The organism is Paracoccus benzoatiresistens (assembly GCF_026913015.1).
In the GTDB taxonomy this organism is placed as follows: domain Bacteria; phylum Pseudomonadota; class Alphaproteobacteria; order Rhodobacterales; family Rhodobacteraceae; genus Paracoccus; species Paracoccus benzoatiresistens.
This window is the reverse complement of record NZ_JAPTYD010000019.1, coordinates 1-55797: the sequence shown is the minus strand read 5'-3', so window position 1 is coordinate 55797 and position 55797 is coordinate 1. Positions and strand designations below refer to the sequence as shown.

General features: G+C 66.4%; 52 protein-coding genes and 1 tRNA gene (1 of these 53 only partly in view). 30 read left to right on the top strand and 23 right to left on the bottom strand.

What is annotated here, in order from left to right:
* The 3 genes in view from OU682_RS13420 to OU682_RS13410 are tightly spaced (at most 5 nt apart) and all read left to right on the top strand, a layout consistent with a single transcriptional unit that may run on beyond the window.
* Positions 1-1401 carry the 3' portion of a TnsB C-terminal domain-containing protein gene (locus tag OU682_RS13420; protein WP_268942655.1) on the top strand. 792 nt of this gene lie to the left of the window's left edge, so only the last 1401 of its 2193 coding nucleotides appear in the window; its start codon lies off the left edge, out of view; its stop codon occupies positions 1399-1401.
* Between the two features lie 5 nt (positions 1402-1406).
* On the top strand, positions 1407-2402 hold the full coding sequence (locus tag OU682_RS13415) for a TniB family NTP-binding protein (protein WP_268942654.1): 996 nt from the start codon (positions 1407-1409) through the stop codon (positions 2400-2402).
* Entirely contained in the window at positions 2399-3901 is a 1503-nt protein-coding gene (locus tag OU682_RS13410) for a TniQ family protein (protein ID WP_268942652.1), read from the top strand. The genes OU682_RS13415 and OU682_RS13410 overlap by 4 nt, the downstream gene beginning before the upstream one ends.
* Before the next feature lie 420 nt (positions 3902-4321).
* On the opposite strand, the gene OU682_RS13400 is transcribed toward OU682_RS13410, so the two are convergent.
* Entirely contained in the window at positions 4322-4792 is a 471-nt protein-coding gene (locus tag OU682_RS13400) for a hypothetical protein (protein ID WP_268942651.1), read from the bottom strand.
* A 222-nt stretch (positions 4793-5014) separates the two neighbouring features.
* On the opposite strand from OU682_RS13400, the gene OU682_RS13395 reads away from it, so the two are divergent.
* The 6 genes from OU682_RS13395 to fabI are packed head-to-tail and all read left to right on the top strand — an operon-like array spanning position 5015 to position 11616.
* Entirely contained in the window at positions 5015-7264 is a 2250-nt protein-coding gene (locus OU682_RS13395) for a DUF3141 domain-containing protein (RefSeq protein WP_268942650.1), read from the top strand.
* Positions 7265-7276: 12 nt separating this feature from the next.
* The gene (locus tag OU682_RS13390) at positions 7277-7927 is read left to right on the top strand and encodes a CoA transferase subunit A (protein WP_268942649.1); all 651 of its coding nucleotides are present in this window, start codon (positions 7277-7279) and stop codon (positions 7925-7927) included.
* Positions 7928-7929: 2 nt separating this feature from the next.
* Complete coding sequence (locus OU682_RS13385; RefSeq protein WP_268942648.1) at positions 7930-8586, top strand: 3-oxoacid CoA-transferase subunit B; 657 nt, start codon at positions 7930-7932, stop codon at positions 8584-8586.
* On the top strand, positions 8583-9629 hold the full coding sequence (locus OU682_RS13380) for a phosphate acetyltransferase (RefSeq protein WP_268942647.1): 1047 nt from the start codon (positions 8583-8585) through the stop codon (positions 9627-9629). Before OU682_RS13385 ends, OU682_RS13380 begins: the two co-directional genes overlap by 4 nt.
* The gene (locus OU682_RS13375) at positions 9626-10816 is read left to right on the top strand and encodes an acetate/propionate family kinase (RefSeq protein ID WP_268942646.1); all 1191 of its coding nucleotides are present in this window, start codon (positions 9626-9628) and stop codon (positions 10814-10816) included. The genes OU682_RS13380 and OU682_RS13375 overlap by 4 nt, the downstream gene beginning before the upstream one ends.
* Before the next feature lie 14 nt (positions 10817-10830).
* Complete coding sequence (gene fabI / locus OU682_RS13370) at positions 10831-11616, top strand: enoyl-ACP reductase FabI (protein ID WP_268942645.1); 786 nt, start codon at positions 10831-10833, stop codon at positions 11614-11616.
* A gap of 191 nt (positions 11617-11807) precedes the next feature.
* Here the strand turns inward: fabI and OU682_RS13365 are convergent, their stop codons facing one another.
* From OU682_RS13365 to pyrC, 4 genes are all read right to left on the bottom strand, one after another.
* On the bottom strand, positions 11808-12152 hold the full coding sequence (locus OU682_RS13365) for a DMT family protein (RefSeq protein WP_268942644.1): 345 nt from the start codon (positions 12150-12152) through the stop codon (positions 11808-11810).
* Positions 12153-12154: 2 nt separating this feature from the next.
* Entirely contained in the window at positions 12155-13642 is a 1488-nt protein-coding gene (locus tag OU682_RS13360; protein ID WP_268942643.1) for a replicative DNA helicase, read from the bottom strand.
* A gap of 107 nt (positions 13643-13749) precedes the next feature.
* Positions 13750-14421, bottom strand: coding sequence for an orotate phosphoribosyltransferase (locus OU682_RS13355; protein WP_268942642.1), 672 nt, complete (start codon positions 14419-14421; stop codon positions 13750-13752).
* On the bottom strand, positions 14421-15461 hold the full coding sequence (pyrC, locus tag OU682_RS13350; protein ID WP_268942641.1) for a dihydroorotase: 1041 nt from the start codon (positions 15459-15461) through the stop codon (positions 14421-14423). The genes OU682_RS13355 and pyrC overlap by 1 nt, the downstream gene beginning before the upstream one ends.
* Before the next feature lie 134 nt (positions 15462-15595).
* Here pyrC and OU682_RS13345 point away from each other — a divergent pair, with 134 nt between their 5' ends.
* Positions 15596-15895: an antibiotic ABC transporter gene (locus OU682_RS13345; protein ID WP_268942640.1), complete on the top strand. Its 300-nt coding sequence runs from the start codon at positions 15596-15598 to the stop codon at positions 15893-15895.
* A 48-nt stretch (positions 15896-15943) separates the two neighbouring features.
* On the opposite strand, the gene gap is transcribed toward OU682_RS13345, so the two are convergent.
* The 4 genes from gap to purB all read right to left on the bottom strand — a co-directional run bounded on the left by gap (position 15944) and on the right by purB (position 19611).
* Positions 15944-16945 carry a type I glyceraldehyde-3-phosphate dehydrogenase gene (gene gap, locus OU682_RS13340; RefSeq protein WP_268942639.1) on the bottom strand — a complete coding sequence of 334 codons (1002 nt, stop codon included), beginning with the start codon at positions 16943-16945 and terminating at the stop codon, positions 15944-15946.
* A gap of 87 nt (positions 16946-17032) precedes the next feature.
* Complete coding sequence (locus OU682_RS13335) at positions 17033-17176, bottom strand: hypothetical protein (RefSeq protein ID WP_268942638.1); 144 nt, start codon at positions 17174-17176, stop codon at positions 17033-17035.
* Between the two features lie 41 nt (positions 17177-17217).
* The gene (locus tag OU682_RS13330; protein WP_268942637.1) at positions 17218-18228 is read right to left on the bottom strand and encodes a FliG C-terminal domain-containing protein; all 1011 of its coding nucleotides are present in this window, start codon (positions 18226-18228) and stop codon (positions 17218-17220) included.
* Positions 18229-18297: 69 nt separating this feature from the next.
* Complete coding sequence (gene purB / locus OU682_RS13325; RefSeq protein WP_268942636.1) at positions 18298-19611, bottom strand: adenylosuccinate lyase; 1314 nt, start codon at positions 19609-19611, stop codon at positions 18298-18300.
* Positions 19612-19756: 145 nt separating this feature from the next.
* On the opposite strand from purB, the gene OU682_RS13320 reads away from it, so the two are divergent.
* Both OU682_RS13320 and OU682_RS13315 read left to right on the top strand, forming a co-directional pair.
* Positions 19757-20476 carry a hypothetical protein gene (locus tag OU682_RS13320; protein ID WP_268942635.1) on the top strand — a complete coding sequence of 240 codons (720 nt, stop codon included), beginning with the start codon at positions 19757-19759 and terminating at the stop codon, positions 20474-20476.
* Between the two features lie 14 nt (positions 20477-20490).
* Positions 20491-21522 (top strand): YihY/virulence factor BrkB family protein, encoded by a 1032-nt coding sequence (locus tag OU682_RS13315; protein ID WP_268942634.1) that lies wholly within the window; start codon positions 20491-20493, stop codon positions 21520-21522.
* Here the strand turns inward: OU682_RS13315 and OU682_RS13310 are convergent.
* The 3 genes from OU682_RS13310 to OU682_RS13300 are packed head-to-tail and all read right to left on the bottom strand — an operon-like array spanning position 21519 to position 25219.
* The gene (locus OU682_RS13310) at positions 21519-23198 is read right to left on the bottom strand and encodes a peptidoglycan -binding protein (protein ID WP_268942633.1); all 1680 of its coding nucleotides are present in this window, start codon (positions 23196-23198) and stop codon (positions 21519-21521) included. The genes OU682_RS13315 and OU682_RS13310 overlap by 4 nt on opposite strands.
* Positions 23199-23201: 3 nt before the next feature.
* The gene (locus tag OU682_RS13305; RefSeq protein ID WP_268942632.1) at positions 23202-24602 is read right to left on the bottom strand and encodes a hypothetical protein; all 1401 of its coding nucleotides are present in this window, start codon (positions 24600-24602) and stop codon (positions 23202-23204) included.
* A 59-nt stretch (positions 24603-24661) separates the two neighbouring features.
* The gene (locus OU682_RS13300; RefSeq protein WP_268942631.1) at positions 24662-25219 is read right to left on the bottom strand and encodes a gamma-glutamylcyclotransferase; all 558 of its coding nucleotides are present in this window, start codon (positions 25217-25219) and stop codon (positions 24662-24664) included.
* 71 nt (positions 25220-25290) lie between these two features.
* Here OU682_RS13300 and OU682_RS13295 point away from each other — a divergent pair, with 71 nt between their 5' ends.
* Entirely contained in the window at positions 25291-26232 is a 942-nt protein-coding gene (locus tag OU682_RS13295) for a DUF2125 domain-containing protein (protein ID WP_268942630.1), read from the top strand.
* Here OU682_RS13295 and OU682_RS13290 read toward each other — a convergent pair.
* From OU682_RS13290 to OU682_RS13280, 3 genes are all read right to left on the bottom strand, one after another.
* Entirely contained in the window at positions 26229-27152 is a 924-nt protein-coding gene (locus tag OU682_RS13290; RefSeq protein WP_268942629.1) for a prephenate/arogenate dehydrogenase family protein, read from the bottom strand. The genes OU682_RS13295 and OU682_RS13290 overlap by 4 nt on opposite strands.
* Positions 27136-28239, bottom strand: a complete 1104-nt coding sequence (gene hisC, locus OU682_RS13285; RefSeq protein WP_268942628.1) for a histidinol-phosphate transaminase — start codon at positions 28237-28239, stop codon at positions 27136-27138. Before hisC ends, OU682_RS13290 begins: the two co-directional genes overlap by 17 nt.
* A 98-nt stretch (positions 28240-28337) precedes the next feature.
* The gene (locus tag OU682_RS13280) at positions 28338-29531 is read right to left on the bottom strand and encodes a Hint domain-containing protein (protein ID WP_268942627.1); all 1194 of its coding nucleotides are present in this window, start codon (positions 29529-29531) and stop codon (positions 28338-28340) included.
* A 286-nt stretch (positions 29532-29817) separates the two neighbouring features.
* Here OU682_RS13280 and OU682_RS13275 point away from each other — a divergent pair, with 286 nt between their 5' ends.
* The 3 genes from OU682_RS13275 (at position 29818) to OU682_RS13265 (ending at position 32066) form a co-directional block, all read left to right on the top strand.
* Positions 29818-30978 carry an isovaleryl-CoA dehydrogenase gene (locus OU682_RS13275; protein ID WP_268942626.1) on the top strand — a complete coding sequence of 387 codons (1161 nt, stop codon included), beginning with the start codon at positions 29818-29820 and terminating at the stop codon, positions 30976-30978.
* Positions 30978-31493 carry a lysozyme inhibitor LprI family protein gene (locus OU682_RS13270; RefSeq protein ID WP_268942625.1) on the top strand — a complete coding sequence of 172 codons (516 nt, stop codon included), beginning with the start codon at positions 30978-30980 and terminating at the stop codon, positions 31491-31493. The genes OU682_RS13275 and OU682_RS13270 overlap by 1 nt, the downstream gene beginning before the upstream one ends.
* Positions 31494-31556: 63 nt before the next feature.
* Positions 31557-32066 (top strand): lysozyme inhibitor LprI family protein, encoded by a 510-nt coding sequence (locus OU682_RS13265; protein ID WP_268942624.1) that lies wholly within the window; start codon positions 31557-31559, stop codon positions 32064-32066.
* A 62-nt stretch (positions 32067-32128) separates the two neighbouring features.
* Here the strand turns inward: OU682_RS13265 and OU682_RS13260 are convergent, their stop codons facing one another.
* Positions 32129-32740 (bottom strand): OmpW/AlkL family protein, encoded by a 612-nt coding sequence (locus tag OU682_RS13260; protein ID WP_268942623.1) that lies wholly within the window; start codon positions 32738-32740, stop codon positions 32129-32131.
* A gap of 134 nt (positions 32741-32874) precedes the next feature.
* Here OU682_RS13260 and OU682_RS13255 point away from each other — a divergent pair, with 134 nt between their 5' ends.
* From OU682_RS13255 to OU682_RS13220, 8 genes are read left to right on the top strand one after another with little or no spacing between them, the layout of a single operon-like run.
* On the top strand, positions 32875-34479 hold the full coding sequence (locus OU682_RS13255; RefSeq protein ID WP_268942622.1) for a carboxyl transferase domain-containing protein: 1605 nt from the start codon (positions 32875-32877) through the stop codon (positions 34477-34479).
* A 10-nt stretch (positions 34480-34489) separates the two neighbouring features.
* Positions 34490-36418, top strand: a complete 1929-nt coding sequence (locus OU682_RS13250) for an acetyl-CoA carboxylase biotin carboxylase subunit (RefSeq protein WP_268942621.1) — start codon at positions 34490-34492, stop codon at positions 36416-36418.
* Entirely contained in the window at positions 36411-37142 is a 732-nt protein-coding gene (locus tag OU682_RS13245) for a glutathione S-transferase family protein (protein WP_268942620.1), read from the top strand. The genes OU682_RS13250 and OU682_RS13245 overlap by 8 nt, the downstream gene beginning before the upstream one ends.
* On the top strand, positions 37135-37998 hold the full coding sequence (locus OU682_RS13240) for a hydroxymethylglutaryl-CoA lyase (RefSeq protein WP_268942619.1): 864 nt from the start codon (positions 37135-37137) through the stop codon (positions 37996-37998). The genes OU682_RS13245 and OU682_RS13240 overlap by 8 nt, the downstream gene beginning before the upstream one ends.
* Positions 37991-38773, top strand: a complete 783-nt coding sequence (locus OU682_RS13235) for a crotonase/enoyl-CoA hydratase family protein (protein WP_268942618.1) — start codon at positions 37991-37993, stop codon at positions 38771-38773. Before OU682_RS13240 ends, OU682_RS13235 begins: the two co-directional genes overlap by 8 nt.
* A gap of 44 nt (positions 38774-38817) precedes the next feature.
* Positions 38818-39273 (top strand): dUTP diphosphatase, encoded by a 456-nt coding sequence (gene dut, locus OU682_RS13230; protein WP_268942617.1) that lies wholly within the window; start codon positions 38818-38820, stop codon positions 39271-39273.
* 4 nt (positions 39274-39277) lie between these two features.
* Complete coding sequence (locus tag OU682_RS13225) at positions 39278-40324, top strand: HesA/MoeB/ThiF family protein (RefSeq protein WP_268942616.1); 1047 nt, start codon at positions 39278-39280, stop codon at positions 40322-40324.
* A 25-nt stretch (positions 40325-40349) separates the two neighbouring features.
* Entirely contained in the window at positions 40350-42374 is a 2025-nt protein-coding gene (locus OU682_RS13220; protein ID WP_268942615.1) for a M3 family metallopeptidase, read from the top strand.
* Here the strand turns inward: OU682_RS13220 and OU682_RS13215 are convergent.
* A complete protein-coding gene (locus tag OU682_RS13215; RefSeq protein WP_268942614.1) occupies positions 42371-42934 on the bottom strand; it encodes an SH3 domain-containing protein in 564 nt (187 codons plus the stop codon). The genes OU682_RS13220 and OU682_RS13215 overlap by 4 nt on opposite strands.
* 171 nt (positions 42935-43105) lie before the next feature.
* Here OU682_RS13215 and OU682_RS13210 point away from each other — a divergent pair, with 171 nt between their 5' ends.
* Positions 43106-44107: a 2-hydroxyacid dehydrogenase gene (locus tag OU682_RS13210; RefSeq protein WP_268942613.1), complete on the top strand. Its 1002-nt coding sequence runs from the start codon at positions 43106-43108 to the stop codon at positions 44105-44107.
* Between the two features lie 46 nt (positions 44108-44153).
* Positions 44154-45317: an MFS transporter gene (locus OU682_RS13205; RefSeq protein ID WP_268942612.1), complete on the top strand. Its 1164-nt coding sequence runs from the start codon at positions 44154-44156 to the stop codon at positions 45315-45317.
* 5 nt (positions 45318-45322) lie between these two features.
* Here the strand turns inward: OU682_RS13205 and OU682_RS13200 are convergent, their stop codons facing one another.
* The 3 genes from OU682_RS13200 to panC all read right to left on the bottom strand — a co-directional run bounded on the left by OU682_RS13200 (position 45323) and on the right by panC (position 47606).
* Positions 45323-45898: a LysE family translocator gene (locus tag OU682_RS13200; RefSeq protein ID WP_268942611.1), complete on the bottom strand. Its 576-nt coding sequence runs from the start codon at positions 45896-45898 to the stop codon at positions 45323-45325.
* Between the two features lie 69 nt (positions 45899-45967).
* A complete protein-coding gene (gene panB, locus OU682_RS13195; protein WP_268942610.1) occupies positions 45968-46777 on the bottom strand; it encodes a 3-methyl-2-oxobutanoate hydroxymethyltransferase in 810 nt (269 codons plus the stop codon).
* A complete protein-coding gene (panC, locus tag OU682_RS13190; RefSeq protein ID WP_329609807.1) occupies positions 46767-47606 on the bottom strand; it encodes a pantoate--beta-alanine ligase in 840 nt (279 codons plus the stop codon). The genes panB and panC overlap by 11 nt, the downstream gene beginning before the upstream one ends.
* Before the next feature lie 194 nt (positions 47607-47800).
* Between panC and OU682_RS13185 the strand changes: the two genes are divergently transcribed.
* Positions 47801-50293 (top strand): GcvT family protein, encoded by a 2493-nt coding sequence (locus tag OU682_RS13185; RefSeq protein ID WP_268942608.1) that lies wholly within the window; start codon positions 47801-47803, stop codon positions 50291-50293.
* A 22-nt stretch (positions 50294-50315) separates the two neighbouring features.
* Here the strand turns inward: OU682_RS13185 and OU682_RS13180 are convergent, their stop codons facing one another.
* The gene (locus tag OU682_RS13180; RefSeq protein WP_268942607.1) at positions 50316-50873 is read right to left on the bottom strand and encodes a TetR/AcrR family transcriptional regulator; all 558 of its coding nucleotides are present in this window, start codon (positions 50871-50873) and stop codon (positions 50316-50318) included.
* Positions 50874-51427: 554 nt separating this feature from the next.
* Positions 51428-51502 (bottom strand) — tRNA-Gly (locus OU682_RS13175).
* Positions 51503-51672: 170 nt separating this feature from the next.
* Between OU682_RS13175 and OU682_RS13170 the strand changes: the two genes are divergently transcribed.
* Positions 51673-52290: a DUF5671 domain-containing protein gene (locus tag OU682_RS13170; protein ID WP_268942606.1), complete on the top strand. Its 618-nt coding sequence runs from the start codon at positions 51673-51675 to the stop codon at positions 52288-52290.
* Positions 52283-52672 carry a hypothetical protein gene (locus OU682_RS13165; protein ID WP_268942605.1) on the top strand — a complete coding sequence of 130 codons (390 nt, stop codon included), beginning with the start codon at positions 52283-52285 and terminating at the stop codon, positions 52670-52672. Before OU682_RS13170 ends, OU682_RS13165 begins: the two co-directional genes overlap by 8 nt.
* Positions 52673-52677: 5 nt before the next feature.
* Here the strand turns inward: OU682_RS13165 and uvrA are convergent, their stop codons facing one another.
* On the bottom strand, positions 52678-55530 hold the full coding sequence (gene uvrA, locus OU682_RS13160; protein ID WP_268942604.1) for an excinuclease ABC subunit UvrA: 2853 nt from the start codon (positions 55528-55530) through the stop codon (positions 52678-52680).
* A 3-nt stretch (positions 55531-55533) separates the two neighbouring features.
* Here uvrA and OU682_RS13155 point away from each other — a divergent pair.
* Positions 55534-55797: biotin carboxylase N-terminal domain-containing protein (locus OU682_RS13155; protein ID WP_268942603.1), on the top strand; the 264-nt coding region annotated here is incomplete at its 3' end.

The following is a 55797-nucleotide window of genomic DNA, read 5'->3' as shown; positions in this document are numbered from 1 at the left end:
CATAGCGCCATCGATGCACTTGCCCCGCTCGACCATGCCATTCGAACCCGGGGCCTGAAGGTCGCGTATCGCGACATGCATGCCTTGGGGGTCGGGGTGAAAACCAGCCGTGCGCTCGAGCGGGTGGAGATCGATGAATACACATTCGATCTCATGGTCATCCTGAAGGGACTCGGGGTCTGGGACTGGCTCCGTCCTGAGGAACGGTCGATGCTCGGGCTGGATGGATCGACCCGTCGCGTCGTCCTCTCCGCGGCCCTCGATGTCCATACTCGTTGCATCGTCGGCATGCAGATCTCCGCAAGCGGAACGACGTCTCTTCTGCGGGAGACCGTCGAGATGATTTTCATGGACAAGACGCCAATCGCAGATGCGGTCGGCGCGCACGAGCCATGGGACATGCATGGCCGTCCCGAGACGATCGTGCTCGACCGCGGTCCAAACTACGTTGGCGACGAGGTCTATGACCTTCTGGCAGACCTCGGCATCGTTAATCTCGGCGCACCCGCCAGGAAGCCTTGGCTTCGTCCGTTCATCGAGCGGCTCTTCAAGACAATCCATCTCGGCTTCGCGCAACGATTCTCCGGGCGCACTTTCAGCGACGTCGTCGCCCGGGGAGAGAATGACCCGGCGGGTCGCGCGTCGATGACGATCGATGAATTCCTTCACTGGCTGGTGCGATGGATCGTCGATATCTACCACAATACGGAACATGCCGGTCTTCTTGGCCGCACGCCTGCCGAGGCCTGGACGCAGTCCCAGGCTAGTTCGCGTCTCCAGGCTGTCTCGCGCGAAGAACTGCGCAAGGTCTTCGGAATTCGCCGGTCTCGCAAGCTCGGCCTATCCGGCATCACCATGATGCACATCCGCTACCAGTCCGATGACCTGATGAAGATCTACTATGCGCCGCCCAACCGGCCGAAGTCCTTGGAGGTGGCCTGGTGGCCCCATGACATCGGCACGATCTCTGTCAAGGTCGGGCCGGACCGCTGGATGAATGTCACGGCGGCGGATCCGATGTGGATCGGCAAGTCCTTCGATGACCTGATGATGGTTCGCCACAGGCTCACAGGCGAACGTGACCGCTCAGATGCCGTAAAGGCGCGGGCGCTGGCGGACCTGGATGCAGCGGCTCATCGAGGCAAGGCACTCCGGGGATTGCTGCCGACTGTCGTCACGGACGGGACCTACGACCGCTATGAAGCCGACTTCATGCGCTTCATGTCGACGGCCGAGCGCGAGTTCGACGTGCCCGAGCACATCGACCTGTTCGACGGCATTATCGACCATCAAGCCGCTGCACCTGACGCCGACATGTCGCTGATGCCGTCAGCCACCCCGACCGCCTTTCCGCTCACCACCTCGACGTCCTTAGACGACGATGACGACATCATGGAATGAAGACGATGATCAAGTTCGATGCACAGCCCTCAACCCCGATCGCGGCCCCGCCCGCGCCGCACGATCTGCCGGGCCGCATCGCGTGGTTGGATGCCCGCTACCTCAAGAATGCCCGCGACGACGAGTTTCAGGAGTGCCTGCGCGACATCCTCCAGGTCGGCTCCGATGGCGCGCTGCTGCCAACCCCCATCCGCGATCCTCTGAACGGAGAGACGAGAGGCATGCAGGTCATTGGCGCATCCGGGGACGGCAAGTCCGTCATGATTCAGCGCAACCTGTCCGCACTGCCGGGCTTCGTGGAAATGAAAGCTGGCACCGTCGGCAACTATCTCCACATCACCGTGTCCCCGGAAGCCACGATCAAGAGCCTCGCTTCAGATATCGCGGCTGCTACGGGATATGGTCGGCTGGCGGAACGAGCAAAGACACATGAAACATGGGCTGTCGTCCGCCATCGCCTCAAGAAGTTCGAGATTGCGATGCTGTGGATCGACGAAGCACATCACCTGCTGCGGGGAGGGACAGGGCGAGATGTTGCCGGAGCCCTCCAGACCCTGAAGAACCTGTTGCAGGGGGAGGGGGCTGTCGCCGTCATCCTGTCCGGCGTGCACCACCTCGAAGACCGCATCGCAGCGGATCCCGAGACGTTTCGTCGTTATCGCCTGCGCCAGCGCCTCCAGTCCCTCGCCGCGGGAGGTGGGGACATGCAGCTGCTGAGGCGCTTCATCGAAAAATGCTGCCAGAAGCTTGATCTTTCGCTTCCAGACGATCCTTCCTTCGCTGAGCGTGTCGTATTTTCACAGACTGGTGGCCTAGGCCGCTCGATCATCTTCGCCAAGATGACCATTCGTCGTGCGCTGGTTAATCGAAAGGAAGGCGTAAGTATCGAGGATGCGCGCCGGACCTGGATTCTGAACGGCGGAGAAGACAGCGGGCCGAGCCCCTTCGATCCCATGCCCTGGTCGGACCTGCGCAAGCTTCTCGAAGAGGGAGGTTGGTGACGAAGTTGTTGACGCCCTATATTCCTTACGATGCGGCTGAGACTGTCCAGTCCTATGCCGCTCGCCTTTCCTTCTTCCATACCGGACAAGGCACGTCGCGCCTGCTCGAAGATTGCGGGGTGAGGCCGGCGCGCTTCGCAGCAGGGCACCATGACGAGGTAGCCAAATTTGCTGCTGCGGTGGGTGAAGATATCAGTGGCCTCCAGGCTGGCACGGTCCGCACATACTCTCGTTATAATTCCTTCCGGGAGGAGGATTTCTCGAGGAATGTCCTGTCAACCCACGTGCGGCAGTTCTGCCCGCATTGTTTGCGCGAGGATGGGCCGCCCGCCGAATGGCGCCACCGGCTCATCTGGTGCTTTCTGCCAATCCCGATCTGCCTGCGGCACCGCTCCAGCCTCGTGGAGGTTACGCCTGGGGACGCGGCCGATATTCGCGATGCCGTCGCGTGTGTCGGGGGCCTTGATGTGGCTGAGACGTCGACGTCTTACGCTGAGGGCGGTCGACATGTTGCTTGGCTGCAGGCGCGCCTGTCGTCTTCGGCTCGTCATGGCTGGCTGGATGAACAGAGCATCGAGCAGGTGCTGAACGCATCCGAGATGCTCGGGATCGTCCTGGAGCACGGGCAGGGCGCCCGTCCCGGGCGCCTGTCACGGCAGGAAAGGAGTTCCGCATCGGAAACTGGTTTCGGCATATATGAGGAAGGCGCCGACGCGGTCTACGGGGCGCTCGACGAGATACGGAGAAGCGCGTCAGCCACAGCCGTTCATGCCGGACCATTGGCGATGTATGGATCCCTCTACGACTGGCTCGATCGTCGGTCGCAGTTGATCGCCGCGGGACCTGTTCGCGACATCCTGCGCGAGCACATCCTGAACCACGATGCTTACGCGCCAGGCGAGAGGCTGCTGGGCGAGCCGGTGGCGCAGCGGCGCCTGCATTCGGTGATCAGCCTTGCGACGACGCTGAAGGTCAACCGCCGGCGCATGTCCCGCCTGCTGCAGAAGCTGGGGCTTGTGCCCGAGGGCGCTACGGACGGTGAAAGCGGACGCCTTGTATTTCCCGTTGAGGAGGTGGAACAGCTTATCAAGGATTACGAGACCGCAATCCCGCTTGCCCTGGTGCCCGAATACATCGGAGGCACACAGAGCCAGACTCTGGCCTTGTATCGGGCCGGGGTCTTGCCGCCCGTCATCCCGGCCGACGCGCCGGGTGCCGTGCGGCGGGTCATTTTCGCACGGCGCGTTCTGGATGATCTGCTCTCTCAGATCGGGGAGCTCCCACCGCTCGATGATACGCAGCATGAGAAGGTTCTATCCATCGGAGAAGCTTGCCAACGTCACGGCGGCCGCGCCGAGGATCTGACGCAGGCCGTGCTTGCAAGGAAAGATGGGGCCTTTCGCCTACCAGGGGATGCCCGCCTTCACGCTGTTCGAGTCAGCGTCTCGGGTCTGGCGGCTGCACGAAATTCAGGGAGGCACGTTAGCGACGGGCCTTAGCAATCCTCTTGTTCAACTCAATGACCTTGTCGCAGGGCCCGTATATACGGGCCCTTTTTCTTTCGCATGGTTCGAAGCGCGTGAAGAACTATGTCCCGAACTGGAAAAACCTTTGCCCCCAGATCAGAATGAGCCATTGTTTTCGTTGGTAGAAATTTGAATCTCGGCACTAACTACGCCCGGAATAACAAGGGTGTTGTTCGGGGCATAGTTGCTGCCGGCTGGGGTAATTTAGTCCAGTTCGGGGCAAAGGGTGAGTACACCGTCGCCTTCATGCCGACCGCCTTCGGGCGTCCATTCCGATGAACTTCTCGCGGCGGTGATCCTGACCCGGCTGTATCCCCATGCGGCGATCGTCAGGACCCGAGAGCCATCTTGGATCACCCGCGCGCCGGACCGGGCGATTAACGGCGTCAGTTGTCACACGCGCTTCGGTTCCCAGTTGAGATAAAGACCGACATCGCCGGGCATGCCGCCGGGGAAGTTGATGATCATGGCCTTCAGCTTGTAGCCCTTGGGCTGCAGGTTCTCCTTGAATCCCTCGTACAGCTCCCGGGCCTTGCCCTGCAGGGTGTCCGGCCACTGCGGATCGCTGTTGTTGATCGCGCGACCGCGGTCCGTGCAAAGGTCCGACGGAAAGCTGTAGATCATCGCCTCCAGCTGACCTTTCGCCACTGCGTTCATCACCAGGCGGCGGATCAGCTCGCGCTCCTTGTCGGTCACGTGGCCCTTGAGGAAGTCTTCGGCCGCCGCCGCCCGGGTCCGCTGCTCGACCTCGCGTGCCTTCTCGCGCTGCTCCATCTCCTCCATCTCCTTCTGGAGAAGAGTCATGCGCAGCTCCTCTGCCGTCGGGACGGGCGCGTTCGGATCCGTTTCCTGTTTCGTCGCCATTGATGGGTTTCTCCTGGGTCGGGTTGCCGCCGGGAAGGTCGCTCCCGGAAAGCCTGCTGCACAGCTTACCTTCCGCCGCGGGCGAGTAACGGGGTTAACAGTAACTAACATAGGTAGACTGGGACCGCGGCTGACACGAAGGATAGGGTCCAGACTCAGTATCAAGGGGCCGCTTCGCACGGATTCCGCGCGCCTGCCCCGATTTCAGCGACGGGGCCACGCATGTCCGAAAAACAACCTTCCGCCGGCCTCAAGTCGATCATGGCCTTTCCCAACGCGGCCGCCGAATACGCGATCGACGCCTGGCAGCGATCGATCCTGTTCCAGGACGTGATGCTCCGGCGCGCCGAGCAGTACCGAGAGCACGCGGCCCAGACCGTGCCGCACGTCTTGGACTACGAGGCCGAGCCAATCCTCGACGGGCGGATGCTTGCGCGCCCGGTCAATTATGGCCTCGTCCGTATCGTGCCCACGGGGGCCGCGGCGCCTGATCCCCGCAAGAGGCCATTCGTCGTCGTCGATCCCCGCGCCGGTCACGGCCCCGGCATCGGCGGCTTCAAGGCCGACAGCGAGATCGGCGTGGCGATGAAGGCGGGCCACCCATGCTATTTCGTCGGCTTTGCGCCCGAACCGGTGCCCGGCCAGACGATCGAGGACATCGTGCAGGCCGAGGCGAAGTTCCTGGAAACGGTGATCGCGCGCCATCCCGAGGCCGAGGGAAAACCCTGCGTCATCGGCAACTGCCAGGCGGGCTGGTCGATCATGATGGTTGCGGCGCTTCGCCCCGAGCTGTTCGGGCCGATCATCGTCGCGGGCACGCCGCTTTCCTATTGGGCAGGGGTCCGGGGGCAGTACCCGATGCGCTACACCGGCGGCCTGCTGGGCGGCAGCTGGCTGACGGCCCTGACCGGCGATCTGGGCCGCGGCAAGTTCGACGGCGCGTGGCTGGTGCAGAACTTCGAGAACCAGAACCCGGCGAACACGCTCTGGGCCAAGCAGTACAACCTCTGGTCCAAGATCGACACCGAGGCGGCGCGCTATCTCGGCTTCGAGAAGTGGTGGGGCGGGCACGTCATGCTCAATGCCGAGGAAATGGAGTTCATCGTTGACGAGCTTTTCGTGGGCAACAACCTGGCGGCGGGGGGGATCCGCGCATCCGACGGCACCGCGATCGACCTGCGCAACATCCGCTCGCCGATCCTGGTGTTCTGCTCCAAGGGCGACAATGTCACGCCGCCGCAGCAGGCGCTCGGCTGGATCCTCGATCTCTACGACAACGTCGACGAGATCCGCGCCTATGGGCAGACCATCGTCTATACCGTGCACGACAAGATCGGGCACCTGGGCATCTTCGTGTCGAGCGGCGTGGCGCGCAAGGAGCACGACGAGTTCGCGTCGAACATCGACCTGATCGACGTACTGCCGCCGGGTCTCTACGAGGCGATCCTGGAACCGAAGGGCGAGGCGGTGGACAACCCCGAGCTTGTCACCGGCCAGTGGGTCATGCGCTGCGAGGCGCGCACGCTTGACGACATCCGCGCCATGGGCGGCAACAGCCTAGAGGACGAGCGCATGTTCGCGGCGGCTGCGCGAGCGTCGGAGATCAACCTCGCGCTCTATCGCACCTTCGCGCAGCCGGTCGTGCGGGCGATGGTCTCGCCGCTGATGGCCGAAGCCATGCGCCGGCTGCACCCGCTGCGCCTCCAGTACGAGATGATGAGCCCCGCCAATCCCTTCGCGGCCTGGATCGCCGCCGCCGCGGAAACGGTGCGCGAGAACCGCCAGCCCGCGACCGAAAGCAATCCGTTCGTGGCGCTGCAGGAGCAGTTCTCGCGGCAGATCGTCGAGGGGCTCGACGGCTTCCGCCAAGCGGCCGAGCGGATGGCGGAGGAGACGTTCCACGCCATCTACGGGCAGCGCGCATTGCAATCGGCCCTTGGCATCGACACGGCTTCGGACCAGCCGCCGCGCAGAGCGGCCAAGAGCATGCTGCACCGCGCGCTTGTGGAGCGTCGGATCGCGGAACTCAGGAGCGGCATGGGCAGGGGCGGTATCCGCGAGGCCCTGGCGCGCGCGCTTTTCTATGCGGGCTCGCCGCGGGGCGGTGCGGACGAGCGCGGTTTCGAAGCGATCCGGCGCCTGCGCAGTTCGCGGCCGGCCGAGGCGACACTGAAGCTGCCGGAGTTCAAGGCGATGCTGCGTGAGCAGTTCCTGATGCTGCTGATCGACGAGGACGCGGCCCTTGGGGCCATCCCCGAGATCCTGCCCGCGGATGAAGGCGAGCGCCGCGCCGCCTTTGACCTTCTTCGCGACATCCTGTCCGCCGCCGACGAGCCGGAAGGCGAGGTCGCCGTCCGCCTGCGGCATGTGGCCGATCTCTTCGGGATCACCGAGCCCTCGGTCACGCAGCGGCGCAGCGCCGGCCGTGCGGCACAGCGATCGGGCGCGGGCCAGACGCGTGCCGGCGACTGAAGGTCGGGAGGGATGAAGACGGCGATCAGGCCCGAGGTGGCGGCAGAGATGATCGGCGAGGGCAGCACGCTTCTTGTCGGCGGCTTCATGGGCGTCGGCTCGCCGCTGCGGCTGATCGAGGCCATTCGCAACCGCGGCACGGGCGGACTGACGATCGTCTGCAACGATCTCTGCACGCCGGACAGGGCAGTCGGAACGCTGGTGGTCTCGGGCCAGGTGCGGCGGGCGATTGTCTCGCACATCGGTCTCAACCCGGTCGCGCAGAAGAAGATGATGGCGGGCGAGATGGAGATCGAACTGGTGCCGCAGGGCACGCTGGTCGAGCGGATCCGGGCCGGCGGCTATGGGCTTGGCGGGGTGCTGACGGCGACGGGTCTTGGAACCCCGGTGGAGGAGGGCAAGCAGGTCGTCGAGGTGGACGGCAGGCGCTACCTTCTGGAGCGACCGATCCGCGGAGATTTCGCACTGCTCGCCAGCCACCATGCCGACTACGCGGGGAACCTTGCCTATGTGCTGACGGCGCACAACTTCAACCCGATCATGGCGCTGGCGGCGACAACGGTGATCGCCGAGGCCGAGCACATCGTGCCGGTGGGGATGATCCCGCCGGATGCGGTCAAGACGCCGGGGGTTCTCGTCGACCACCTGCTGGGGAGGGCGTAGCGATGGACGCCAAGGAAATCATCGCCCGCCGCGTCGCGCGCGAAATCCGCCCCGGCATGCTGGTCAACCTGGGCATCGGCCTGCCGAGCCTGGTCGCCAACTATGTGCCCGGCGACAGCGGCGTGTACTTCCAGGCCGAGAACGGCGTGATCGGCCTTGGCGCCCGGCCGCCCGAGGGAATGGCGGAGCCGAACCTCACCGACGCCGGGGGCGGCTTCGTCACCGCTGTGCCCGGCGCGGCGTCGATCGACAGCGCGATGAGCTTCGGGCTGATCCGCGGCGGACATCTCGACATGACCGTGCTGGGCGGGCTGCAGGTCGATGCGCGCGGCTACCTTGCCAACTGGACGGTGCCGGGCAGGATGGTGCCCGGCATGGGTGGCGCGATGGATCTCGTGGTCGGAGCGCGCAGGGTGGTTGTGGCAATGCTGCATACGGCGAAGGGCGAATGCAAGATCGTGCCGGAATGCACCCTCCCCCTGACGGCGGAGCGACGCGTGAGTCTTATCGTCACCGAACTGGCGGTGATCGAACCCACGGAAGCGGGCCTTGTCCTGCGAGAGCGGGGCCCCGGCATATCGGTTGATGAAATCCGGGCCGCCACCGAGGCACCGCTCCATGTCGCGGGCGATGTGCCCGAGATGGAGTTGGGCGCTTGATCGGCGTCAAGGACATGCGACCCGGTTCGCGCCAGAAACAGGGTGTCGGCCAGGCCGGCGATGGTGACAAGGAGATGACCGTGGTGCCCGAAATCCACCCCGAGGCTGCCAAGCCGTCGAAATACGACGCCCTGATCGCCATGGCGGCAAACACGCCGGACGCCGTTACCATCGTCGTCCATCCCTGCGACGAGCCTTCGTTGCGCGGACCAATTGAAGCCGCGCGCGCCGGCCTGATCGCCCCGATCTTCGTGGGACCGCAGGCGAAAATCCGGAACGTCGCGGCGGAACACGGGATCGACCTCGCAGGCTGCCAGATCGTGGACGTGCCACACAGCCACGCCGCCGCCGAGAAGGCGGTGGCGATGATCCGCGAAGGCAAGGGCGAGGTCCTGATGAAGGGCAGCCTGCATACCGACGAGCTGATGCGCGAGGTGACTTCTTCCGCGACCGGCCTGCGCACGGCGCGGCGGATCAGCCATGTCTTCGTGATGGACGTGCCGGGCCACGAGGACACGCTGTTCATCACCGACGCCGCGATCAACATCTTTCCCGACCTCGATACCAAGCGCGACATCGTGCAGAACGCCATCGACCTGCTGCTGGCCCTGGGCATCGAAAGCCCGCGCGTGGCGATCCTGTCGGCGGTCGAGACCGTCACCACCAAGATCCCCTCGACGATCGAGGCGGCGGCGCTTTGCAAGATGGCCGAGCGCGGACAGATCACCGGCGGCCTGCTTGAAGGACCGCTTGCCTTCGACAATGCCATCGACCCCGAGGCGGCACGCATCAAGGGCATCGGCGGCCCGGTGGCTGGCCGCGCGCAGGTGTTGGTCGTGCCCGATCTTGAAGCCGGCAACATGCTGGCAAAGAACCTGACCTTCCTTGCCCATGCCGACGCCGCGGGGATCGTGCTGGGCGCGCGGGTGCCGATCGTGCTGACGTCCCGCGCGGACTCGGTCCGCACGCGGATGGCCTCTTGCGCGGTGGCCGCGATCGAGGCGGCGGCGCGACGGAAGACCGCCAAGGTGGTCGCGGCATGAACGGCGCGATCCTGGTCATCAACGCGGGCTCGTCGAGCCTCAAGTTCCAGATCTTCACGATCGGGGGCGAGACGCTGGATCGCCAGGTGCGCGGCCAGATGGACGGCATCGGCCTGAAGCCGCATTTGCGCGCCTTTGCCGCCGACGGGGCCGAGATCGTCGACAGGTCCTATGCCGCGTCAGAGATTCCGGACCTGCCGGCGGCCATCGCCGAGACCGGCGCCTGGCTGAGGACGCTGGAGGGGCTCGAGCTTCGCGCCGTCGGCCACCGTGTCGTCCACGGCGGGCCGGACTACGCGGAACCGGTGCTCATCGACGAAACGGTGCTGGCGCGGCTTGCGACCTACCAGGACCTTGCGCCGCTGCACCAGCCGAACAACCTCGCGCCGATCCGGCGGGCGATGGAGATCCAGCCCGACGTGCCGCAGGTCGCCTGCTTCGACACCGCCTTTCACCGCAGTCATCCGGCTGTGGCGGACTGCTATGCCATTCCCCGCACATTCTACGATGAGGGGGTGCGGCGCTACGGCTTCCACGGTCTGTCATACGAATACATAACCGAGCGGCTGCGGGAGGTCGCCCCGGAGCATGCGGCCGGGCGGGTCATCGTCGCGCATCTGGGCAGCGGCGCGTCGATGTGTGCGCTGAAGCAAGGGCAAAGCGTCGAAAGCACGATGGGCTTCACCGCGCTGGACGGCCTGCCGATGGGCACGCGGCCGGGACAGCTTGATCCCGGCGTGGTGCTCTACCTGATCGCGCACAAGGGGATGAGCCCCGATGCCGTTTCGGATCTGCTTTATCGCGGCTCGGGGCTCAAGGCGGTGTCTGGGCTTTCCAGCGACATGCGCGTGCTGCTGGCAAGCGATGACCCGAACGCAGCCTTCGCCATCGATCTTTTCGTCCACCGCTGCGCGCTCAATGCGGGCATGCTCGCCGCCGCACTCGAGGGGCTGGACGCCTTTGTCTTCACGGCCGGTGTCGGCGAGAATTCGGCACCGATCCGCGCCTGCATCGCCCAGCGGCTGGCTTGGCTGGGCGCCGAACTCGACCCGGCGGCCAACGAGGCCGGCGCCACCCGGATATCGACCGACACAAGCCGCGTCGCGCTTTATGTCATCCCCACCGACGAGGAGCTGATGATCGCGCGCCACACGCTTGCGCTTGTCCGCGGCCTCGCGCACGCCTGAACCAGGAGCCCCGAATGACCCTTCCCACCGTCAAGGCCAAGCTGCTCGAGGGCAAGAAGGGCCTGATCGTCGGCATCGCCAACGACAGTTCCATCGCCTGGGGCTGCGCGCGCGCTTTTCACGCCCTTGGCGCTGAAGTCGCCGTCACCTACCTCAACGACAAGGCCAAGCGCTTTGTCGAGCCGCTGGCGCAAGAGGTCGAGGCGCCGATCTTCATGCCGATGGATGTCGGCGTCCCCGGTCAGCTCGAGGCTGTATTCGATCGCATCGGCGAGACCTGGGGCGAACTCGACTATCTCGTCCATTCCATCGCCTTTTCGCCGCGCGACACGCTGCAGGGCCGCGTCACCGATGCGCCGCTTGACGGTTTCCTCAAGACAATGGAGGTCTCCTGCTGGTCCTTCATTCGCATGGGCCACCTCGCCGAGCCGCTGATGAAGAACGGCGGCGCGCTCTTCACCATGACCTACTACGGCTCGCAGATGGTGGTCGAGAACTACAACATCATGGGCGTCGCCAAGGCCGCGCTCGAGAGCGCGGTCCGTTACATGGCGGCCGAGCTTGGCCCCAAGGGCATCCGCGTCCACGCGATTTCCCCCGGTCCCCTCGCCACCCGCGCCGCGTCCGGCATCCCCGAGTTCGACGAGCTTCTTGGAAAGGCGGCAAGCAAGGCGCCGACGCGCGAACTGGTCAGCATCGACGACGTTGGTGCCGCCACCGCCTTTCTCGCCCACGACGCCGCGCGGCTGATCACCGGCCAGACGCTCTACGTGGACGGCGGCTACCACATCATCGACTGAAAAGGCAGGGCTTGGCGCCGTCTTGTGGCCGCGCGTGGGGCACGCCCTTCGGGGTGCGGCGGAGCCCGCCAACTGGACGGCAGCCTGATGGTGGCACCAGCCCGTGACATTTTCATCTCTCGCACACTCCAGTGCGTCAGGAAAAGGCGCTGCCTGGCACTCGCCTGGTCACGTCTGACAGGGGGTTGGGCCTAGCCGAAATCTTGGAAAATGAACCAGGCGCCAAGGCAGATCAGGCCGAAGCCCACGCCGTGCTGCCAGCCGATCTTCTCGCCCAGGTAAAGCCACGAAAACAGCGCAAAGACCGTCAGGCTGATGACCTCCTGGATGGTCTTCAGCTGTGCCGCGCTGAAATGGCCGTGCCCGATCCGGTTCGCGGGCACCTGCAGCATGTACTCGAACAAGGCGATGGACCAGCTGACGGCGATCACCGTGACCAGCGGCGCGGTCTTGAACTTCAGATGGCCATACCAAGCCACGGTCATGAAGATGTTCGAGGCGATCAGCAGACCAATGCTGACGACGGGAACCGGCAATCCTAGTCCCACTGCGACTGACGGTCCTTCGCCAGGTTGCCAAATCGGGTGAACTGGCCTTCGAAGGACAGCTCGACCGTGCCGATGGGACCATGGCGCTGCTTGCCCAGGATCACCTCGGCCTTGCCGTGGCATTGCTCCATCACCTGCTGCCACTTGGCCATGGCATCCAGGTCGCTGTCGGACGGCTTTTCGCGTTCCTTGTAGTATTCCTCGCGGAAGACGAACATCACGATATCGGCGTCCTGCTCGATCGAGCCGGATTCGCGCAGGTCGGACAGTTGCGGGCGCTTGTCGTCGCGGTTTTCCACCTGGCGCGACAACTGCGACAGCGCGATGACGGGGATGTTCAGTTCCTTTGCGATGGCCTTCAGGCCCTGCGTGATCTCGGACACCTCGTTCACGCGGCTGTCCTTGGCGGATGCGGCCTTCAGAAGCTGAAGATAGTCCACCATCAGCACGTCCAGCCCATGCGTCCGCTTCAGCTTGCGGGCCCGGGCGGCAAGCTGGTTGATCGGCAGGGCAGGCGTGTCGTCGATGTAAAGAGGGCAGTTCTGCAGCGCGTGCGCAGCTTCGACGAAGCGGCGGAACTCGGCCTCATCCATGTTGCCGCTGCGGATGCGTTCGCTGGGAACCTCGGCGGCCTCGGACAGGATCCGGGCGGCAAGCTGTTCGGCCGACATTTCCAGGCTGAAGAAGCCGACCACGCCACCTTCGACGGTACCGATGGTGCCGTCCGGCCGTTCGCCCGTCTTGTAGGCCTTGGCGATGTTGAAGGCGATGTTGGTTGCCAGCGAGGTTTTCCCCATCGAGGGACGGCCCGCCAGGATGACCAGGTCGGAATTGTTCAGGCCACCCATCTTGGCGTCCAGGTCGATCAGCCCGGTCGAGATCCCCGACAGCTTGCCGTCGCGCTGATAGGCGGCGTTCGCAGCCTGAACCGCGCCGGTCACGGCCTTGAGGAAGGACTGGAAGCCACGCTCGGCCGTGCCTGCCTCGCCCAGCTTGTAGAGCGTCTGCTCGGCGGCCTTGATCTGCTCTTCGGCCTCGTCGCCCACCTCGACGGTGGCGGCGCGGGCCGAGATGTCCTGGCCCAACTGGATCAGCTCTCGCCGCAGGGCGAATTCGCGAATCATCTGGGCATAGTCGCGCGCGGCATAGGCACTGATCGCAGCCCCGGCGATCCGTGCCAGATAGGCCGGTCCGCCCAGCTCCTTCAGCCCTTCGTCATGTTCCAGAAAGGCCTTGATGGTGACCGGGCTGGCCAGCGCGTTCTTGCGGATCCGCTCCGCGCAGATCTCGAAAATGCGCGAATGGACCGGGTGATAGAAGTGATCGGGCTTGATGATCTGGCTGACGCGGTCAAACACGTCGTTGTTGGTCAGCAGCGCGCCCAGAAGCTGCTGTTCGGCTTCCAGCGAAAAGGGGATCGAGGCCGTCTCTTCGGCGCTGATGGTCTGGCCTGGAATGATGGCGCGCAAGTTGGCCATGGGCTGCCCCTTTTGTTCTTATTTCTGTTCTACACCCGATGCGCCACGCAGGAAACGCCGCGCAGTGCGATTTCAGGGGGTCGATCTGTGGATCGCCTGTGGATAAGTCAGGCGTTCGCGGCCTGCCATGCCCGGGGATCGGTCAGGAAGGTCTCGACTTCGGCCAGCGTTCGCTCGTCAAAGCTGGCTTGCGCCCTCGCCTCGGCCAGCACGTCCCACCAGGTGCAGAGGTGATGCAGCATCACACCATGATCGGCCAGCCGCTGCGTCGTTTCCGGGAAGATGCCGTAATAGAAGATCACCGCCGTATGGCCGCAGGTGGCACCCGTGTCGCGAATCGCATCCACGAAGGACAGCTTGCTGCCGCCATCGGTGGTCAGATCCTCGACCAGCAGCACGCGCTGACCCTCGGACATCACGCCTTCGATGCGGGCGTTTCGGCCATAGCCCTTGGGTTTCTTGCGCACATAGGTCATCGGAAGGCCCAAGCGTTCGGCGACCATGGCGGCAAAAGGGATGCCCGCTGTTTCACCGCCCGCGACGTTGTCGAAGGCCTCGAAGCCCGCATCGCGCATGACGGTCGCGGCCATGAAATCCATCAGGGTCTGGCGGACGCGGGGAAAGCTGATGATCCGGCGGCAGTCCACATAGGTCGGCCCCTTCAGCCCCGATGCATAGGTGAAGGGCGTCTCGGCATTGAAATCGACGGCCTTGATTTCCAGCAGCATCCGGGCGGACAGGCGGGCGATCTCCTCGCGCGCGGGAAAGGTCAGGCTCATCAGTCCTCCAGATGCCAGTAAAGGGGAAAGCCGGGATCGAAGAGGGTCACGGTTTCATCGCCAGCTTCGATCTGCGTGGGGTAGGCGGCGGGGATGTCGCGTTTGATCAACGTGATCCGGTCGTCGTTCGGAGGCAGGCGATAGAAGGCCGCCCCGTGCAGGCTGGTGAAACCTTCCAGCCTGTCCAGCGCGCCCTCGTCTTCGAAGACCTGCGCAAGGATCGCCATGGTGTTCGGCGCCGTGAAGCAGCCCGCGCAGCCGCAGGGCTGCAGCTTGGCGCTGTCGACATGGGGAGCGCTGTCGGTGCCCAGGAAGAAGCGCGCCTCGCCACTGGTCGCGGCCTCGCGCAGCGCCAGGCGGTGCGATTCGCGCTTGGCGACCGGCAGGCAGTAGTAATGCGGCCGGATGCCGCCAGCCAGGATCGCGTTTCGGTTGATGACCAGGTGATGCGTGGTGATCGTCGCCGCCAGGTCGTCGCCACCCGACCGGGCATAGGCCACGCCGTCGCTGGTGGTGATATGCTCCATCACCACGCGCAACCCGGGGGTGCGGCGGCGCAGCGGGTCCAGCACGCGGTCGATGAAGACGGCCTCGCGATCGAAGATGTCCACGGCCGGGTCTGTCACCTCGCCATGAACGCACAGCGTCACGCCTGCCTCGGCCATCGCCTCCAGCACGGGCTGCACGCGGTCGAAATCGGTCACGCCGCTGGCCGAGTTGGTCGTGGCACCGGCGGGATAAAGCTTCACGGCGCGGACGATGCCGCCCTGGAAGGCCGCCACCACATCGGCGGGATCCGTCGTATCGGTCAGGTACAGCGTCATCTGCGGCTGCAGCGCGGCGCCATCGGGCAGCGCGGCCAGGATGCGGTCGCGATAGGCCGCAGCCTGGGCACCCGTCACCACCGGCGGCACCAGGTTCGGCATGATGATCGCGCGGCCAAAGCCCGCGGAATGGGGTGCGACGGCGGCCAGCATCGCGCCATCGCGCAGGTGCAGGTGCCAATCGTCGGGGCGGCGAAGGGTGATGCTGTCGGTCATGGCCCGCCTCTATACACGGCGGAAGGGCGTTGCCAAGCGCGCCATGCCTAAAATGGCAGGCAGCCGTGCAACACTCGTCCTTGTTCCGACGTTCGGATCACACCAGATTGTCACAGTGATCCAAGGATGATGCCATGCACCCCATGATGCCCAGAAACCCTGTCCGTTTGTGGACGCAATTCGCCCGGATGGCGATCGAAGCGCAGATGGTGATCGGCCTTCGCACGGCGGGGATGATGGGCATCATGGCGCAGGCGCCTGGAGAGCCCTTCGTCATGGTGGCCGAAAAGCAGGCCGCCGCAACCGAGTCGCTGTTCGCCATGGCGCAGGCGGCAGCCAAGGGCCACAGTGCCGAGCGTGTCATGACCGCCGCCCTGCGCCCCTATGGCAAGCGGACCCGTGCCAATTCGCGTCGTCTGGGACGGGTCGGATAAAGGCGAACGGCGGGGTTTTCCCCCGCCGCCCGCGATCAGGTCGCGTGATCAGATCAGCTTGCCCATGGCGACAGCCGTGTCCGACATGCGGTTCGAGAAACCCCATTCGTTGTCGTACCAGGTCAGGATGCGGCACAGCCGACCCTCCATCACCTTGGTCTGATCCATGTGGAAGACCGAGGAATGCGGGTCGTGGTTGAAGTCCGACGAGACCAGCTTTTCCTCGGTATAGCCGAGGACGCCTTTCAGCGGGCCGTCGGCCGCCGCCTTGATCGCGGCGTTGATTTCCTCGACCGAGGTGTCACGCCCGGCCTCGAACACCAGATCCACGACCGAGACATTGGGCGTCGGCACGCGGATGGCCACGCCGTCCAGCTTGCCCTTCAGTTCCGGCAGCACCAGGCCCACGGCCTTGGCGGCGCCGGTCGAGGTCGGGATCATCGACAGGGCGGCGGCGCGGGCGCGGTACAGGTCCTTGTGCATCGTGTCCAGCGTCGGCTGGTCGCCGGTATAGCTGTGGATCGTGGTCATGAAGCCGCGGTTGATGCCGATGGCGTCGTTCAGCACCTTGGCGACGGGCGACAGGCAGTTGGTGGTGCAGCTGGCGTTCGAGACGACCAGATCCTCGGCAGTCAGCGTGTCGTCGTTCACGCCGAAGACGATCGTCTTGTCGGCATTGTCGCCGGGCGCCGAGATCAGCACGCGCTTGGCGCCGGTGGACAGGTGCGGCTGGACCTTGTCCTTGGACGTGAAGATGCCGGTGCATTCCATGATCACGTCGATGTCGCCCCAGGGCAGTTCGGCCGGGTTGCGGATCGCGGTCACCTTGATCGGGCCGCGGCCGACGTCGATGGAATCGCCGCTGACGGTGACCTGGGCCGGGAAGCGGCCATGCACGCTGTCATAGCGAAGCAGATGCGCGTTGGTTTCGACGGGGCCCAGGTCGTTGATCGCGACGACCTCGATATCGGTGCGGCCCGATTCGATGATGGCGCGCAGGACGTTCCGGCCGATCCGCCCGAAACCGTTGATCGCAACTTTGACAGCCATGGTTCTCTCCCTCGACCAGATGATGTTGCGTCCGTGTATCGTGCTGTTCCGACTGATGCAAATGCCGCGCAGCCTGCCTGCGGCGTGTTAGCGCCAGAAGCTGAGATATTCGATGAAACCATCCACCATGCGGGCCGCCATCAACGGCAACTGCCACTGCAGCCACAGCTGATCCGCGACGAAAAGGCCGAGGATCAGGACCGCAAGGACAATGGCGATGGTGTTGGTCATGGATGCGTTATCCGCCTGTCGGCAAGGCGCCGCAACCCTCCTTACCCGTCATCCTGGGGCAGGATCAACGTGATCTCGCCCGCTTCCTCCAGGCGGCGGATGGCCGAGACCACTTCCGTCATCGCCTCCTCGATGTCGGTGGCGCGCAGCTTGCCCAGGTCGTTGCGCTCCTCCCGCAGTCCGTCGGACATGCGCTGCGACAGGTTCGTCAGGATGAATTCGGCAGCCGCCGCCTCGGCTTCGGCCGTGGCGGCGAGGGCGCGGATCAGGACCGGCTGCTCGACCTCCCGGACGATGCGGGGGATGTCGCGCGGCATGACGCGGGCGGGGATTTGGGCGAAGATGAAGATCGCCTTGCGCACGCCGCCCGCGAAGTCCGCGTCGTGCCGGTCAAGGCTGTCCAGAACGTCCTCGCGCAGATCGGCGGTGGCAAAGTTCAGGATCGCGCCCATCCGGTCCGTCGTGGGGGTCGGGATCGCGGGGCGCGGCAGCGCCTCGGCCGCCTGCAGCAGGACCAGGCCGACGCGATGCAGCGATTCGGAGGTGACGCCCGCGGTCATGGACATGGCCTGTGCCACGGCGCGCGCCCTTTCGCGGGGCAGGCCCACGAAAACCTCGGAAGCGCGTTCGACCGGCAGCTTGGACAGCATCAGGGCCACCATTTCGACGGCCTCGGAGTTTGCAAGCGAAAGGATGGCGGGGGCGGGCAGGGCGCCGATGCGCTGCCAGGGGTCGCCCCGGCCCTGGATCACCGCGCGGCGGCGTAGCCGGTCGGTGCTGTCCTCGGACAGTTGCTGGCCCAGCATCGCCAGCGTGCCGTCCAGATCCCCGGGAAAGGTCACGCCGACGGATTCGAGCCGGTCGCAGAATTCGGTGATGATCGCGTCGCGGGTCTGGCGGTCTATCAGCTCCATCCCCGCCATCTCCTCGGCCAGGAGGGTCTGGCTTTCGCTGTCCAGGCGCGACAGGCTCGACGCCTCGTCATCATCCAGAAGAAGGCGGACGATCACCGCCGCCTTCTGCCGTTGGCTCAATCCCGTTTGTATCGTCATCGTCCCACCAGATCGACCGTCCATGCGGCCAATCTGGCAGAGCTTTCCTAACGCGCGGTTTACGCGGGCCTATTGCTGACGTTCCTCGAACACCCGGCGGAAGATCGTGTCCACATGCTTGGTGTGATAGCCAAGGTCGAACTTCTCCTCGATCTCGGCCGGGGACAGGGCCGCCGTCACTTCGGGGTCCGCCAGCAGCTCCTGCCTGAAATCAGCCCCGTGTTCCCAGACCTTCATGGCGTTTCGCTGCACCAGCCGATAGGCATCCTCGCGCGAGACACCGGCCTGCGTCAGCGCCAGAAGCACCCGCTGCGACATGACCAAACCCTTGAACTTGTTCACGTTCTTCAGCATGTTCTCGGGATAGACAACCAGCCTGTCGATCACGCCTGCCAGCCGGTTCAGGGCAAAGTCCAGCGTGATGGTCGCGTCCGGGGCGATGCCGCGTTCGACCGAGGAATGGCTGATGTCGCGTTCGTGCCACAACGCCACGTTCTCCATCGCCGGAATGACGGCCATGCGCACCAGGCGGGCAAGGCCGGTCAGGTTCTCGGTCAGCACCGGGTTGCGCTTGTGGGGCATCGCCGAACTGCCCTTCTGGCCGGGGCTGAAGAACTCCTCGGCTTCCAGCACCTCGGTCCGCTGCATGTGGCGGATCTCGATGGCGATGTTCTCGATGCTGGACGCGATGACGCCCAGGGTCGCAAAGAACATCGCGTGGCGGTCGCGCGGGATGACCTGGGTGCTGATCGGTTCAGGGCGCAGGCCCAGCTTCGCGCAGACGTGCTCCTCGACCGCGGGATCGATATTGGCGAAGGTGCCGACCGCGCCCGAGATCGCGCCGGTGGCGACCTCCCACCGGGCCTTTTCCAGGCGGTCTCGGTTGCGGTCCATTTCCGCATAAAAGCGCGCGAAGGTCAGGCCCATGGTGGTGGGCTCGGCATGGATGCCGTGGCTGCGGCCGATGCGCACGGTGTCCTTGTGTTCATAGGCGCGGCGCTTCAGGGCCTCAAGAACGCGGTCCAGATCGGCCAGAAGGATGTCGGCCGCGCGGACAAGCTGGACATTCAGCGTGGTGTCCAGAACGTCGCTGCTGGTCATGCCCTGGTGGACGAAGCGCGCTTCATCGGACCCGATATGCTCGGCCAGATGCGTCAGGAAGGCGATGACGTCGTGCTTGGTCACGGCCTCGATTTCGTCGATGCGGGCCACGTCGAATTCGACATCCTTGGCGCGCCAGACGGCTTCGGCGTTTTCGCGCGGGATGACGCCCAGGTCGGCCTGGGCATCGCAGGCATGGGCCTCGATCTCGAACCAGATGCGGAATCGGGTCTCGGGCGACCAGATGGCGGTCATCTCGGGGCGGGCATAGCGGGGGATCATGGCGGGCTCCTTTCCGGTTGGGGCGGGCATAACGGGGTGATGACGCGGCGGCAAGATTTCGATTTCCGCCCGCAGGGCCATGGGAACATTCCGGCCACGCAAGCTGTTGAGGAGTCGACCAATCCGACAAGACCGGAGAAAAGCAATGCATCCGACCCATGACGACGACCGCCCGCTGACCGAGGCCGACCGCACGAGCGAGACCCGTTTTGGCCCCCGGCCCGTGCCTCCGGGGCACCATGGACCCAAGCCGTCCTTCCAGGCCCGACGCGTGATTGCCTCGGGTCATGTATCGCCTGACGGCCGGTCTTCCTATCCGACGCCCTCGCTGGGCGCCAAGATCGCGGTCTGGGGCGGGGTGGCGGTCGGCGTCGCCGGCGGAACGGCGGCGGCCGTTCTGGCCGTGCGCAAGATCGCCGATGCCATTTCCGGCGACGCCCATCCCAAGCATCCGCAACGCAAGTTCAACGCCCCGCGCTTTGTCGAGATGGACGAGGAGGAGCGCGAGGCGATGCGCCGCCGCGTCAGGGCGCAGGACCAGTCCGACCGCCACGAGGCTGCCCGCCTGCGCGCCGAGGCGGAGCAGAATCGCGACATGCCGAAACCGGCCAAGGTGAAGAAGGCGCCAAAGGGTAACTTCGTCGAGGATCTGATCCATACGTCGAACAGGCTGTCGGAAAGCCTGGAAGGGATCGCCAAGTCGCTTGCCGTCGCGATGGACGGTTTCCGCAGCGTGGCGCGTCAGGCGACAGAGGTCGTGTCCGAATTCGCGTCCACCGCCGATCAGTTGCGCGCAGCCGTCCGCGGCGAACAGCCGAGGCACGCCCACAGAAACGCTGATGAAGATCGCACCCATCGGCTGTGACCGGGAATGACGCCATGAGAAGCAGCACCCCCGGCGTCCTCGACGCCCTGTTCGGGGATCTGGACGATCCGACGCGCAAGCGCTTCGGGATGAAGACCGAGCGGAAGCCGAAGGCGCACACGGCAACGCGGGCGCAGCCAATCGGCAAGGATGTCGGACTGCGCGATCTGGCCAGGGCCGACTGGATGGAGATCGCGAAATCGACCCTTGCGCAGATCGGCACCGATCGCGTAACGGCCGTTGCAGGCGGCATCACTTTCTTCGGCCTGCTGTCGCTGTTTCCGGCAATTACGGCGCTTGTGTCGATCTATGGTCTGGTTGCCGATCCGGCGACGATCTCCGGGCATCTCGACCTGATGCAGAGCTTCCTGCCGCAAGGTGCGCTGGACATCATCCGCGGCCAGGTCGAGGCGATCACCTCGTCACCCGGAACGGCGCTGTCGCTGGCGGGGATCGGCGGGCTGCTGGTCGCCTTCTATTCCGCCAATGGCGGCATGAAGGCGCTGCTGTCCGCGCTGAACGTGGCGTTCTTCCAGACGGAAACCCGGGGAATCATCCGGCTTAACCTGGTGTCGATGGCCTTTACCCTGGGCGGGCTGGTGCTGATCATCCTGATGCTTGGCGTGATCGCCGTCATCCCGATCCTGTTGCAGATGCTGCCGCTTGCCGAAACCACCACCACCTGGGTCGCGGTGATTCGCTGGCCGATCATGTTCGGCGTGCTGATCCTGGCGCTTGCGGCGCTGTATCGCTGGGGTCCTGACGCGCCCGATTCGCGCTGGCGCTGGATTTCGCCCGGCGCGGTCATCGCGGCTGTGGGGCTGGTCATCACCTCGATCCTGTTCAGCTGGTATGCGGCCAACTTTGCGGACTACAACAAGACCTATGGCTCACTTGGCGCGGTGATCGCGTTGATGATGTGGCTGTGGTTCACCTCGACCGTGGTCCTGGTCGGTGCCGAGGTGAATTCGGAAATCGAACGCCATCTGAGGAAACTGGCGGGCGTTCCGGCCCAACCGGCCAGGAAGACGCAAGCCAGGGCCTAGCGTTCCGTCAGCTTCAGCTCGATGCGCCGGTTTGCAGCCCGCGCATCGGGCGAGTTTCCTTGCATGACCGGCCGCGTATCGGCAAAGCCCGTCGCGGCAAGGCGGTTCGCCGGGAAGCCAAGCTCGTCGATCATGTATCGCACCACCGCCAGGGCGCGGCCCTGGCTGAGTTCCCAGTTGTCCTGATAGCGTCCGGTGCCCGACAACTGCGTGTTGTCGGTATGGCCATCCACGCGAATGATCCAGTCGATCTCGGGCGGTATCTCGTCGGCGATTTCAGACAGCATTCCCGCCACGCGCGCGATCTGCTCATGGCCCTCGGGCGAGAGGGTAGAGGCGGCGGGCGGAAACAGCACCTCGGACTGGAAGACGAAGCGGTCGCCGACGACCTGGACCCCCTCGCGGCCCGACAGGATCTCGGACAGCCGGCCGAAGAATTCCGAACGATAGCGGGCCAGGTCCTTTGCTTCCTCCTCGGCGCGCTGGCGGGCCTGCTCTTCCAGCGTCAGGCGTCGGTTGGTTTCCTCGGCGGCTCGCAGCAGGGCGGCATTCAGCTGTTGCCCCAGTGTTTCCACCCGCAGTTCCGCCTGCCGCTGATCGTCGCCCGCCGCGTCCAGCAGCGCCTGCAAGGATCCCAGTTGCGCTGTCAGAGACGCAACCTGCTCGTTCAGCAGGGCAACCCGCCGCTGGCCATCCTCGGACAGGGACTTCTGGTCGGCCAGCGCCTTTTCGGCAGTGGCCAGCAGCGCGGCCTGACGCTCGGCATCGCTCAGTTGGCTGGCGGCCTTGGCGGTGGCCTCATCACGCGCGGCCTCGGCTGCAGCCAGGAGGGTCAGGGTTTCCTCGGCGCGCTTGCGGCTTTCCTCAAGCGACAGGGTCATGGCGGTCAGTTCGGAGTCAGCCTTTTCCAGTCGTTCGCGCAGCGCACGCGCTGCCTCGGCATCGGTCAGGCGGGCGGCCTCGGCCTGGGTCAGCCGGGCCTGCAATGCGCCGGCCTGTGCTTCGCTTGCCTGGTTCTTCTGGCGCAGGTCCGCCACCAGCGCCTCCAGCGCCTCGCGGCGGGCGGCAGCAAGGCGCGCCTGTTCGGCCTGCGCGTCGATCTCCTTGCGGGCCGCCGCCACGGCCAGTTCTGCCGCGCTGGCGCGGTTCTGCTGTTCTTCCAGGCGGGATTGCGCCTGCCGCTGCTGCGTCCTGGCCTGTTCCTGATCGGCCGCGCGCGCGGCCATCAGGGCAGCCACCTCGGCCTCGAAATCGGTCAGCCGGGACCGCGCCTGCGCCAGTTCGCCCTGGCTGGTCTTCAACTGGGCAGACAGGCGCGTGATCCGCGCCGCGCGGTCGCGCGCTTCGGCCTCGGCATCGGCAAGCTGGCCCTGCAGGCCGGCCTCGCGATCCTCTGACGCAGTCAGTGCCTGGCCCAGGGCCGCCACTTGCTGGCCCAATTGCTCCAGCCGCTGTTCCTGGCGGGAAAGGGCCTGGCCCTGGTCACCGATGATTTTTTCCTGATCGGCGATGGTGTCGTCCTTGTCGGTGATCTGTTCGCGCAGCACCGACTGCATGACGGTAAAGATCGTCAGCACGAAAACCAGCACCATCAGCAGCGTGGCCAGGGCATCGACGAAGCCGGGCCAGATATTGGCCGAAAAGCGGTGCCCGGAAGCCGCGCGGCGCAGTGCCATGCCCTAGCTCCTGTCTCGCAACACCAGCGGATCGCGCAGAAGATCGTCGCGGAACGGATCGTTGAAGCGTGCCGCGCGGACCGCGCGCGTCAGCACCAACAGATCCGACCGAAGCTCTGCCACCATCTCGTCGCGGCCCTGGATCAGGTCGGCCGCCAGCCGGTGCAGCGCGGTCTCGACCCCGCGAAGGTCGATCGGCGGGGCGGCAGGCCGTTCCGTTTCCGCCCGCACCAGGCCGACCAGCCGGTCCTGCCCTTCGATCAGCCTTTCCTGCCCGTCGCCCAGCCGCGACAGGGCCTGCGTCAGCGCGGCGATGCGAGACAGGGAGGCCTCGTGCTCGGCCTCGCTGCGCTGGACCAGCGCCTCGATGGACTGGGCCATGACGACGACGCGTTCATCGGCCATGGCCGCGGCCTCGTCGCGCTGCAGGTCGCGCTCGGCATGCATCTGCTGCAGGCGGTCCATCTGGCCCGCCATCTGCTCCAGAAAGCCCGCCAGCGCGGCCTGATCGATGGCATCGCCCTCGGAGCCCGCCAGGCTGACCCGGGTAAACCCGGACATCCATTCCTCAAGCTCCCGGTAGAAACGGTTCTGGCCGTGGGTCACGAACAGTTCCAGCAGTCCCACCACCAGGGACCCGGCAAGCCCCAGCAAGGATGACGAAAAGGCCGTGGCCATGCCGCCTAGTTGGGATTCCAGCCCGCTCATCAGCTTGTCGAAGACCTGGATGCCGCTTTCGCCCTGCTGCGGCGCCAGGTTCCGGATCGTGTCCACCACCGCCGGAATGGTCGTGGCAAGGCCGTAGAAGGTGCCAAGAAGCCCGAGGAAGATCAGAAGGTTCGACAGATATCTTGTGATGTCGCGCAATTCGTCGATGCGGGTCGCGACGGAATCCAGGATCGAGGCCGAGGCAGTCGTCGAGATGACCCCGCCCGCCGGACCGCGCGAGCCAAGCAGGGCGGCCAGCGGCGCCAGAAGGCGCGGCGGCTGGTCGCTGGTGTCGGCGCCGCCTCGTGCGGCGATGCCCTTTTCCACGGCGTTGCTGCGGCGCTTGGCAAAACGCTCGATCCAGCTGACCGACCGGATCAGCTGGGCCACCTGCCAGAAGCAGGCCAGGACGCCAAGCGCGAAGACGCCAAGGATCAGGCCGTTCAGCCACAGGTTGGCCCGAAAGATCGGCAGGATACGGCCATAGGTGATCCAGCCTCCTGCCAGCACCAGGGCCAGCACGCTGACCATCAGCACAATCTGTCGGACCGGCTGCGAAAAGCGCGGGCTGGTGGGGCCCGGGCTTTTCGGACGGGTCGCGGTGATCGGGCGGCTTGCCGCGCCGCTGCGGCGCGGAAGGTCGGACGGGTCAGGCCGCTGGCTGCTGGTCGGATCGCTCAACTGGTCGCTTCCCATGCCTACTCTCTGGCATCGAGTGTAGGGCGCGCCCCGGCACTTGCCAAGCGATCCGAAAGTCAGGCCGGCGGGTTTGTGTCGCTTTCCAGCAACTTGCGGACTTCTGCCGTCAACTGGTCCAGGACCGCGTCGGCAAGCCCGATCTGCGACAGATGGGCAGCCGTGTTGAACAGGTAATCGGCGTTCGGCCCGCGCCGGCCCTGGGCCTGCGCGATGATCCGGGCCTGTTCCGCCAGTTCCAGCCCGCCCGCATACTGCACATGATCGCGACGCATGACATAGGCCAGGGCCTCGACCCTCCGGCCATCCTCAAGCCGCAGGGGCAGGATCGACTCCTTGTAGGCGTCGGTCACCAGTTCCCGGGCGCGCAGATAGGCCAGCACCTCGTCATGGTCCCGGTTCGCAATCCGCAGCGCCAGGCCGCTGCATTCTCCGCCGGACTGTTCGTCAAGGCCCAGGACCAGGCCCGGCAGAGTCGCCGTGCCGCGATGCTGGATGGACCGCAGACAAAAGCTGCGGGCATAACCGCTTACCCAGGCCCGCGCGGTCTCGACCGGCGAAAAGCCGGGATCCCAGATCAGCGATCCATAGCCGAAGACCCATTCAATCTTTCGCATTGTCCCGAACCTGTCCATTTGCCGAAAGTTAGGGCAGGGCAGGGCGCGACGGAAGGGGAGCGGTGGGAAGAATGGTGATTGCAAGGCTGCTTTTGCTGGCGACGCTGGCACTTGCGGGGATCTGGTCCGTGGCCGAACCCCTGCTGCTTTCGCAGGTCCGCCCCCGCGTGCAGGCGGACCGGGTGGGGCCGCAACCGGCTTGGGGGCGACTTGGGCTCGCGCTTTCGGGCGTGACCCTGCCGATGCAGGCGGGGCAACTGAACCTGCCGGCGCTGGACCTGTGGGTGACCCCGACCGCCCCGCTGACCGTCAGGGCCGACCTGCCCGCGGCGGCGTTTCTTGACGGCCCTGCCGGCCGGCGGCAGGTCGGAATGGAGGACGCCGCAGCGGCCGTGACGCTGTCTCCGCTGGGCAGGGTAAGGCAAGCCGATGCGTCCTTTGCGGCCCTGTCGCTGGATGGCGGGCCTTTGTCGGGGCGGGGCAGCGTGACCGCGCTGGCGGTGGCGGACGACCGCATCGCGGGTCATCCCTATCAGGTGCAGATCGCCTTTCCCGACCTGCGCCTGCCGCAGGTTTCCTCCGCCCAGGGCGGGCTGCGCCTGTGGCTGGACCGCCAGCCCGGCGTTGCGACCGAAGCACCGCCCGCCGTGCTTGGCGTGCTGACCGAGGGTCTCGAGATCGGCACCGGCGCATCTTCGCTGCGGGTCGTCGGGATGCTGGGCAAGGGTTCGGATGGGCGGGCCCAAGGCCGCGTGGCGCTCTACACCAGTGATGCGGCAGCGATGCTGGATGCGGCAATCGAGGCCGGGCTGATGTCGTCCAATGCGCGCCTGCTGGCCCGCGCCATGCTGAATCGCATCGGCGGGATGGAATTTGCGGAAGGGGGTGCGGGACAACCAGCCATGCCGCCCGCGCCAGAGGGCCAGCTTCGCATCCCGGTCGAGATGCGGGACGGGCGCATGTATCTGGGCACGCTCGAGATCGGCCCCGCCCCCCGCTGGCCCGCGTTCTAGCCGCCGGTTTTCGCTGCGCGGCCGAAATCGGGCGCGTCGGTGTCCTGCCCGGCCTCGATGATGCCGCGGCGGATGGCGCGCGTGCGTGTGAAGTAATCGAACAGTTGCTGGCCGTCACCCATGCGGATCGCGCGCTGCAGCACGAACAGTTCTTCGGTGAACCGGCCGAGGATGTCCAGCGTCGCCTCCTTGTTGTGCAGGAACACGTCTCGCCACATGGTCGGGTCGCTGGCGGCGATGCGGGTAAAGTCGCGGAAACCGGCGGCGGAATACTGGATGACCTGTTCGTCCGTGACCTGTCGCAAGTGATCGGCCACGCCCACCATCGTGTAGGCGATCAGGTGCGGGGCGTGGCTGGTCACGGCCAGAACAAGGTCGTGATGCGCCGGCTCCATCCTGTCGGTCTTGGCACCCATGGCGCGGACCAGATCGGACAGCCGCTCAACGGCTTGGGGGTCGCTGTCCGGCAGGGGGGTCAGCAGCCACCAGCGATTACGGAACAGGCTGGCAAAGCCCGCGCGGGGGCCGGAATGTTCGGTGCCGGCCAGCGGGTGGCCGGGAATGAAATGCACGCCTTCGGGGATATGCGGGGCGACGGCATCGATGACCGACTGCTTGACCGATCCGACATCGGTGACGGTCGCCCCCGGCTTCAGGTGCGGCGCGATTTCCGCCGCGAGGTCGCCCATGGCCCCGACCGGAACGGCAAGGACGACCAGGTCGGCACCTGCCACCGCCTCGGCCACGCTGTCGGTGATCTGGTCGCAAAGACCGATCTCGCGCGCGATTTCGCGTGTCTGGGCGCTGCGGGCAAAGCCCACGGTTTCGCGCGCCAGCCCGCCTTCGCGGATGGCATGGGCCATGGAGCCGGCGATCAGGCCAAGCCCGATCAGCGCGACACGGTCATAGATGACGCTCATGTGTCCTCCCTTCCGCCATGAAGCGGCCAAGGCAGTCGATGACGCGGCTGACACCGTCCTCGTCCCCCACGGTGATCCGAAGGGCGGCGGGCAGGCCGTACCCCGCCACGCGGCGGACCAGGATGCCGTCGTCGCGCAGGGCCGCATCGGCAGCCTCGGCCTGGGCCGGATCGGCAAAGCGGGCCAGCACGAAATTGGCAAAGCTTTCGTCGCAGCCGATGCCCATCTGGATCAGCGAATTGCGCAGGCGGTCGCGCATCCGGGCGTTCAGGTCGGCGCAATGGTCGCGAAAGGCGGTGTCACGGATCGCAGCCTCGGCCGCGGCCATCTGGGCGTTCGACAGGTTGAAGGGCTGACGGATGCGGTTCAGCACGTCGATGATCTCGCGCGAGGCATAGCCCCAGCCGATCCGCAGGCCCCCAAGCCCGTGGATCTTGGAAAAGGTCCGCGTCATGATGACGTTCGGGTGACGATCGACCAGCGACACGCCGCCATCCGCGCCTGCCGCGAATTCGGTATAGGCGCCGTCATGGACCAGCAGCACACTCGCGGGCAGGCCATCCACCAGGCGCTGCAATTCGTCGGCCGTCAGCATGGTGCCGGTCGGATTGGCCGGATTGGCGATGAAGACGATCCGCGTCCGGTCGGTCAGCGCGGCCAGGATCCTGTCCACGTCGATGCGGCGCTCGGCTTCGGGGACGGTGATCGGGACGGCGCCGACCATCCGGGCCAGGATCGGATACATGGAAAAGCCATGCTCGGTCGTGATGACCTCATCCCCGACGCCGGCGAAGGCATGGACGACGAACTGCAGAACCTCGTCGGACCCGACGCCGCAGATGATCCGGTCGGGGTCCAGGCCATGGACCTCGGCGATGGCGCGGCGCAGGGCCGCGTGATCGGTGGCCGGATAGCGGTGCAGATCCGCTGCTGCGGCGGCATAGGCGGCCTTGGCCTTGCCGCTGCATCCAAGCGGGTTTTCGTTCGACGACAGTTTCAGCACCTCGCCGCGTCCGGGCAGCTTGCTTTCGCCGCTGACGTAAAGCGCAATATCCATGATGCCCGGCTGCGGGGTGATCTTCGTCATGTTCCAGTCCTCTTCGCGCACTGTCTAGTGCATCGGGGCGCGGCGAGGAAGTGTCTGAAGGCAATCCGGCGGCCGAAGCCGCCGGAGCCCAGAGCCCTTCAGTGCAGGCTGACCAAGGGCTTGCGGTTTTGCTGATGGCGCATCGCCAGCTTGCGCGCCATGCGTCCCGAGGCAAGATCGCGCGCGGCCGGCGGCAGTTCCGTGGCCTTTTCAAGTTCGGGGAAGAGAGCAAAGATCTCTTCCCGGGCGGCGCGTCCGACGCCGCGCAGGGCTTGCGGTCCCGTATAGAGAGATTCGGTCTCGGCCCCGTTCGAGATGACGATTTCGTGCTGGTCGAAAAGGATGTGGAAATATTCGACCGTTTCCAGATCTTCGGCGATGTCGATCCCTTCCAGCAGCAGCAACTGCCTTGCCGCCACCAGAACCTCGGGCGAGCCGAACATGCGCTGCGCGATTCCCGACCGGACCAGGATCCGGTGCTGGGGCGAAACCACCAGCGGCTGGCTGGGCAGGTTCGCGCCAAGGGCACCGGCGGCTATGCGGATCGGGCGCATCCTCGGCTGCATTGCCAAACGTTTGGCCGACAATGTGACGCGGCCGATCCAGCGAATCGGCCGGTCACCGTTGTCGCGCGTGCGGACCAGGGTGCCGACCGCCAGATCCTCGACCGCGACCGGCCCCTCGGGGGTTTCGATCAGCGTGCCGCGGGCGAAGCAGGGCACGACCTCGCCCGGCTCAAGCTCTGCCGTGCCGTCGGGATCGTAGTCATAGGTGACGATCCCCGTATCGAGAGTTGCCTGGGCTGCATTGGTGATTGGCGTCAACAGCCCGCCCAGCCCCAGGGGAAGCGCGTCCGCAATCCCGGATATCGGCGTGTTCAATACGACATCAGGTCCGATCAGCGGATCGATGGTGATGGTGACCCCCAGGCGGTCCGCGGACAAGGGCTCGTCCGTGATCATGTAGGCCTGGCCGTTCTCATCCACATAGATTGGGCCTGTGATGGGATTGACCTGGACCGTCGCAGAGGCAAGCCCAATGACACTCGCGTCTGCCGCCGCCGTAGACAGGGTGGCGGTACCGGCGAACTGGCCCGAATCGACGGGATTTCCGTCAGCGTCCACCAGGTAGACATTGTCGCCCCGGTCCAGCGTGGTGTCGTTTGTCTTAAAGGCGTCGAACTCGGTCGAGGGGCCGAGGTCGTTCAGCACAAAGGTCGGAGGAAGCGTCAGGACGGGCGTGTCCGCGCTCAGGTCAATGAAACTGTCGGGAATGCGGGTACTGTAAGGCACGATCGTCTTCCTTCTGGCAGACTCGGCGCGTTCGGCCGAATCGATGAGGGGATTCGCAAAATATTTGTCGGCCTTGCCAAAAGACTTAGGCAAATTAGACATAATTAATTAACGTTACCTAACGTGGCGTGGCAATCTGTTTTTGCCCGCAGGCACTTGCGCCGAAATGGTCGCCTTCGTCCTGCGAGGAGCGTCTTGCCTGCTGTCCGGACTGCCGCTTGACGGCCTTGCAGCCCATGGCCTATAGAAATGAACGGTCGTTCAATAAACCGGGAGGGGTTTTCGGATGTTCACGCGGGGAATGGAATTCGACCTGGGCGAGGATGTGAACGCCCTGCGCGACATGGTGCACCGCTGGGCGCAGGAACGCGTCAAGCCGATCGCGGCCGAGGTCGATCGCACGAACGCCTTCCCGAACGAACTGTGGACCGAGATGGGCGAACTGGGCCTGCTGGGCATCACCGTCCCCGAGGAGTTCGGCGGGGCGGGCATGGGCTATCTGGCCCATGTCATCGCGACCGAGGAGATCGCCCGCGCCAGCGCCAGCGTCAGCCTGTCCTATGGCGCGCATTCGAACCTTTGCGTGAACCAGATCAAGCTGAACGGCACCGACGAACAGCGTGCGAAATACCTGCCCGACCTGTGCAGCGGCAAGGCGGTCGGCGCCCTTGCCATGTCCGAGGAGGGCGCGGGCAGCGACGTGGTCGGCATGAAGCTGCGGGCGGAAAAGAAGAACGACCGCTATGTCCTGAACGGCAGCAAGTACTGGATCACCAACGCGCCCGACGCGCATACGCTGGTGGTCTATGCCAAGACCGACCCGGAAGCGGGCAGCAAGGGCATCACCGCCTTCATCGTCGAGCGCGGCATGGCGGGATTCTCGACCAGTCCGCATTTCGACAAGCTGGGGATGCGAGGATCGAACACGGGCGAGCTGATCTTCGAGAATTGCGAGATCCCGTTCGAGAATGTGCTGGGCGAGGAAGGCCGGGGCGTTCGCGTCCTGATGTCGGGGCTGGACTATGAACGGCTGGTCCTGTCGGGGATCGGGACCGGCATCATGGCGGCCTGCCTGGACGAGGTGATGCCTTACGTGCGCGACCGCAAGCAGTTCGGCCAGCCCATCGGGTCCTTCCAGCTGATGCAGGGCAAGATCGCCGACATGTATGTCGCGCTGAACACCGCCCGCGCCTATGTCTACGAGGTCGCAAAGGCCTGCGACGCGGGCAAGGTCACCCGGCAGGATGCGGCGGGCGCGGTGCTTTACGCCAGCGAACAGGCCATGGTGCAGGCGCACCAGGCCGTGCAGGCGCTTGGCGGGGCGGGGTTCCTGAACGACAGCGTGGTCAGCCGCCTGTTCCGCGATGCCAAGCTGATGGAGATCGGCGCCGGCACCAGCGAAATCCGCCGGATGCTGATCGGGCGCGAGTTGATGGGGCTGGCCTGATGCGCTGCGCGCTGCTTGCGCTGGCTTTGGCAACCTCGCCTGCGCTGGCGCAGGATGAACCGGAACGCCCGTCCTTTGATGCAGCGCTGATCGACCGCTGTCTGGACGACGCCGGCGCGGCCGAGACCCCGGATTACGCCGCCTGCATCGGTGCCGCGTCGGGACCATGCATGGAATCGCCGGGCGGCTACAGCACCGTCGGCATGTCCTGGTGCCTGAACGAGGAGCTGGGGGTCTGGGACCGTAAGCTGAACGACAGCTATGGCCGCGTGATGGCCGCCGCCAAGGCCGCCGATGCCGAAATGACGGACCTGGGTTCGGCGGCCGAGAAGCAGGAGCCGCTGCTGAAGCAGATGCAGCGCGACTGGATCGCCTTTCGCGATGCCGCCTGCGCCTATGAACGCAGCCGCTGGGGCGGCGGCACCGGGGGCGGGCCGGCCAGCGTTGATTGCAGCCTGCGGCTGACGGCGCAGCAATACTTTCGGCTGCGAGCCTATGAGCCGCAGGATGGCTAGGCCGTGGATCCGGCACCGCGGCAGGATGGTTTGGTTGGATCACCTGCCAAGGAAGGATTGACCATGCCTGTTTTCGCCCCCCTGCGTCTTGCGCTTGTCCTGCCGGCCGCCTTGTGGCTGGCGCCGCCCGCCATTGCCGGCGACAGTTCGGGCCTTGATCCGGCGCTGATCGACCAATGCCTGGACCAAGCCCGGACCGATGGTGCGCGGCTGGACTGCGCCGGGGCCGGGCAGGAAAGCTGCCTCGCCTATGCCGAGGCGGAGCATGGCGACGTGGCTCCCGTGGACCGGCAACTGAACTGCCTCGATGCGGAATGGCAGGCCTGGGAAGCGAAGCTGACCGAAACCTATGACAAGCTGAAGGCGACCGAGGAAGAACGCGGCGCCGAACGGGCCGAGGCGTTGGTCACGATGGAGCGCGACTGGATCACCTTCCGCGACGCGCGCTGCGCCTATGACAGGATCACCAATGGCGGCGGGACCGGCGGTGCGCTGGCGGAACCGACCTGCAAGCTGAACGAAACCGCCCGGCAGGTGATCCTGCTGATGGCCTATCAGCGGGACCGGACATGACGGGCGGTTCGGCCATGGTCCGGCCCTGGCGCACCCCTGCGGGGATGCGCCAGACCGGCGGATCAGAACTTCACCACATAGCTGACGCCTGCGACGAGCGGGTCCACCTCGACCTGGCCGATGTCCACGCCGTTCAGGGTCACGTCCGAGTCGATGTCGATCCAGCGCAGGTCGGCACGCACGGCCGAGCGGTCGTTGATCCAGTAGTCGGTGCCCAGATGCGCGGCCAGGCCCCAGCTGTTCTTGACGCGCAGGTCGTTGCCCGCCAGCGGGCCCTTGGCTTCGGCGTCAAAGAAGCCGGTGAAGTTCACGCCGACGCCGACAAAGGGCTTCCATTGCGGGGACGCGTCAAAGTGATACTGCAGCGACAGGGTCGGAGGCAGGTGCTTGACGGTGCCGATCTCGGTCCCGTTCGACTCGATCGAGTGCTTGAAGGGCAGGGCTGCCAGAAGCTCGACCCCGATGTTGTCGCGGATGAAGTATTCGACGGTAATCTGCGGCCGGGTATTGTCGTCGATGCTGACCGGAACCGCGCCGCCGGCAAGCGTCCCATTGTCCGATTTCGGGTTCACGTTGGCGATGCCCAGACCAACGGTCAGCTCGCCCGCCTGCTGCGCAGCCACCGGAGAGACAACAGCCAGGACGGCTGCGGCGGCGAGGCACAGTGTTTTCATCATTCGGCTCCTTCTGTCTTTGCCAAGCGCGGCATGGAACGGGTGGCAAGCCGAAAACATGATCTGGATCAATTCGCTGTCATCAAAACCTCGGCTGCGGCATTGCGTCGCGCCCCCATCGGGATCCGCTGTTCATGAAGCTGTCCTCTGCCGCCCTGACGACATCCGACACCTTTCGCGCCAATCGCGAGGCGCATCTGGCGCTGATCCAGATAGCGCGCGACGCCGCCCTGGCCGCAGCCGCCGGAGGGGGTGCCAAGGCGATGGAGCGCCACACCAGCCGCGGCAAGATGCCCCCGCGCGAGCGGGTCGCGAACCTGCTGGACGCGGGCAGCCCCTTCCTGGAAATCGGCGCCACGGCTGCGCATGACATGTATGACGATGCCGCGCCGGGCGCCGGCGTGATCGCGGGCATCGGGCGCGTGCACGGACGGGACGTGATGGTCGTGGCCAACGATGCCACCGTGAAGGGCGGCACCTATTATCCCCTGTCCGTCAAGAAGCACCTCCGCGCCCAGGAAATCGCCGAACAGTGCAATCTGCCCTGCGTGTATCTGGTCGATAGCGGCGGCGCGAACCTGCCCAACCAGGACGAGGTCTTTCCCGACCGCGACCATTTCGGCCGCATCTTCTACAACCAGGCGCAGATGAGCGCGAAGGGCATCCCGCAGATCGCGGTCGTGATGGGGTCATGCACGGCGGGCGGCGCCTATGTTCCTGCCATGTCCGACGTCACGATCATCGTGCGCAACCAGGGCACGATCTTCCTGGCCGGTCCCCCCCTGGTGCGCGCCGCGACCGGGGAGGTCGTGACGGCCGAGGATCTGGGCGGTGGCGATGTCCACACGCGCCTGTCCGGCGTGGCCGATTACCTGGCCGAGGATGACGCGCATGCCCTGGCCATGGCCCGCCGCTCCATAGGCAACCTGAACCGCCGGATGCCGGACAGCGTGGTCTGGCAATCGCCCGAACCGCCGGCCCATGACCCCGAGGACATCCTGGGCGTCGTTCCCGCCGACCTGCGCACCCCCTACGACATCCGCGAGGTGATTGCCCGCGTCGTGGACGGCAGCCGCTTCGACGAATTCAAGGCCCGCTTCGGCGAGACGCTGGTCACGGGCTTTGCCCATGTCGAGGGCTGCCCCGTCGGCATCGTCGCCAACAACGGCGTGCTGTTCTCGGAAGCCGCGCAGAAGGGCGCACATTTCATCGAACTGTGCAGCCAGCGGTCCATTCCGCTGGTATTCCTGCAGAACATCACCGGCTTCATGGTCGGCCGGAAATACGAGAACGAGGGCATCGCCCGCCATGGCGCCAAGATGGTGACGGCGGTGGCCACGACGAACGTCCCCAAGATCACCATGCTGGTGGGCGGGTCTTTCGGCGCGGGCAACTATGGCATGGCGGGACGCGCCTACAGCCCGCGCTTCCTGTGGACATGGCCCAACAGCCGCATCAGCGTCATGGGCGGCGAACAGGCCGCGGGCGTGCTGGCGACCGTGCGCCGCGAGGGGATCGAACGCGCCGGCGGCAGCTGGTCGCCCGAGGAGGAGGCCGAGTTCAAGCGCCCCACCATCGAGATGTTCGACCGCCAGTCCCACCCGCTCTATGCCTCGGCCCGGCTGTGGGACGACGGCATCATCGACCCGCGCAAAACGCGCGAGGTGCTGGCCCTGTCGCTGCGCGCCAGCCTGAACGCGCCCATCGAGCCGACGCGCTTCGGCGTCTTCAGGATGTGAGGTTAGACCGATGTTCCAGAAAATCCTGATCGCCAACCGCGGCGAGATCGCCTGCCGCGTCATCGACACCGCCCGCAAGTTGGGTGTGCGCACGGTGGCCGTCTTCTCCGACGCGGACCGCGCCGCCCGCCACGTCGCCATGGCGGATGAGGCTGTCCATATCGGCGGACCCGCGCCCAGGGACAGCTATCTGCGCGGCGACGCGATCATCCGGGCTGCGCTGGATACCGGCGCGCAGGCCATCCATCCGGGCTATGGCTTCCTGTCGGAAAACCCCGACTTCGTCGATGCGGTCACGGCGGCCGGGCTGGTCTTCATCGGGCCTTCCGCCGATGCGATCCGCGCGATGGGCCTGAAGGACGCGGCCAAGGCACTGATGGCGAAGGCGGGCGTGCCGGTGGTGCCCGGCTATCACGGCGAACACCAGGATCCCGTCTATCTGGAAGGGCAGGCGGACCAGATCGGCTATCCGGTGCTGATCAAGGCGGTGGCAGGCGGCGGCGGCAAAGGCATGCGGCTGGTCGAGCGCCCGCAGGACTTCCTGGCCGCCCTGCAATCCGCGCAGGGAGAGGCCGCGACCGCCTTTGGCAACCCCGCAGTGCTGATCGAGAAATACATCGAGCAGCCCCGCCATATCGAGGTGCAGGTCTTTGGCGACGGCAGAAACGCCGTCCACCTGTTCGAACGGGATTGTTCGTTGCAGCGCCGCCACCAGAAGGTGATCGAGGAAGCCCCGGCCCCCGGCATGACGCAGGAAATGCGCGAGGCGATGGGGCGCGCGGCGGTGCGCGCCGCCGAGGCCATCGGTTACAGCGGCGCGGGCACCATCGAGTTCATCGTGGATGGCAGCCGTGGCCTGCGGCCGGACGGCTTCTGGTTCATGGAGATGAACACCCGCCTGCAGGTCGAACACCCGGTGACCGAGGCGATCACCGGCGTCGATCTGGTCGAATGGCAGTTGCGCGTGGCCTCGGGCGAACCCCTGCCTGCCCGGCAGGAGGACCTTTCGATCCGCGGTCATGCCTTCGAGGCGCGCCTTTACGCCGAGGACGTCCCGGCGGGCTTCCTGCCTGCCACCGGCCGCCTGGCGCATCTGCATTTCCCGGGCGGCGCGCGGATCGAGACCGGCGTGCGGCAGGGCGATTCGATCAGCCCCTGGTACGACCCGATGATCGCCAAGGTCGTCACCTGGGGCGCCACCCGCGCCATCGCCCTGCGCGCCTTGGAAGCGGCCCTGGTCGATACCGAGGTCGCGGGTTCCGTCACGAACCTCGACTTCCTGATCGCCCTGACGCGGCACGACGGCTTTCGCGCGGGCGAGGTCGATACCGGCCTGATCGGGCGCGACCTCGACGCGCTTGTGGCGGCATCCGAACCCCAGCCTGCGGCCCGCGCCCTGGCGGTGATCGGGCTTGCGGGGCTTTCGGACCCTCAGGTCAAGGGCGGTATGACCCTGTGGCAGCCGCTGCGCCGCACCATTGCCTGGCAGGGCGGCCAGGCGGTGCTGGAAATACTCGGCCCCGGCGCGGCGCGTGTCACGCTGGACAGCCAGCCGCACGAGGTCCGCTGGCAGGGCGACCGCTGGTGGGTGGACGGCAGCCTTTGCCGCCATCGCATCACCGCCCATGACAGCGGCGTCAGCGTGTTCGGCGCGGGCAGCCTGCATCTGCTGCCGCTCGACCCGCTGGACCGGCAGTCCGATTCCGGGGCCGGCGCGGCGCTGACGCTGTCGCCGATGCCGGGGCTGGTGAAGTCGGTCCATGTCAGCGCGGGCCAGACCGTCAAGGCAGGCGACCGCCTTGCCGTGCTGGAGGCGATGAAGATGGAACACAGCCTGACCGCCGCCCGCGACGGCACCGTGGCCGAGGTGCTGGCCCAGGAAGGCCAACAGGTCGAGGCAGGCGCCCCCCTGATCCGGCTGGAGGAGGAACATGCCTGACACGCCCCCCGAACCCGTGCCTACCGACGCACTGCCCCCTGCCTCGGGCGGTCCGGTCAAGGATGGCGGCGGGGAGATCATCCTCTGGCACGTGCCGCTGTCGCGCTCGATGCGCATCCTGTGGCTGCTGAACGAGCTTGAACTGCCCTTCAGCCTGCGGGTCATGGACCTGCGCGGCAAGGACATGCGCGCCGCCGAATACGCGGCCATCCATCCGGTCGGCCGGGCGCCCGCGCTGCAGATCGACGGCAACGTAATCCACGAATCCGGCGCGATGGTCGAATACCTGTGCGAGACACGCGGGCCCCACCTGTGGCGCGCGCCGGGGGCCGAGGGGCGGCTCGGCTGGCTCGACTGGCTGCATTTCGCCGAGACGATTGGCCAGCATATCGCCAACCTGACGCAAAGCCACCTGATGCTGCGCGACCCCTCGACGCGTTCTCACACCGTGATGAAGCTGGAAACGGCGCGGCTGGCCCGCACGCTGCGGCTGGTGGAACAGACGGTTGAGGGGCAGGACTGGCTGATGGCGGGCGATTTCTCGGGCGTCGATTGCGCTGTCGGCTGGTCGGTCTGGACCGCGGGCCGCTTTGTCCGCCTGTCGCCCGCCCTGCAGGCCTATGCCGACCGCTGCACCGCGCGTCCCGCTTTCGGGCGCGCCCTGCCGCAGGAAGGCGAGCCGCAGCTTTATGACCGCGACTTCTATGAGCTGTCCAATGCCTGAAGCCGTCGAAATCTTCGAGATGGGCCCGCGTGACGGGTTGCAGAACGAAAAGCGGCTGATCCCCGCCGCTGACAAGATCGCCTTGGTCGATCTGCTGTCGCAGGCGGGTTTCCGGCGCATCGAAGTCACCAGTTTCGTCAGCCCGAAATGGGTTCCGCAGATGAGCGACGCGGCCGAGGTCATGGCGGGCATCACCCGCGCGCCTGGAGTCAGCTATGCCGTGCTCACGCCGAACATGAAGGGCTATGAGGGGGCAAAGGCAGCGCGCGCCAGCGAGGTCGCGATCTTCGCCAGCGCATCCGAAGGCTTCAGCCGCGCCAACCTGAACGCGACCATTGCCGAAAGCCTGGAGCGGCTCGCGCCCGTGGCGCAGGCGGCGCAGGCAGATGGCATCCCGGTGCGCGGCTATGTCAGCGTCGTGACGGACTGCCCGTTCGATGGTCCCACACCGCCCGCCCATGTCGCCCGGGTGGCGGCGGCGCTGCGCGACATGGGCTGCTATGAGGTCAGCCTGGGCGACACGATCGGGCAAGGACGACCCGAAACCATCGACGCCATGCTGGCCGCGGTTCTGGACGAGGTGCCCGCCGAGAGGCTGGCCGGGCATTACCACGACACGGCGGGTCGCGCGCTGCAGAACATCGACGCCAGCCTGGCGCGCGGGCTGAGGGTCTTCGATGCGGCGGTAGGCGGGCTTGGCGGCTGCCCCTATGCGCCGGGCGCGGCGGGCAATGTCGCCACGGAAAAAGTCGCGGCGCATCTGGCCGCTCGGGGATTTGCGCATGGGTTGGACATGGCGGTGATCGAACGGGCCGCCGCCTTTGCGCGCGGTCTGAGGGGAACAGCCCATGTTTGAGACGATCCGCATCGACACCGACGCGCGGGGCGTGGCGACCCTGTGGCTTGCCCGTCCCGACAAGCACAACGCCCTGTCCCAGCGGATGATGGAGGAACTGACCGAGGCCGCCGTCCGGCTTGGGGCCGATCCTGCCGTGCGCGTCGTCGTGCTGGCGGGCGAGGGGACCAGCTTCTGCGCAGGCGGCGATCTGGGCTGGATGCGGGCGCAGATGGATGCGGATGCGGAAACACGGCGCGAAGGCGCGCGGGTGCTGGCCGGGATGCTGTCGGCGCTGAACCTGCTGCCCAAGCCGGTGATTGCCCGTGTCCACGGCAACGCTTTTGGCGGCGGCGCGGGCATGATGGCCGTGGCCGACATCGCCATCGCCGCAACCACCGCGAAGTTCGGTCTGACCGAGGTCAAGCTGGGCCTGATCCCCGCCACCATCGGCCCCTATGTCCTGGCCCGGATGGGCGAGGACAAGGCGCGCCGCGTCTTCTTCTCGGCCCGCCTTTTCGGCGCGGACGAGGCCGTGACGCTGAACCTGGTCGCCCGCGCCGTCGCGCCCGGGGATCTGGACGCCGCCGTCGAGGCCGAGGTCGCGCCCTTCCTGCTGGCCGCCCCCGCCGCGGTCGCCGCCGCCAAGGCGCAGTGCCGCGCCCTGGGTCCGCGCATCGACCAAGCCGTGATCGAGGACAGCATCGACCGGCTGGTCGCCGTCTGGGAAGGCGACGAGGCGCCCGAGGGCATCGCGGCCTTCTTCGACAAGCGCAGGCCCCGCTGGCAGGTCTGATCCGCATCCGCTAAGGCTGGCGAAAGACAGCAAGGGCGGCAGGCATGGAAGTCAGGATACTCGACCCGCGGATCCACGTATGGGGTCTGCCGGATTACCAGACGGCGGGCTCGGCCGCCATCGACCTGTTTGCCTGCCTGGATTCCGCCACCGACATCACGCCGCAGGCACCGGCGGTGCTGATCAGCGCCGGGATCGCGCTGTCCTTCGGCGACTTCTCCTTCGCCGGGCTGATCCTGCCGCGATCGGGGCAGGGCCACAAGCGGGGGCTTGTACTGGGCAATTCGACCGGGTTGATTGACCCCGACTACACGGGCGAGGTGATGATCAGCACCTGGAACCGCAATCCGCCGGGGTCGGACCCGATCACCATCCAGCCGGGCGAACGGATCGCGCAGATGATCTTCGTGCCGGTGCTGCGCCCCCGTTTCACCGTTGTCGACGCCTTCAGCCGAACCACCGCGCGGGCTGCGGGCGGCTTCGGTTCGACAGGGGCCTGAGGCCATGACGGGGTTGTGGCTGCTGATCGGCATCGCAACCGCAGGCTGGATCCTTGGCCTGCCGCGCCGGGTTTTGCTGTTGGTGTTGGCCCTGGCCTGGGGCACCATCGAGCTGGCCCACCTGGTCTTTCCCCGCCTGGGCGCATTCTTTGGCGGATCGGCGAAGGGCTGGCTTGTTGCGGGCGGGCTGGCGGGGCTGGTGATCGCCTATCGTGCGGGCATCGGCTGGCTGCGGGCCCGCGCGGTTCCCGTCGAGCAAGCCGAACCCGCCCCGACCCCGGTGCAGGACACCGAACTGGACCGCTATGCTCGCCATCTGGTGCTGCGAGAGATCGGCGGCCCCGGCCAGATGCGTTTGCGCGATGCGCGGGTGCTGATCGTCGGCGCGGGCGGGCTGGGCGCGCCTGTCTGCCTCTATCTGGCGGCGGCGGGCGTCGGGCGGATCACTGTGGCGGACGATGACGCGGTCAGCCTGTCGAACCTGCAGCGGCAGGTGATCTTTCGCACCGATCAGCAGGGCCAGCCCAAGGCCGAAGCAGCCGCCGGTGCCATGCGCGCCCTGAATCCGCTGGTCCAGGTCACGGCCCTGCCGCGCCGCATCACCGAAGCCGATGCCGATCTGATCGCCCGGCATGACCTGGTGCTGGACGGCACCGACAGCTTTGCCGGGCGGCAGGCGATCAACCGGGCCTGCGTCGCGGCTCGCGTGCCATTGATCGCCGGCGCCATCGCGCAGTGGGAAGGGCAGGTCACGCTCTATGACCCGGCGCGGGGCGGGCCATGCCTGTCCTGCCTGTTCCCGACGGCCCCCGCGCCGGGCCTGGCCCCGCCCTGCGCGGAGGCCGGCGTCGTCGGCCCCCTGCCGGGGGTCGTCGGCAGCCTCATGGCGCTTGAGGCGATCAAGCACCTGACCGGGGCGGGGCAGGGCCTGCGCGGGCGGATGATGATCTTTGACGGGCTTTACGGCGAAAGCCGCATGATCGGCACCGCGCGGCGGCCGGATTGCCCGGTCTGCGGAACGGGACTGGAAGGCGGGCCGGAAGCCTTCTAGGTTCGGTTGGACCAAGGAGGCTTCGATGAATTCCGAACTGACCCGCTGGACCGGCCCCGAGGGGCTGCCGCGTTTCGACCTGATCGCCGATACCGACATGGCCCCCGCCTTCGACCGCGAACTGGCCGCAGCCGAAGCCGCGATGGAGGCGATCGCCGCCAATCCCGACGCGCCCACCTTCGCCAATACCGTCGCTGTGATGGAGGTCGCGGAGGAAGGGCTGAACCGCGTCCTGTCGATCTTCTACACGCTGGCGAATGTCGATTCGAACCCTGCCCGAGAGGCGCTGCAACGCGACTTCGCGCCCCGGCTGGCAGCCTATAACAGCAAGACGGGAATGGATCCGCGCCTTTATGCGCGCGTGAAGGCGGTGGCCGCGACTGCCGACACCCTGCCGCCCGAGGATCGCCGCATCACCGAACTGGCGCTGCGCGGCCTGACCCGGTCGGGCGCGGGGCTTGAAGGCCAGGCTCGCGACCGCATGGCCGAGATCCGCGCCCGCATGGCCGTGCTGACCACGCAGTTTTCCCAGAACGTGCTGGCGGACGAACGCGATTATGTCCTGCGGGTCCCCGAAGATCGCCTGGAGGGCCTGCCCGACTGGCTGCTGCGATCCATGCGCGCGGCGGCGAAGGAGCGCGACATCGAGGGGCAAGTCGTCACGCTGTCCCGGTCGCTGATCGTGCCCTTCCTGGAATACGCCCATGACCGCGCCCTGCGCGAGACAGCCTTCAGGGCCTGGGCCGCGCGCGGGTCGGGCCAAGGCGCCGGGGGCGAGGCTACGAACAACCTGCCGCTGGCGGCAGAGATTCTGGCGCTGCGAAACGAACGCGCCCGCCTGCTGGGCTATGCCGACTTCGCCGCCTTCAAGCTGGAGCCCGAGATGGCGGGCACCGCCGACCGCGTGGCCGAGCTTCTGGGCCAAGTGTGGAAGCCGGCCTACAAAAGGGCTGCCGAGGACGAAGCCAAGCTGACCGCCATGGCTCGCGACGACGGCGTGAATGGCGCGCTGGAGCCTTGGGACTGGCGGCTTTACGCGGAACGCCTGCGGCGGCGCGAGCATGACTTTGACGCCGATCAGGTGAAACCCTACCTGACGCTGGACGCGATGCTGGAGGCCATGATGGACGTGGCCTACCGCCTGTTCCGGCTGGAGTTCCAGCCCTTCGACGCGCCCCTGTGGTCGCCCGACGCGCGCGTCTGGCGGATCACCCGCGACGGGCATCTGATGGCGATCTTCGTGGGCGACTACTTTGCCCGCCCCTCGAAACGCTCGGGGGCCTGGTGTTCGTCCCTGCAGGTCCAGCACAAGATCGGCGCGGGCCAGCGGCCGATCGTGGTGAATGTCTGCAACTTCGCGCCGCCCGAACAGCCCGGCGCGCCGGCCTTTCTGTCCTGGGATGACGCGCGCACGCTGTTCCACGAATTCGGCCATGCGACCCATCACATCCTGTCGGACGTGACCTGGCCCTCGATCTCGGGGACATCGGTGGCGCAGGATTTCGTGGAACTGCCCAGCCAGCTTTACGAACACTGGCTGGAACAGCCGGCCGTCCTGGACGCCCATGCCCGGCATCACCGGACGGGCCAGCCGCTGCCGGCCGACCTGCGTGACCGCCTGCTGGCGGCGGGCAAGGCGGATGCCGGTTTCGCAACCACCGAATACCTGGAAAGCGCGCTGGTCGATCTGGCCTTCCACCGCGGCGATCCGCCGGCCGATGCCATGGCCCGGCAGGCGCAGGTCCTGGCCGACCTGGATGCGCCATCGGCCATCCCGATGCGCCACGCGACGCCGCATTTCAGCCACGTCTTCAGCGGGGACAGCTATGCCAGCGGCTATTACAGCTACATGTGGTCCGAGGTGATGGACGCCGACGCCTTTGCCGCCTTCGAGGAAACCGGCGACATCTTCGACCCCGCGACCGCGCGGCGGCTGGAGGAGACGATCCTGTCGCGCGGCGGCTCGGCCCCGGCAGACCAGCTGTGGCTGGCGTTCCGCCAGCGGATGCCGGGGGTCGATGCGCTGCTGCGGGGGCGGGGGCTGGCCTAGTCCCTGACCTCGTCCGGGTCCACGCCCCAGATCGACGACTTCGGCACCCATCCCCGCTGGCCGCCGCCCGAGATGCGGCACCAGCCGGGATTGCATTCGCCCAGGCGGACGATGGCGCCCATCTCGGCCCGCGCGACGATGTCGGCGTCGGGATGGGGGCGGCTGCGCAGTTCGACCATGTCCTGCGTCACAAGCGCGGTGCGCACGCCCGACAGCAGCGCGTAATGGATCCAGCCCCCGGCGCCGTCCTTGTCCTCGACCCGGCGCCAGTGGCCGAATTCGGCGACGACGCGCAGCGGCATCCCGGCATGGCGGAACACCCAGTCGATGCGGTGCGACAGGCTGGGGCCGCGGCGGGCATTCCCCTCGGACCCCTTCAGGCTGACATATCGCGGCACCGGCAGGTTGGTGACCGGTCCCCGGACCACGCCGCCGCTGTCCTGAGCGCGGACGATCTGCGCATCGGCCGATTGCGGCACGCCCTCTGCCTGGGCAAGCGCCAGCCCCACCGAGGCCGCCAGAACCGCTGCCCCGCAACCCAATAGCGTCCGTATCCTCATAAACCCGTCCGTTCCTGCCGACCGCCCCTGGCGGTCCCTTCTGCCCCATTCGCCGGGGCCGCGACGCGCCCCGATGGGGTCTTGTGCATGCCCCATATCGCGGGCAGTTTGCCAAAGACGGCGTCTTTTTGGAAGGCCGCCCCGACATGACATCGAGAAAGTGAGGCCATCATGCACAGCCCGCAGCCCTCGCGCCAGAAACTGCGCGTCGTCGTGACGCGCCGCCTGCCCGAGGTGGTCGAAACCCGCATGAAGGAGCTGTTCGACGTGGCCCTGCGCGACGACGACACCAAGATGTCGCGCGACGACCTGGCTGCGGCGATGCGCGGGGCGGACGTGCTGGTACCGACGGTGACCGACCATATCGACGCCAACATGCTGGCCCAGGCCGGAGAGCGGCTGAAGCTGATCGCGAATTACGGCGCGGGCGTTGATCACATCGATGTCCAGTCCGCCCGGCAGCGCGGCGTTCTGGTGACGAACACGCCAGGCGTCGTCACCGAGGACACGGCTGACATGGTCATGGCGCTGATCCTGTGCGTCACACGGCGCATCCCCGAGGGCATGGCCGAGATGCAGGCGGGCCGCTGGGGTGGCTGGGCGCCCACATCGCATCTGGGCGGGCGCCTTGGCGGACGCAGGCTTGGTATCCTGGGCATGGGCCGGATCGGGCAGGCAGTGGCGCGGCGTGCCAATGTCTTCGGGATGCAGGTCCATTATCACAACCGCCGCCGTCTGCGTCCCGAGATCGAGCAGGAATTGCAGGCCACCTATTGGGAAAGCCTGGACCAGATGCTGGCGCGCATGGACATCATCAGCGTGAACGCGCCGCACACGCCCTCGACCTTCCACCTGCTGAACGCGCGGCGGCTGAAGCTGCTGAAGCCCACGGCCGTGGTGGTGAACACCTCGCGCGGCGAGGTGATCGACGAGAACGCCCTGACCCGGATGCTGCGCGCGGGGGAAATCGCGGGGGCGGGTCTCGACGTCTTCGAACACGGGCACGAGATCAATCCCCGCCTGCGCGAACTGCCGAACGTCGTCCTGCTGCCCCACATGGGCAGCGCCACGGTCGAGGGCCGGGCCGAGATGGGCGAGAAGGTCATCATCAACATCAAGACCTTTGCCGACGGTCACCGCCCGCCGGACCTGGTCGTGCCCAGCATGTTGTGAAGGCCGGGGCGACTCCGCCGCATCCTGCAGGAATGGGACGTGAATCATGACCAGGGCGGGCCAGGCCGGAAGCAGGACGCGGTGGGCGGTTTCGGCGCTGTTCTTCTGCAACGGCCTTGTTGTGGGAAGCTGGGCGCCAAAGCTGCCGGCGATGATGGCACGGCTGGACATAAGCGAGTCGGTGGCCGGGTTGCTTGTGCTGGCCCTGGGGGTGGGCTCGATCTGTCTGATGCCGGTCTTCGGGGCGCTGGTCGCCCGGCGCGGGTCGGCCCATGCGGTCCGGCTGGCGGCGGTGCTGTTCACGCCCAGCCTGGTCTGGATCTCGCTTGCGCCCTCGCCTTGGGCGGCCGCTGCCACGGTTCTGGTCTTCGGCGGGCTGATCGGCGGGATGGATGTCGCGATGAACGCCAATGCCGTCGCGGTGGAGCGGGCGCGGCGGCGCGCAATCATGTCGTCCTGCCACGGCTTCTGGTCCCTTGGCGGTTTGGCCGGTGCAGGGATCGGGGGCCTCGCGATCCAGACCCTGGGCGAGTTGACGCATGCCATCGCCGTGACGCTTGTGGTGGCCGCGATCCTGGCCGTGGCCTTTCCTCACCTGCTGCGCGACAGTCCGGCGGGTGAACACAGGCACCAGCCCCTGCGCCTGCCGCGCACGCCGCTGCCCTATCTGATCGGGGTGATGGCACTGGCCTCGATGATCCCGGAAGGCGCGATCCTCGACTGGGCGGCGGTCTATCTGCAGCGCGAAATGGGGGCGCCGCTCGCGCTGGCGGGGTGGGGCTTTGCCGCCTGCGCGGGGACCATGGCCGTCATGCGCTTCCTGGGGGATGGCATCCGGGGCCGCTTCGGCGCGGTAAGGACGCTGCGGGTCAGCACGCTGATCGCCATGGCCGGGCTGGCTCTGGCGGCAATGGCGCCCGTGCCCTGGGCAGCGATCGCGGGCTTCGGGCTGGCGGGCATCGGCATCGCGAACATGGTGCCGATCGCCTTTTCGGCGGCGGGCAATGTGCCGGGGCTGGCCCATGGCGTCGGGCTGTCGGTCGTCACGACCATGGGCTATTCCGGGATCCTGCTGGCCCCCGGCACCATCGGCTTTCTGGCCGAACGGATGAGCTTTTCCGTCATCTACCTTGGCCTGTCGCTGCTGCTTCTGGTGCCGCTGCTGCTGTCGCGCTTGGCGCAGACCGCAGATTTTCGCGGTGGCGGCTGACGCGCCTAGGCCCGCAAGGCCCCTGCGACCAAGGTCACCGACACCACCGCCAGCCAGACCGATGCCGCCCGCCGTAGCACATGCATCCGCTGCGCCCCGCCATCCCCCTGCCGCGTCACAGCCCCGGCGCTGCCCCAGATCATCGCAACGCCAGCCGCCGTCAGGCAGAACATGGCCAGCCGCGGGAAGAACGCGTCGGCACCGGGGGCGGGAAGCAGCACAAGGCCAATGATCAGCGCCTTGGGGTTCAGGACGGTCGTCAGATAGACGCGCCCGGCGGTGATCTCGCCGCCCGCCTGCGCCAGCGATCCGCGCCCCCACAGCTTGACTGCCAGGAACATCACCCATGCCGCCGCCGTAAGCTTGATGATCTGCGCGGCCAGCGGGTGATCCGCCATCAGGCCGTGGCCGATGAAAGCCAGGGGCAGGATCATGGTGAGGTATCCCAGGATCTCGGCGGGCAGCAGGCGCATGACGCGCCGCAACCCGCCCGAAGCACCGGCAAGACCCATCAGCGTGTTGGTCGGACCGGGCGTCAGCAAGAGTCCCAGCACAGCGGACAGGAAGGTGGCAAGGGTCATGGTCGTTCGTCGCGTTGGTTCACGCACCGTCTAGTGGCCGGCCGGCGCAAAGGCCTTGATCTGGATCAGTCAGCGATAGACGTTGTCCTCGCCCGGAAAGTTCCGCTCGCGCACGGCCGTGGCATAGGCGGCGAGGGCCTCGTCCGCCTGCGCGCCGAGGTTCGCGAACTTGCGAACGAAGCGCGGCACCCGGCCGCTCAGGCCCAGCATGTCGTCCAGCACCAGGATCTGCCCGTCGCAGCGGGCCGATGCACCGATGCCGATGGTGGGAACCGCCACAGCCTCGGTCATGCGGTCTGCCAGGGGTTCGACCACGCCCTCGACCACAAGGGCGAAGGCGCCGGCTTCGGCGATATCGACCGCGTCCCGGACGTGGAGCGGCCAGCTTTCGCTGTCGCGCCCTTGGGTCTTGAAGCCGCCCAGGGTATGCGTCGCCTGCGGGGTCAGGCCGACATGGCCCATGACCGGGATGCCGCGTTCGGTCAGGAAGCGGATCGTGGGCGCCATGCGGCTGCCGCCCTCCAGCTTGACCGCGCCAGCGCCGGTTTCGCCCATGATCCGCGCGGCGTTGCGGAAGGCCTGCTCGGGGCTTTCCTCGTAGCTGCCGAAGGGCATGTCCACTACTACCATGGCCCGCTGGCTGCCCCGGACGACCGCCTGACCATGAAGGATCATCATCTCCATCGTCACGCCGACGGTCGAGGGCAGGCCGTGGATCACCATGCCCAGGCTGTCGCCGACCAGGATCAGGTCGGCATGGCGGTCCACCATCGCTGCCAGGGGCGCGGTATAGGCAGTCAGCGCGACAATGGGCGTGCCGCCCTTGCGGGATGCGATCTCGGGCGCGGTGACGCGCTTGATCCGGGTTTCAACGGACATCGGGGCCGCCTTTCGGCTGCGCGACACGCTGGTCGATCAGCAGCACGTCGCCGAAGCGCACGGCCAGCAGGATCACCACCGGACGCTGGATGGTGGCGATGCGCGACAGGTCGACCGCATCGCGGATATCGATGGAGCGGATATGGGCCAGCGGCTCGGCCCCGATGATGCGGCGCAACTCGGCCCGGACGGCCGAGAGGCCCGCGCCCTGCGCGATCATCTGCTGGGCGCGGTCCAAGGCGCGGTTCAGCACAGGGGCAGCGGCGTGCTCGGCCGGGGACAGGCGGCGGTTGCGCGATGACATGGCCAGGCCGTCGGCCTCTCGCACCGTGGGCACGGCAAGGATCTGCACCGGCACGTCCAGGTCGGCCACCATCTGCCGGATCACGGCAAGCTGCTGGTAGTCCTTTTCCCCGAAGGTCGCGGCATCCGGCCGGACGATGTTGAAGAGCTTCGTCACCACCGTCGCCACGCCACGGAAATGGCCGGGCCGCAGTCGTCCCATCAGCATCCGCGACAGGCCCGTCACCTCGACCACCGTCTGTGCGCCAGGGCGATAGATGTCGGCCACGGTCGGCAGGAACACCGCGTCGCAGCCAGCCTGCCGCAGCAGCGCAAGGTCGTTTTCCTCATCCCGGGGATAGGTCGCCAGATCCTCGTTCGGGCCGAACTGCGTGGGGTTCACGAAGATCGAGGTCACGACCCGCCCGCCGCCCTGACGCTCCAGCCAGTCGCGGGCACGGGCCACCAGCGACAGGTGGCCGTCATGCAGCGCGCCCATGGTCGGCACCAGGACCACAGGACTGCCCTGATGCCGCCAATCGCGCATCGCCTGCCTGTCGCGGCAAATCTGCATCCGTTCCCCCGTCCCTGGTGGCGCGCACCCTAAGGGACCGCTACAGATTCGCACAAGTGCTGCATTGCAGCATGTCGTTTTTGGCCATTTTAGGTCGGGCCCATGGGAACTGGAAACACAAGCCGTGGCAGTAACGGGACAACAACTTGACCCAAGGAGTCGCGCGAATGAAGTCGCATGTGAAGGTTCTTGTCGTCGGAGGCGGCGCAGTCGGCTGCGGCATCGCGCTCCATCTGGCCCGCGCCGGATGGGAGGTGATGCTGGTCGAGCGTGACGAGCTGACGGCGGGATCCACCTGGCACGCGGCGGGCCTGCTGCCGCTGTTCAACATGGGTTACGCGACGACCCATATCCACGACTATTCGGTCAAGCTTTACGCGGAACTGGAATCGCAGACCGGCCTCAACGCGGGCTTCACGCGCTGCGGCAACCTGCGCATGGCGCAGACGCAGGATCGGATGGACGAATACATGCTGTATTCCGCCACCGCCGAAACCGTCGGGATCGAGCATCAGTTCCTGACCCCGCAGCAGATCAAGGACCGCTGGCCCCTGGTCCGCACCGAGGATCTGAAGGGCGCGCTGTTCCATCCGACCGACGGCTACATCAACCCCGCCGATGTCACCCAGGCCATGGCCAAGGGCGCGCGCATGGCGGGCGCCACGATCGAGCGGAAGATCCAGGTCAACGGCTACAAGTGGACCGGGTCCGAATGGATCGTCACCTGCGAGAAGCTGGTCGAGAAGGGCGGCAACCTGGTCGGATCCGGCGAGACCTTCGAGATCCGGGCCGAGCATGTCGTGACCGCGACCGGCAACCATGCGCAGCGCACCGCGCGCCTGCTGGGCATCAAGATCCCCGCGATCCCGGTCGAGCACCAGTATATCGTCACCGAGCCCGACCCGGCCCTGGTGCAGTGGCGGACCGCGGGCAATCCCGAACATCCGGTTCTGCGCGACGCCGACGCCAAGTGGTATGTCCGCGAGGAACGCGGCGGCTGGATCCTCGGCCCCTATGAACGCAACGCGCCGGCGCGGTTCCTGTATGACGTGCCCGAGTCCTTCCGCGCCGACCTGTTTCCGCTGGATCTTGAGCGGATCGAGGAGGAATACATGTCCATGATCCATCGGCTTCCGACCTCGGAAACGGTGGGGCTGAAGGACGACTACAACGGCCCGATCTGCTATACGCCCGACGGCAACCCCCTGGTCGGCCCGGCGCCCGGCCTGCGCAACATGTGGCTGGCCGAGGGCTTCAGCTTCGGCATCACCGCGGCAGGCGGCGTCGGCCATTACCTGACCCAGATGATGGTCGAGGGCGAGGCCGAGATCGACATGGCCTCGCTGGACCCGCGCCGCTATGGCAACTGGATGACGACCGAATACGGCGCCCGCAAGAACGAGGAAGCCTACGAGCACGTCTTCATCCTGCACCATCCCGACGAGGAACGCGAAGCCTGCCGGCCGCTGCGCACCTCGCCCGCCTACGACCGGCAGAAGGCGCGCGGCGCGCAGTTCGGCCATGTGAACGGGTGGGAACGGCCGAACTACTATGGCCCGCAGGACTTCGACGACCACGCATCCCGCAGCTTCCGCCGCGGCGGCTGGTGGCAGTACGCCAAGGCCGAGGCCGAGGCGATCCGCAACGCGGCGGGCCTGATCGACGCGACGGCCTTCGCCAAGCACATGGTCAAGGGGCCGGGGGCGACCGCCTTCCTGGACTGGCTGACCACCAACAAGCTGCCCAAGGTGGGCCGCATCAACCTGACCTATGCGCTGACCGATGCGGGCACGACGCGGACCGAATACACCATCGTCCGGTTGGCCGAGGACAGCTACTACCTGGTGTCTGCCGGGGCATGGGCGGCTTATGACGGCGATCACCTGGTGAAATCAGCCGAGGACTTCATGGCCTCGGGTGGTGAATACGTCAGCATCCAGGACGTGACCACCCAGTGGGGGGTCTTTGCCCTGGCGGGTCCGGCATCCCGCGACATCCTGGCCAAGCTGATCCGCGATGCGCAGCCGGAAACGGCGCTGTCGAACAAGCGCTTCCCTTGGCTGTCGGCCAGGCAGATCGAACTGGGCATGGTCCCCGTCAACGCCATCCGCGTGGCCTATACGGGCGAACTTGGCTGGGAACTGCACCACCCGATCGAGATGCAGAACCACCTGTTCGACCGGCTGATGGAAGCCGGCGAGCCGCTGGGCCTGAAGCTGGTCGGTGCGCGGGCGCAGAACTGGCTGCGGCAGGAGAAATCCTATCGCGCCTTCGGAACCGAACTGGGCCGCGATGCGACCCCGCTGGAGGCCGGTTTGGACCGCTTCGTCGATCTGCCCAAGGACTTCCGGGGCAAGGCCGCCATGGAGGCCAAGGGCATCCGGTCGATGTGCGTCACCCTGCTGATCGACGGTCCGCAGGACGCCGATCCCTGGGGGCGCGAGGGGATCTTCCTGGACGGCCAGAAGGTCGGGCGCCTGACCTCGGGCGGCTATTCGGTCGCCTTCGGCAAGCAGATCGGCATGGGCTATGTCCGCCCGGACCTCGCCCAGCCTGGCACGAAGCTGAAAGTCCGCATGTTCCGCGAGCTGTGGGACGCCGAGGTGACCGAAGACAGCCCCTACGACCCGCAGAACGCCCGCATCCGCGTGGACGGTTAAGCGGACACCCTGCGCCTTCCGGTCAGCCGACCAGCAGGCGCAGGGCCTCCTCGTATGAGCAGGTCCGGACCTGCGCCTCGGGCAGATAGGTCTTGCCGATGGTCAGGGACGCATAGCCGTGGGTCAGTGCCCAGACCGCCGCTTCGAGCGCAGCGGCAGGACGGTTGGCGGTGAAAGGTGCGCATACCTCCTTGAGGACAAGATAGCTGCCGTTAGAGATATTGCGCAGCTCGGCGTCCCGCGTGGGCAACTGGTCAAGCATCAGGCGGAACAGCGCCGTCCGGTTTCCCGCGAAATGGATATAGGCCAGGTTGACCGCAAGCAGCGCATCGAAGGCATCGGCGCCTTCAGGCAGGTTGTCGCGGGCGGCGGCCAGATCATGCAGGAAGCTTTGGAAGCCCCGCGTGGCTATGGCGGTCTTCAATCCCGGCAGGCCGTCGAAGTGATGAGCCGGCGCGGCATGGGACACGCCCGCCCGGGCGGCAACGCGCCGCAGCGTCAGCCCCTCGGTGCCTTCCTCATCAAGAAGTGCAAGCCCCGCCTCGATCAAGGCCCGGGGCAACTCGCCACGTGCAGGCATCTTACCCTCGTCCGAAAACTTGACAGTGTAAACTCTTCGGCTAGTATAAGCCGTCCCAGAAAGGTCAATGGCACGCTCGTGAGGAAGACAAGCATGCTATCTGAGTATGGTTAGCGAGTCCTGGGAAGCTCGTTCGAGGTTCTGGCCTGAATTTTTAACCTGTTTTTCGTTTACTGAGTATTCAGGCCAGGGCTGCGGCACCCTGTTAACACTCTCGCTGCACCCTGTGCAAGTATTTGTCTGCGCATTTGAGCACGACTTTGGCAGTCTGCCTGGACCGATGTGACTGATGAGCCTTCTGCTAACAACATGCGCCTGCGGGCTTTCCCGGAAAGGATTGGAAGGCAATTGGCGGTGAGATCTTTAGCTCTGGCTTGAACCGTTAATGTCAGTTCGTGGGCGTTCAGCGGGACCGCTGGCGCAACCACGGTCTGCCCGCGCGGCACCTGGTGGCGAAGAGGCAGAAGGCCAAAGGGAACCGCGAAGGCTGACAAGGCAGCGCAAGACGAGCAAATCAAAAAGGCCGGACCCGAAGGTCCGGCCTTTTTGATTTTTGGAGCGGGCGATGAGATTCGAACTCACGACCCTAACCTTGGCAAGGTTATGCTCTACCCCTGAGCTACGCCCGCATCCGTTTCCTCTGGCGCTTCGTCTTACCGTCTCGCCTTCGGTGAGCGGTGATTTATGGGACTGCGCCGGGGGGCGCAAGAGGAAAAATCACGTCCGGCACGAATTTTTTCCAAACATTGACAGCACCCTGCAAAGCACGTGAACCTGCCGCGACAACAAGGGAAGGGCCATGGCCGCAGCCGAGCAGCTTTCGAACTTCGTGCGCGACGCCCTGGCGGCGGGCCATGACGGCGTGCGCATCCGCAGCGCGCTGCAGCAGGCCGGCTGGACCGCGCCCGAGATCGAAGGCGCCATGACAGCCTGGCAGGACGGGGGCGGGCTGCCGCCCGTTCCTCGGCCCCGGCCCTATGTCTCGGCGCGCGAGGCGATGCTTTATGCGCTGCTGATGATCGCGCTGGTGCTTGTCTGCTTCCATGTCCTGCGGCTTGGCTTTCAGGTGATCGACCTTGCGATTCCCGATCCGGCCGAATTCCATGCGCTGGACAGATGGTCCATGCGCTTTTCCATCGCGGCCATCCTGGCCTTCCTGCCGCTGTTCGTGGTTCTGGACCATCGCATGGCCCGCCACATGGGCGAAGGCGACCAAAGGCGGCGTTCGCAGGCGCGGCGGGTCTTTGCCTCGATCACGGTCCTTGCCGCGGCCCTGGTGCTGCTGGGCGATGTCGTCTCGGTCGTCTATGCCTTCCTGTCGGGCGACCTGACGCCTCGGCTGGCGGCAAAATGCGCCCTGGTCGCCGTTACGGGCCTGCTGGTGGCCGGCTGCTATCGCGAGGATCTGGATGGCTAGACCTTGGCCCGTCTGGGCGCTGACCGGCCTGTCTCTGGCGGTTCTTGTGGCGGGCGTCGTTGCCACCGGCGGACCGGCACAGGGCCGGGCGGAAAGGCGCGACCAGACCCGGGAACGCGATTTGTCCGCGATCCAGTCGCTGCTGCTCTGCAAGGCCCAGCAGGCGGGGCGGGTGGGCACCGATCCGACGCCCATCGAAGCCTGCCCCCTGACGCCGCGCCTGGCCGATCCCTTTACGGGCGCCCCCTACCGGATCGAGCTGGTGGCGCCGGACAGCATCCGCCTTTGCGCCGGGTTCGAGACCCAGCCGGACATGCCCGACCAGGGCCGGGACAAGTCGGGCTGCATGGTCCAGCGGATCGCTGTGGATCTGCCTGGCTAGGCCGCCTATTCCGCCGCGCGGACCCGCGCAGGCCGCAGCATTGGCGCCAGGTAGCGTCCCGTGTGGCTTTCATGGACCTTCGCCACATCCTCGGGCGTTCCCACGGCCACGATGCGCCCGCCGCCGTCGCCGCCCTCGGGGCCGATGTCGATGATCCAGTCGGCGGTCTTGATGACATCCAGGTTGTGTTCGATCACCACGACCGTGTTGCCCTGGTCCACCAGCCGGTGCAGCACCTCCAGCAGCTTGCGCACGTCTTCGAAATGCAGGCCGGTCGTGGGTTCGTCCAGGATATACAGCGTCTTGCCGGTCGATTGGCGCGACAGTTCCTTGGCCAGCTTGACCCGCTGCGCCTCGCCGCCCGAAAGCGTCGTCGCCTGCTGGCCGACCTTGACGTAGCCCAGGCCTACCTCCATCAACGCGTCCATCTTGTTGCGGATGGCGGGCACGGCGGAAAAGAAGCCCTGCGCGTCCTCGACCGTCATGTCCAGCACGTCGGCAATGGACTTGCCCTTGAACAGGACTTCCAGCGTCTCGCGGTTATAGCGCTTGCCCTTGCAGGTCTCGCAGGTGACGTAGACGTCGGGCAGGAAGTGCATCTCGATCTTGATGACGCCGTCGCCCTGGCAGGCCTCGCACCGCCCGCCCTTGACGTTGAAGCTGAAACGCCCGGGCTTGTAGCCGCGCGCCTTCGATTCAGGCAGGCCCGCATACCAGTCGCGGATCGGGGTATAGGCACCGGTATAGGTCGCGGGGTTTGACCGGGGCGTGCGGCCGATGGGCCGCTGGTCGATGTCGATGACCTTGTCCAGATGCTCCAGCCCCGTGATCGTCTCGCAAGGGGCAGGGGTCTGGCGCGCGCCGTTCAGGCGCAGGCTGGCGGTCTTGAACAGCGTCTCGATGGTCAGGGTGGACTTGCCGCCGCCCGACACGCCGGTCACGCAGACGAACTTGCCCAGGGGAAACTCGGCCGTGACATCCTTGAGGTTGTTGCCCGTGGCCTTCACCACCTTCACGGTCTTGCCGTTGCCCTCGCGGCGTTCGTCGCTGACCGCGATCTCTCGCGCGCCCGAAAGATATTGCCCCGTCAGGCTGGCGGGATCGGCGGCAATCTGGTCGGGCGTGCCCTGGCTGACAATGGTGCCGCCATGGACGCCCGCGCCCGGTCCCATGTCGAAGACATAGTCGGCGTGGCGGATCGCATCCTCGTCATGCTCGACCACGATGACCGAGTTGCCCTGGTCGCGCAGCCCCTTCAGCGTGTCCAGCAGGCGGTCGTTGTCGCGCTGATGCAGCCCGATGGAGGGTTCGTCCAGCACATACAGCACACCCGTCAGGCCGCTGCCGATCTGCGACGCAAGCCGGATCCGCTGGCTTTCCCCGCCCGACAGGGTGCCCGCCGCGCGGGACAGCGTCAGGTAGTCCAGGCCAACGTTCACCAAGAAGCCAAGCCGTTCGCGGATTTCCTTGAGGATCGCGTGGGCAATCTCGTTCTTCTGCTTCGTCAGGTGCTTCGGCGCGGCCTCGATCCAGGCCAGCGCCTCCTTGATCGACAGTTCGACCACCTGGCCGATATGCTGGCCCGCGATCTTGACGGCCAGGGCCTCGTCCTTCAGGCGATATCCGTGGCAGGCGCCGCAGGGGCGGTTGTTCTGGTAACGCTCGAATTCCTCCCGGACCCACTGGCTGTCGGATTCGCGCATCCGGCGTTCCATGTTGGGGATCACCCCTTCGAACACGCGGGTGACATTGTAGACGCGCCCGGCATCGTCGAAGCGGAAGGCGATCTCCTCCTTGCCCGAGCCGTGCAGGAACATCTGCTGGATATTCTCGGGCAGGTTCTTCCACGGAGTCTTCTTGTCAAAGCCGTAATGCTTGGCCAGCGCGTTGACCGTCTGCGTCAGATAGGCCGATTTCGACTTGGCCCAAGGCGCGATGGCGCCCTTGTCGATGGACAGGGCGGCATCGGGCACGACCAGACGTTCGTCGAAGAACAGTTCCGCCCCCAGTCCGTCGCAAACCGGGCAAGCCCCGAAGGGTGCGTTGAAGGAAAACAGCCGGGGCTCGATTTCCGGGATGGTGAAGCCGCTGACGGGGCAGGCGAACTTTTCGCTGAAGGTGGTCCGTTCCGGTTCCTCCGCCGCCGTTTCGACGATGGCGATGCCGTCGGCCAGGTCCAGCGCGGTGCGCAGCGAATCGGCCAGGCGCGTTTCCAGCCCCTCGCGCACGACGATGCGGTCCACCACCACGTCGATGTCATGGCGGAACTTCTTGTCCAGCACTGGCGGCTCGTCCAGTTCGTAGAACTGGCCGTTCACCTTGACTCGCTGGAAGCCCTGCTTGCGAAGCTCCAGGAACTCTTTCTTGTACTCGCCCTTGCGGTCGCGGACGATGGGCGCCAGCAGATAGGCGCGCGTGCCTTCCGGCATCTCCATGATCCGGTCCACCATGTCCTGGACCTGCTGCGCCTCGATCGGCAGGCCGGTGACGGGGCTGTAGGGCGTGCCCGCGCGGGCGAACAGCAGCCGCAGATAGTCATAGATTTCCGTGACCGTGCCCACGGTCGACCGAGGGTTCTTCGAGGTCGTCTTCTGTTCGATGCTGATCGCCGGGGACAGACCGGTGATGTGGTCCACATCGGGCTTGCCCATCATGTCCAGGAACTGGCGCGCATAGGCCGACAGGCTCTCGACATAGCGGCGCTGGCCTTCGGCATAGATCGTGTCGAAGGCGAGGCTGGACTTGCCCGAACCCGACAGGCCGGTGATGACCACCAGCTGGTCGCGCGGAATGTCCATGTCCACGCCCTTCAGGTTATGCTCGCGCGCGCCGCGTACCTCGATGAACTTCTGTTCCATGGTGTGTCCCTGCCCGACCAAGCGCATGAGATAGGGTCATGGTTCCAAAAAGCAACCGCAAAATGGGAACATCCAGGGAACACGACCTTGCGTAAACCTTTTGTTGCACTCGCCCGGCGGTCCCGCTTGCGCTGCGCTGCGGCATCGCTAGTGTTTCGCGCAACTGCGAAGGGAGACCGCGCCATGTTTCAGAAAATCCTGATCGCCAACCGGGGCGAGATTGCGATCCGCGTGATGCGGGCGGCCAACGAACTGGGCAAGAAGACG

Excerpts from the sequence above, each read along its gene's own strand:
- hisC (WP_268942628.1), bottom strand. The coding sequence starts at position 28,239 with ATGACGAAGATCACCCCGCAGCCGGGCATCATGGATATTGCGCTTTAC.
- OU682_RS13295 (WP_268942630.1), top strand. The coding sequence starts at position 25,291 with ATGGTGATTGCAAGGCTGCTTTTGCTGGCGACGCTGGCACTTGCGGGG.
- OU682_RS13225 (WP_268942616.1), top strand. The coding sequence starts at position 39,278 with ATGACGGGGTTGTGGCTGCTGATCGGCATCGCAACCGCAGGCTGGATC.
- OU682_RS13200 (WP_268942611.1), bottom strand. The coding sequence starts at position 45,898 with ATGACCCTTGCCACCTTCCTGTCCGCTGTGCTGGGACTCTTGCTGACG.
- OU682_RS13210 (WP_268942613.1), top strand. The coding sequence starts at position 43,106 with ATGCACAGCCCGCAGCCCTCGCGCCAGAAACTGCGCGTCGTCGTGACG.
- OU682_RS13245 (WP_268942620.1), top strand. The coding sequence starts at position 36,411 with ATGCCTGACACGCCCCCCGAACCCGTGCCTACCGACGCACTGCCCCCT.
- OU682_RS13165 (WP_268942605.1), top strand. The coding sequence starts at position 52,283 with ATGGCTAGACCTTGGCCCGTCTGGGCGCTGACCGGCCTGTCTCTGGCG.
- fabI (WP_268942645.1), top strand. The coding sequence starts at position 10,831 with ATGACCCTTCCCACCGTCAAGGCCAAGCTGCTCGAGGGCAAGAAGGGC.
- OU682_RS13390 (WP_268942649.1), top strand. The coding sequence starts at position 7,277 with ATGAAGACGGCGATCAGGCCCGAGGTGGCGGCAGAGATGATCGGCGAG.
- OU682_RS13310 (WP_268942633.1), bottom strand. The coding sequence starts at position 23,198 with ATGGCACTGCGCCGCGCGGCTTCCGGGCACCGCTTTTCGGCCAATATC.
- dut (WP_268942617.1), top strand. The coding sequence starts at position 38,818 with ATGGAAGTCAGGATACTCGACCCGCGGATCCACGTATGGGGTCTGCCG.
- panB (WP_268942610.1), bottom strand. The coding sequence starts at position 46,777 with ATGTCCGTTGAAACCCGGATCAAGCGCGTCACCGCGCCCGAGATCGCA.
- OU682_RS13290 (WP_268942629.1), bottom strand. The coding sequence starts at position 27,152 with ATGAGCGTCATCTATGACCGTGTCGCGCTGATCGGGCTTGGCCTGATC.
- OU682_RS13205 (WP_268942612.1), top strand. The coding sequence starts at position 44,154 with ATGACCAGGGCGGGCCAGGCCGGAAGCAGGACGCGGTGGGCGGTTTCG.
- OU682_RS13265 (WP_268942624.1), top strand. The coding sequence starts at position 31,557 with ATGCCTGTTTTCGCCCCCCTGCGTCTTGCGCTTGTCCTGCCGGCCGCC.
- OU682_RS13215 (WP_268942614.1), bottom strand. The coding sequence starts at position 42,934 with ATGAGGATACGGACGCTATTGGGTTGCGGGGCAGCGGTTCTGGCGGCC.
- OU682_RS13375 (WP_268942646.1), top strand. The coding sequence starts at position 9,626 with ATGAACGGCGCGATCCTGGTCATCAACGCGGGCTCGTCGAGCCTCAAG.
- uvrA (WP_268942604.1), bottom strand. The coding sequence starts at position 55,530 with ATGGAACAGAAGTTCATCGAGGTACGCGGCGCGCGCGAGCATAACCTG.
- OU682_RS13300 (WP_268942631.1), bottom strand. The coding sequence starts at position 25,219 with ATGCGAAAGATTGAATGGGTCTTCGGCTATGGATCGCTGATCTGGGAT.
- OU682_RS13185 (WP_268942608.1), top strand. The coding sequence starts at position 47,801 with ATGAAGTCGCATGTGAAGGTTCTTGTCGTCGGAGGCGGCGCAGTCGGC.
- OU682_RS13180 (WP_268942607.1), bottom strand. The coding sequence starts at position 50,873 with ATGCCTGCACGTGGCGAGTTGCCCCGGGCCTTGATCGAGGCGGGGCTT.
- OU682_RS13235 (WP_268942618.1), top strand. The coding sequence starts at position 37,991 with ATGTTTGAGACGATCCGCATCGACACCGACGCGCGGGGCGTGGCGACC.
- OU682_RS13250 (WP_268942621.1), top strand. The coding sequence starts at position 34,490 with ATGTTCCAGAAAATCCTGATCGCCAACCGCGGCGAGATCGCCTGCCGC.
- OU682_RS13220 (WP_268942615.1), top strand. The coding sequence starts at position 40,350 with ATGAATTCCGAACTGACCCGCTGGACCGGCCCCGAGGGGCTGCCGCGT.
- OU682_RS13260 (WP_268942623.1), bottom strand. The coding sequence starts at position 32,740 with ATGAAAACACTGTGCCTCGCCGCCGCAGCCGTCCTGGCTGTTGTCTCT.
- OU682_RS13415 (WP_268942654.1), top strand. The coding sequence starts at position 1,407 with ATGATCAAGTTCGATGCACAGCCCTCAACCCCGATCGCGGCCCCGCCC.
- panC (WP_329609807.1), bottom strand. The coding sequence starts at position 47,606 with ATGCGCGATTGGCGGCATCAGGGCAGTCCTGTGGTCCTGGTGCCGACC.
- OU682_RS13170 (WP_268942606.1), top strand. The coding sequence starts at position 51,673 with ATGGCCGCAGCCGAGCAGCTTTCGAACTTCGTGCGCGACGCCCTGGCG.
- OU682_RS13395 (WP_268942650.1), top strand. The coding sequence starts at position 5,015 with ATGTCCGAAAAACAACCTTCCGCCGGCCTCAAGTCGATCATGGCCTTT.
- OU682_RS13255 (WP_268942622.1), top strand. The coding sequence starts at position 32,875 with ATGAAGCTGTCCTCTGCCGCCCTGACGACATCCGACACCTTTCGCGCC.
- OU682_RS13275 (WP_268942626.1), top strand. The coding sequence starts at position 29,818 with ATGTTCACGCGGGGAATGGAATTCGACCTGGGCGAGGATGTGAACGCC.
- pyrC (WP_268942641.1), bottom strand. The coding sequence starts at position 15,461 with ATGACCGACAGCATCACCCTTCGCCGCCCCGACGATTGGCACCTGCAC.
- purB (WP_268942636.1), bottom strand. The coding sequence starts at position 19,611 with ATGATCCCCCGCTATGCCCGCCCCGAGATGACCGCCATCTGGTCGCCC.
- OU682_RS13305 (WP_268942632.1), bottom strand. The coding sequence starts at position 24,602 with ATGGGAAGCGACCAGTTGAGCGATCCGACCAGCAGCCAGCGGCCTGAC.
- OU682_RS13270 (WP_268942625.1), top strand. The coding sequence starts at position 30,978 with ATGCGCTGCGCGCTGCTTGCGCTGGCTTTGGCAACCTCGCCTGCGCTG.
- OU682_RS13345 (WP_268942640.1), top strand. The coding sequence starts at position 15,596 with ATGCACCCCATGATGCCCAGAAACCCTGTCCGTTTGTGGACGCAATTC.
- OU682_RS13335 (WP_268942638.1), bottom strand. The coding sequence starts at position 17,176 with ATGACCAACACCATCGCCATTGTCCTTGCGGTCCTGATCCTCGGCCTT.
- OU682_RS13330 (WP_268942637.1), bottom strand. The coding sequence starts at position 18,228 with ATGACGATACAAACGGGATTGAGCCAACGGCAGAAGGCGGCGGTGATC.
- OU682_RS13320 (WP_268942635.1), top strand. The coding sequence starts at position 19,757 with ATGCATCCGACCCATGACGACGACCGCCCGCTGACCGAGGCCGACCGC.
- OU682_RS13360 (WP_268942643.1), bottom strand. The coding sequence starts at position 13,642 with ATGGCCAACTTGCGCGCCATCATTCCAGGCCAGACCATCAGCGCCGAA.
- OU682_RS13400 (WP_268942651.1), bottom strand. The coding sequence starts at position 4,792 with ATGGCGACGAAACAGGAAACGGATCCGAACGCGCCCGTCCCGACGGCA.
- OU682_RS13240 (WP_268942619.1), top strand. The coding sequence starts at position 37,135 with ATGCCTGAAGCCGTCGAAATCTTCGAGATGGGCCCGCGTGACGGGTTG.
- OU682_RS13315 (WP_268942634.1), top strand. The coding sequence starts at position 20,491 with ATGAGAAGCAGCACCCCCGGCGTCCTCGACGCCCTGTTCGGGGATCTG.
- OU682_RS13385 (WP_268942648.1), top strand. The coding sequence starts at position 7,930 with ATGGACGCCAAGGAAATCATCGCCCGCCGCGTCGCGCGCGAAATCCGC.
- gap (WP_268942639.1), bottom strand. The coding sequence starts at position 16,945 with ATGGCTGTCAAAGTTGCGATCAACGGTTTCGGGCGGATCGGCCGGAAC.
- OU682_RS13355 (WP_268942642.1), bottom strand. The coding sequence starts at position 14,421 with ATGAGCCTGACCTTTCCCGCGCGCGAGGAGATCGCCCGCCTGTCCGCC.